This is a genomic window from Campylobacter sp. MIT 12-8780, from assembly GCF_006864535.1.
In the GTDB taxonomy this organism is placed as follows: Bacteria; Campylobacterota; Campylobacteria; order Campylobacterales; family Campylobacteraceae; genus Campylobacter_D.
In genome coordinates, this window is sequence record NZ_QHLL01000006.1 from 57,672 (window position 1) to 115,342 (window position 57,671).

The following is a 57,671-nucleotide window of genomic DNA, read 5'->3' on the forward strand; positions in this document are numbered from 1 at the left end:
CGTAAAACATTATGAAAGTCTTTTAAACAAAGATTATAGCATTATCATAGCCAGCTCAAAAGAACTTTCTCAAACCAGCGTGCAAAATCAAATTCCATCGCTACAAACCTTGCAAAGCCTCGATACAAAAAGCTTTATGCAAAGGCTTAAAAACGATGTCTCAGCAAGCAATCTTGCTGCTTTAGAACGTTCTTTACCACACTTTTATAGCCTTAAACTTAATCACCTACCTACTCAAAGCGAGCTTAAAGAGCTAAAAGATAAGCTTTCAAAAATGCCAAATGTGATTCGAGTCGAGGCTTTTGCAAAGACTTATGATAAAATTTATAGCTTGCTTGTATTGATTAAATTTGTCTTTTGGTTGTTTTTATTTATCATCATCTTGCTTTCTTTTGTGCTCTTTTTAAAACAAATGCGAATTTGGCTTTTTGAGCATACTGAAAGGGTTGAGATTATGTGTCTTTTTGGCGCTCCTTTTTGGTTTCGCTCTTTTATGTTATACAGGGTAGTTTTGTTTGATTGTTTCATTGCCTTTTTAATCTTGCTTGTTTTTTTCACTCAAATTTTTTCTCTTGGTTTTATCCAAAGTGCGTTAAATGCTGTAGATATTAGTTTGCCAAAGATGAATTTTATCTTACATTTAAGCATTATCTTTGCTTTAAGTTTGCTTGTGTCTTTACTTTGCGTAAATTCGGTAATGTTTAAGGTTAAAAAATGAAAATTTTGTGGCTTTTAGTGCTACTTTTTGTTTTTTCATTTGCTGATGAGTTGAGTCAAAAAACAAAGGATTTAAAAGAGAGTGAAAGGATAAGCAAGCAACTTGGAAAAAAGCTTGATGACTTAGCTAAGGATATTTTAGCAAGCGAAAAAAACCTTAACAATCTTGCCGGACAAATTCAAAAACTCAGCCAAGAAACACTAAAGCTTGAAGAAAATGCAAAGCTTCAAAATAAAGAGCTTAAAACCTTAAATTCGCAAAATCAAGATTTGCTTAAAGACAAAAACGCTATGGAAAACAAACTTGTGAGTTTAATCGCTGAAAATTTTGCCTTTGATTTGCCCATACCAAGCGGATATATAGAAAGTGAAGAAAGCTTTATCGCTTTTGAGCTTTTAAATTCGCTTGATGAGGTGCTGAAAGAGGAATTTTATAGACTTTCAAAGGATTATGAGCTTGTTTCAAAGCAGATCAATGCAAAACAAGCTCAAATCGATAAAATCAATACAAATTTAAAAAAATACAACGATGATTTAATTAAGCTTGAAAAGCTCAAACTTGAGCAAATTGATGAGATTAAAAGACAAAAAACAGACAAGGATATTTATACAAAAAAGCTTAATGATGTGCAAAAACAGCAAGTCGAGCTAAGAAATACCCTAGCTGAACTTAAAATCGTAAGCGATAAACAAGAAAAAGCGAGCAATACTTCTTCTTCAAGCAACAATCAAGCTGTGCGTCAGCTTGGCTCAAGCTATCAAAATACAGCTGTTAAAAAATACAAAGGACAAAAGACTATAGCTCCACTTGATTCTTTTACCGTTAAACAAAAATTTGGTAATTTTACCGATCCCATTTATAATATCAAAATTTTTAATGAAAATGTGATTTTGCGTTCAAAAACAGCTGACGCAAGGGTTAAAAGTGTGTTTGGTGGCAAGGTTGTTTTTGCTAAAGAGACAAATTTACTCCAAAGAGTAGTCATTATCGAGCATAATAACGGACTTCATACGATTTATGCTCACTTAGATAAGATTGCACCTACACTTAAGGTAGGCAAAAATGTCAAAAAAGGCGAGGTTTTGGGTAGGGTAAAAAATGATCTTACTTTTGAGGTAACTCAAGAGAAATTTCACATCAATCCTTTAGAATTAATTAGCCTAAATTAACTAATTTTAAAGGCTTTTAGAGTATAATAACAGCTTAAAGGAGATGAGGTATGCAAAAGAAAAAACGAGTTTTGGTTAAATTTTCAGGCGAGGCTTTGGCTGGAGATAACGGCTTTGGCATTGAAAATTCAGTACTTAAATATATCGCTTCGCAGATCAAAGAGCTACTCATTAATGATGTAGAAGTTGGCATAGTTATAGGCGGGGGCAATATCATAAGAGGCGTTACAGCGGCTAAAGATGGGCTTATCAAGCGCACAAGTGGCGATCATATGGGTATGCTTGCAACCGTGATTAATGCTATAGCCATGCAAGAAGCCTTAGAAAGTGCTGGACTTGATGTAAGAGTGCAAAGTGCGATACAAATGGAAGCTTTTTGTGAAACTTATATTATGAGACGCGCTCAAAGACATCTTGAAAAAGGACGCGTTGTGATCTTTGCAGCTGGCACCGGAAATCCTTATTTTACCACTGATACAACGGCTGTTTTAAGAGCTGTTGAAATCGAGGCTGAAGTTATCATTAAAGCGACTAAAGTTGATGGGGTGTATGATAAAGATCCGCACAAATTTGATGATGCTCAGTTTTTACATACAATCAGCTATGAAAGAGCCTTGCATGACAATATCAAAGTCATGGACGATACAGCTATAGCCTTAGCAAAAGATAATGCACTTCCTATCATCGTGTGTAATATGTTTCACGAGGGTAATTTGCTTAGAATCATACAAGGTGATATGAGTATTTGCTCTGTGGTTAAAAATCAAGAAAATTAAATAAAGGAAAATCAATGCAAAGAATAGAAGAAATTGCTGCAAAAGCTTTACAAAAAATGGGAAATGATCGCTATAAACTTTCTTTAGTTGTGGCAAAAAGAGCTGAAGAGCTTGCTAATGGGGCTATGCCTTTAGTGGATTTGGATAAGAATAAAGTCAAATTTGCTGATATCGCTCTTTATGAGATCGCAGAAGAAAAAATCACCCTAGAGAGTGGCATTGAAAGTAATCGATGAAGAGCTTATGCTTGATAAACTCATCGAAGATATCAAGCATTGCAAAGACTTAGATCAAGCTACAAATTTACTTTTTAAGGTATATGCACCAAGTGAGGATCTTAAAAGAGCGGTTGCGTTTTGTACGCTTGCTCATGAAGGACAGGTTCGAAAGAGTGGTGAAGCTTATGCTGTGCATCCTATCTTGGTGTCTGCTTTGGTTGCTTTTTTAAGTTCAAATGAAGCTATGATTATCGCGGCTTTGCTTCATGATGTGATCGAGGATACGCCACATGGCGAAGAAGAACTAAGAAAGGACTTTGGATCTGAAGTAACTAGGCTTGTTCAAGGGCTGACTAAGATCACTGAGATTAGAGAGGATAATTTCAACTCAAAAGTGAGTAAAAATCTTGCCAAATCAGCCCTAAGTTTTAGGAATATGCTCCTAGCAAGCATAGAAGATGTGGGTGTTTTGGTGATCAAGCTTTGCGATAGATTGCACAATATGCTTACCTTAGGAAGTTTAAGAGAGGATAAGCGCAAAAGGATTAGTGAAGAAACCTTAGTAGTGTATGCTCCTATAGCCCATAGGCTTGGAATTTCAAGTATTAAAAACTATCTTGAGGATTTAAGCTTTGAGTATTTGATGCCAGATGAGTTTAAGCAGATTAACAACTATATCAATTCAAACGATCAATATATGCAGTTAAGTTTAAATGAGTTTATCTCAAAAGTCGAACTTTTATTTAACAAAAACGGCTTTAGACAAGGAAGTTTTGAGATACACAAACGCATTAAGCATAGCTATTCTGTTTATCTTAAAATGCAAAGAAAAGGCATTTCTATAGAAGAGGTGCTTGATTTGCTTGGGGTAAGAATTTTGGTTGAAAATACGCTTGATTGCTATATCGCGCTTGGGATTTTGCATACTCATTTTAATCCTCTTGTGTCTCGTTTTAAAGACTATATAGCCTTGCCAAAACAAAATGGTTACCAAACCATACATAGCACACTTTTTGATACTAAAAATATCATCGAAGCTCAAATTCGCACCTTTGATATGCATAAAATCGCTGAATTTGGTGTAGCTGCACATTATAAATACAAAGAAGGTTCAGCTGTTGCTACACCTAAGCTTGATTGGATTAGTGATCTTTCTATGCAAAATTCAAGTATCAATGCAAACGAGGGGGATTATAACGCTGTTGAATTATACGAATACGCCAAAGATAGCCTTTATATCGAAGATGTGGCGGTGTATTCTCCAAAAGGAGAGATTTTTACTCTACCAAGGGGTGCGACTGTGCTTGATTTTGCTTATGAAGTGCATACTAAAATAGGGCTTCACGCAAAAACAGCCTATGTCAATCGCGTTAAGGTTCCGCTTTTAACTGAACTTAAAAATGGCGATATTGTCCGCATAGTTACTTCAAATGATAAATTATACCGCTGTTCATGGATAGATAGTGTAAAAACTGCTAAAGCAAAGGCTAATATTAGAGAATTTTGCAAGCAAAAGATCAAAGAGATTGACTTAGAAAGTGCAGTAAATATCCTTGCCTTTGTTTTTAATGAAAGTCATCAAACTATTCTAAAATGGATAGATGATGAAAGGTTAAATAAAAGAATTCGCCAAATCAGCGTCGATAGCGTGTATTTTAAAGATGTGGTGAATATGCTTAAAAAATACGCTAAAAAATCTTATCTTTTTGATAAATACGAGCTTAAGGAGCAAAAATTTGGCAATATCATCGTCTTAAGTAATCACAAAATCGCCAATATGGACTTTGATTTTTGCTGTCGCCCTAAAAGAGGCGATGGAGTTGTGGCATTTGCTGAAGCGGGTAATGCTGTGCTTCATCACAAACTTTGCGAAAAGGCTGATAAAATGCTTGAAGAGCAAAAGCCTATGGTTTTTGTGGAGTGGAACAACGATGCAACGCAAAGCTATAAAATCATCTTTTCACTGGAAAATAAAAAAGGTGCTTTGGCTGAGTTTTTAACTACCTTATCCAAAATGCAAGGCAATGTACTTTCCATAACTCTAGCAAACGCGCAAAATTCAAGTCTAGATTATTTTGAAGCACATATAGAATTTCCAGATAATACAAAAATCGAAACTATCAAAGAACGTTTAAAAAATCGTTATAAAATTTTGGATTTTACTTCACTTAATGACGCATATAATGGCAAATAAAGGATATGAATGAATTTAAATGAAATTATTTTAGATATAAAAAGAGGTGTCGCTGAGCTCATCGATGAGGAGAGATTGCTTACTTTGATTAAAAATTATTATGAAAAAGGCGAGAATTTCTTTGTAAAAGCTGGCTTTGATCCAACAGCTCCTGATTTGCATTTAGGACATAGTGTGGTTTTAAGCAAAATGGCACTTTTGCAAAAGCATGGAGCCATAGTTCAGTTTTTAATCGGCGATTTTACAGGGCAAATTGGCGATCCAAGCGGTAAAAGCGCAACACGAAAAAAGCTAAGCAAGGAAGAGGTGCTTAAAAATGCCAAAACTTATGAGGAGCAAGTCTTTAAAATCCTTGATGCAGAAAAAACTATCATCAAATTTAATTCAGTATGGTTAAATGAACTCTCAAGCGTTGGTATTATAGAGCTTAGCTCAACTTTCAGCGTGGCTAGAATGCTTGAAAGAGATGATTTTACCAAACGTTTTAAAGAACAAAGCCCGATTTCAATCAGCGAGTTTTTATATCCACTTTTACAAGGCTATGATAGCGTAGCCTTAAAATGCGATATAGAGATGGGCGGAACAGATCAGAAATTTAATCTCCTTATGGGTAGGCATTTACAACGAATTTATAATGTCGGCAAAGAGCAAGTTGTGATGATGATGCCATTGCTTGAAGGGCTTGATGGTGTCAATAAAATGAGTAAAAGTTTAGGAAATTATATAGGCATTAGCGAAAAAGCAAATGATATATATGCTAAAATACTCAGCATTAATGATGAGTTGATGTTAAGGTATTATGAACTTTTAAGCTTTAAAAGCACCAAAGAGCTTGAGTGCTTAAAAGAGGATTTAAAGCAAGGCAAAATCCACCCAAAAAAGGCAAAAGAAGAGCTTGCTCTTGAGTTGTGTCAAAGATATCATAGCAAAGATGAAGCGATGAATGCAAAGGCTGAATTTGATAAAGTGCATAGTCAAAATCAAATGCCAAGTGATATGCCAAGCTTTGAGATTGAGGGTGAAATTTGGCTTGCAAAAGCTTTGGTGCATTGTAAGCTAGCAAACTCAACAAGTGCTGCAAGACGCGATATAAACGCTAATGCAGTTAGCATTAATGGCGAAAAAGAAAATGACGAGCAAAAAAAGCTTGGTATTGGTGAGTATATTTTACAAATCGGCAAAAGAAAATTTGCAAAATTAAAGGTTAATTAAATGCAGTTAAAACCACTTAAGATAGGCAAACATACGATTAAAAATCCTATTTTTCAAGGCGGAATGGGACTTGGTATAAGCTGGGATCGCCTAGCTTCTGCTGTTTCTTTAAATGGCGGACTTGGTATCATTTCTTCGGTTGGCACAGGTTATTATGAAAACAGAAGTCATATCAGCAAAGAGTTAAATTTAAAGCCTTATGGAAGCGAAAACTTCTACTCAAAAGAAGGCTTAAGAGCTTTAATCACAAACGCAAGAAAAGTCTGTGGTGATGCACCTTTGGGGTGCAATATACTTTGTGCGAGCAATGATTATGCAAGGATAGCTCGTGATGCGTGTGAGGTAGGTTTTAATATTATCGTAAGCGGGGCGGGATTACCTACAAATTTACCTGAATTTACAGCTGGTTTTAAAGATGTAGCCCTTGTGCCTATCGTTTCTTCAGCAAAAGCACTGAAAATCATCTGCAAAAGATGGCTTGGTAGATACAAACGCTTGCCAGACGCTGTTGTGGTAGAAGGTCCAAAAAGTGGCGGACATCAAGGCTTTACTTATGAGCAATGCTTAATGAGTGAATACCAGCTTGAAAATGTCGTGCCTCAAGTAGCTGAGGAAGCGAAAAATTGGGGAGACTTTCCTATCATCGCAGCTGGGGGTGTATGGGATAAAAATGATATAGAAAAGATGATCTCACTTGGTGCAAGTGGCGTTCAAATGGGAACTCGCTTTATCGGCACCTTTGAATGCGATGCAAGCGAGCATTTTAAAGAAGTTTTACTTGCTTGTAAGCAAGAAGATATCGAGCTTATCCATTCTCCAGTAGGTTATCCTGCAAGAGGTGTTCGCACAAATTTACTTGATCTTGTAGATAAAAGACAAGGACCAAAGATCAATTGTATCAGCAACTGCGTTTCGCCTTGCCAGCGCGGTAAAGAAGCGACAAAAGTAGGCTACTGCATAGCTGATAGGCTTTATGATGCATATAGTGGAAAAAAAGAAACGGGATTATTTTTTACCGGAGCAAATGGCTATCGTTTAGAAAAGCTTATTGGCGTTAAAGAGCTTATGCACAAGCTTGTTCATGGTGAAGATGCGTAAAGTCTTTTTTGTCTTTTTACTACTGTGCGCGCAGCTTTTTGGGGCGTATGAAGCACAGCTTTTAAATTTTGATAAAAACTTTGCTCGTTCAAGCAATAAACAAGATTTTCATCATCAGCTTAAAAATTTATACATTCAAAGTATAATCAACGAAGATGAAAAAAGCAAAATCGAAATTTTAAAACGCTTAGTTATTAGCTCAAATGCTTTAAATTTAGATGATAAAGGCTATGTGAAAGAACTTGTTGAAAGTGGCATTAAAGCAGATGAGATTAAAGCTTTGCAAGCTCAAAATAAGCAAACACCAGCAAAAACAAACACCCAAAACACCAAAGCCACGCAAGAAAAAAACTCAAGCGATATAAAACAAAGCCCAAAAACTCAAAATGAAGCTGAAAAAAAACGTTTTGTTTTGCAAGCTAAGCAAGAACAAAATAATATCATCTTAAGCCTCAATGAAGAGCTCAAACAACAAGAGCTTCGCATATCAGAGCTTAAAGAAAAGCAAAATTACCGCTATATCATCGACTTTAAAGCTGCTCTTGACACAGGTAGAAAAGAATTTAAAATAGCTCAAGCTCGAATTTTGCTTGCTCAATTTGATCCACAAACCACAAGATTAGTAATTTATGCTGATCAAAAACCAGATTTTGATCTTAAACTTGATAAAAACTCGCTTGAACTTGAATTTAAAGATGAACAAAATAAGCCAAAGAAAACGGAGCAAGTCGATAAAAAAACAAGCACTACAAATTCAGCACAAATTAAAACACAAACTCCACAAAAAACAAGTCAAACAAAAGAAAATAAAGCCAAAGAAAAACTTTTTGTGCTAGGAAGCACAAAAGAAACAAATGGTATTATGCTAAGACTTAGTGATGAGCTTGACGAGGACGAGCTTCAAATTTTTCAGATGAAAGATAAGGACGCTTACCGCATAGTGATTAATTTTGAAGGCGTGCTTGAGGGTAAGAGAAAAAATTTTGATTTTAAAAATGCAGACATAAGCCTTACTCAATACACGCCTAAAATCGTTCGTGTAGTGCTTAGCTCAAAGCAAGAACTTAAACTTTTTAAAGAGCTTGATAAAAAAAGCCTTTTTCTAGGCTTTAACAGCTCTCAAACAAATGCTAAAACACAAATTAGCAAAACAAATTCAAATAAAATAAATTCAAATACCAAAACCACCCAAAACAAGCAAAACCAAGGCACTCAAACAAGCCCAAAAAACACTAGCTCAAGAGTAAGTGCAAAAAACAAAGTCATCGTCATAGATGCAGGACATGGCGGAAAAGACGGCGGTGCAGTTGGGGGTGGAGGCAAGTTGCTTGAAAAAAACATAGTCTTAAGCGTAGCTTTAAAGCTTGGCGAGGAGCTTAAAAGTAAAGGCTATAAAGTCTTTTACACAAGAACAAGCGATAAATTTATCAATCTTAGAGATCGCACAAAAATAGCTAATGACAAAAAAGCAAATCTTTTTATCTCCATACACGCAAACGCTGCACCAAATGCAAATAAAGCTAAAACTATGCAAGGCTTAGAAACCTTTTTCTTAAGCCCAGCAAGAAGTGAAAGAAGCAAAGAAGTTGCGGCTGCTGAAAACAAATCCGATCTTGAAGAAGCAAATTTTTTCTCAAGACAAAATTTCTTACATTCTCTAAGTAGAGAAAAGATCATCGCCTCAAATCGCCTAGCCATAGACATACAAAAAAATCTCTTAAGTAAAATACGAAGTAAATATAAAGTTGTTGATGGAGCAGTAAGAGAGGCTCCATTTTGGGTTTTAGTAGGCGCTCAAGATATGCCAGCTGTGCTTATAGAAATAGGCTATATCACCCACCCAGAAGAGGGCAAAAGACTAGCAAGTAAAAGCTATCAAGAGCTTTTAGCACAGGGCATAGCTGCTGGGGTGGATAATTATTTTGCAAACAATCCTTAAGCTCTCATGGAAAAAGCAAAGATTATCTTTAAGGAAAATACCCCTTTTTCTTTGGATTTTGATGATTTTTATTTTAGCCATAAAAATGCCCTTGAAGAACGCCGTTTTGTCTATAGCGAGGCTTTTGAGCTTAAAAATAATCCTACTTTCATCATCGCTGAACTTGGTTTTGGTATAGGTTTAAATTTCTTTCTTAGCCTAAAACGTTTTTTACGCGATAAAAAAGGCGAGCAAAGGCTGTTTTATGTGAGTTTAGAAAATTTTTATATCCCAAAAGATGAATTAAGAACCATTTATCAAAAACTTGGCTTATATGAAGAGTTTAAAGAACTTTTAGAGCCTTTTTTAAAGGTGTATCCAAAGCAAAAAAATGGCTCATATAGATTTTATTTTAAAGATGTTTTTTTAGATCTTGTATTTAATGAGGCTGCGATTTCGCTTAAAGAGCTTGATTTTAAGGCTGATGTGTGGTATTTAGATGGCTTTTCACCAGCAAAAAATCAAAATGCATTTGATGAAAATATCATCAAAGAAATAGCAAGACTTTCAAAGCTCAATGCTCAACTTTGCACCTTTTCAGCCTCATCTTTTTTGCAAAATAGTCTTAAAAAATACAATTTTAAAGTCCAAAAATGCAAAGGTTATTGTAAAAGAGAGATGATAAAAGCCTATTTTATGGGCTTTGATTTTGAGGATAAGGAGGCGTATTTTCAAAGCATAAGCCAAAAGGCTAAAAATAACAAAATCGCTATCATTGGTGCAGGTATAGCAGGTGCTAGCCTTGCTTATGAGCTTTCTTTAAGAGGCTTTAAAATCAGTGTTTTTGATAAAAATGAAAGCATAGCAAGCGAGGCAAGTGGCAATGAAAGCGGTGTTTTAAGCTCTTTAATCTTAAAGCCAAAAGTAGCTTTGGGCGAGTTTAGCGAGCTTTGTTTTTATGAAGCGAGTAGGTTTTATCAGCAAATTTTAAAACTTGAGCCAAATGGGGTTTATGAGTTTGCATATAATGAGCTTATGCAAGCAAGGTTTAACTTGCAAAAAGAAAATCCCTTATTTGATATAAAGGCTAATCAAGCTTTTTTAGATCAAGGACTTGATCTAAGCCCAAAAGATATAGTAAGCAAGCTTTTTGCAAAAAGCAAGGCAGAGCTTTTTTTAGGACATGAATTTACGCATTTTGCTTATGAAAATGAGGGCTTTAAGCTTCATTTTAAGGAACAAAGTCCTCTTAAAGGATATGGCATTTTAATTTATGCTTTAGGTAGTGAGAGCAAAGACTTTGTGCAGTATGAAGCGATGAATTTAAGCAAGGTAAGAGGACAAGTAAGCCTATACAAGCCCTTTTTACGCACCAAACACGCTCTTAGCTCAAAAGGCTATGTGTGCGTGCCTAAAGATGATTTGCAACTCATAGGAGCAAGCTATGATAGACAAAATACAAGCAAAGAGCCTTTGCAAAGCGATGATGCTTTAAATCTTAACAACATCAAGGAAATTTTACCTCAAAATTTAAAGCCTGAATTTATAGGCTCAAGAGTGGCTTTTCGCTCGTATTCTTCAGATCGTTTTGCTATTTTTGGAGCTATGTATGATGAGGCCTATTATAAAAAAGCATATAAAAGCTTATTGTGGAGCAAGACTAAAGCCCAGCCTAAGCCAAAGTATATAGACAATCTTTATCTTAGCACAGCACACGGCTCAAGGGGCTTTGCAAGTGCTATCATCGCTGCAAGATATATAAGTGCTTTAATCTGTGATGAACCACTTTTTTTGAACAAAAGCCAAATTGCACACATTCACCCAGCCCGTTTTTTGATACGAAAGCTCAAAAAAGGCTTATAAAATTTTAAACTTGTATTTTATTTTTTCTTACTTTAGTTTTCTTTAAGGAAAAAAAGAATACAATCCTAACTATCATTTCACCAAAAAAGGAGAACAAATGACAAGTTTTTATACTTTTTTCCAGCTTTTTTATCGCTTTTTTTCTCCTTGTATGTGCCTTTGAGCACTGTTATTTATCTTTTTTATGCTTTTTTGAATTTCATTTTTTTGTTGTAGCATTTTGGCTACTTGAATTTTAGTTTTCTTAAATCAAAAGGAAAAACCATGAAAAAAATTCTTATTTTTGTATTTATCGTTTCAAATTTACTCTTTGCAAAAGAACTTAAGGTTGGCAGTGAAAACGCTTATGCACCTTTTGCTTATCTTGATGAAAACAATGAAGCTACAGGCTTTGATAATGAGGTGGTAAAGATCCTAGCCTCATATTTAAAAGATACTCAGCTAACCTTTGTTTCTGTGCCTTGGAATGCTATTTTTTCAGGGCTTGATGGGGCTAAGTTTGATGTGATTGCTAATCAAATTTCAAAAACCAAAGAAAGAGAAGAAAAATACCTCTTTTCAGCCAAGCCTTATTTTTACGGCGTGAGTGCTTTAATCCTTTCTAAAAATGGCACTGCAAAGCACATAGATGAGCTAAAGGGCAAGAAAATTGGCGTAAGCATAGGCAGTAACCACGCTTTTAATCTTGAAAAATACGCTAAAGATCATCCTGAGCTTGATTTAAAAATAGTGCATTACAAAACCTCGCCTACACTTATTGCTGATCTTGCGAACTCAAGGCTTGATGCTATCATCAATGATCCAATTGCTAGTTTAGATTATGCTAAGGCTCAAGGTGTAGATATTAAAGTGACTGAGTTTTATTTTGAAAAAGTGCCGGTATTTTTAGTCTTTAGGAAAAACTCACTTGCTTTAAAACAAGAGCTTGATATAGCCCTTGAAAAAGCCTTGCAAGATGGTAAGATAGGCGAGCTTTCACAAAAGTATTTTGGGCTTGATTTAAGCAGGTAAATTAGGAAAATCAGCTTAAAATGTTTGATTTTGATTATTTTTTAGCCAGTGCAGCAAGGATATATCCTGGGATTTATTATACCATACTCATTGCTGCTCTTTCTTTTGTGCTGGGTTTATTTTTTGGGCTTATATTAGCTTTAATTCGTCTTTATAAAATCCGCCTTTTAAATGAGATCGCCATAGTGTATATTTCTTTTTTTAGAGGCACGCCGCTTTTAGTGCAGCTTTTTGTGTTTTATTTTGGTTTGCCAGCTTCTTTTGGCTCTGATTTTTTTGGACAAATTGATGCGATTTATTATGCTTTGGTGGTGTTTTCTTTATATGCGAGTGCGTATTTAGCTGAGATTATGCGTTCAGCTATTTTAAGTGTGGATAAAGGGCAGCTTGAAGCAGCGTATTCTTTAGGTATGAGTGCTTTTGCGAGCTTTAAACGCATAGTTTTACCTCAAGCTTTTATGATTACCTTGCCAAATTTGTGTAATTTTTTCATTATCCAGCTTAAAAATACGGCTCTAGCCTTTACCATAACTGTGCATGATTTAATGGGACTTGCTGAGATTGAAGCTGGCAGAAGTTCTAAATTTTTAGAAGCGTATTTAATGGCTGCTTTGATGTATTGGGGTGTTTGTATGCTTTTTGAATTTCTTTTTTCCTTACTTGAAAAAAAGATGAAAGTCTTTAGAAAGGTTTATGCTTAATGCTTGAAATTAATCATTTATACAAAAGTTTTAAAGACAAGCTTATACTTAAAGATATCAATTTAAAGCTTGAAAAAGGAAAAATCATCGCCATCATAGGCTCAAGTGGGGCAGGAAAATCCACACTTTTAAGGTGTATTAATTTACTTGAACTTCCTACAAGTGGCAGTGTGCGTTTGGATAATTTAAGCCTTGATTTTAAGCATATCAATAAAAAAGAAATAGCCGCTTTTCGTCAAAAAACAGCTATGGTTTTTCAGCATCACAATCTTTTCATCAACAAAAATGCCATAGAAAATGTAGCTGAAGCCTTGATAGTGGTTAAAAAAATGCCTAAAAAACAAGCCTTTGAGTTAGCTTATGAAAAACTTGAACTTGTGGGCTTAAAAGATAAGCTTCATTCTTATGCTTTTGAGCTAAGTGGGGGACAGGCTCAAAGAGTAGGCATAGCAAGGGCTTTGGCTGTAAATCCTAGCCTTATGCTCTTTGATGAGCCAACTTCAGCCCTTGATGCTGAGCTAGTAGGAGAGGTGTTAGAAGTTATTAAAAACATAAAAGATCAAAGCATGCTTATAGTTACGCATGAGCTTAATTTTGCTAAATCAGTAGCTGATGAGATTGTGTTTATGAGCGAGGGTGAAATTTTAGAGCAAAGCCCAACTCAAGACTTTTTTAAAAATCCAAAACATCCAAGAGTAAGGCAGTTTTTAGCTCGGCTTGATCATGAGGATTTTTGCATTTAAAGCTCAAATATATCTTTAATGCCAACTATCATCATCTTAATGCCAATAGCCATGATAAAAACCTGAGCTATGCGTGAAAAAACATGCAAGATAAGCTTACCGATGATCCTTTCAATGGTGGCTGCAAAATGAAAGAGTAAAAACATAAAAGCAAAGGCAAGCACTATAGCCCCACAAGCAACAAGCAAGCCTTGATCTTCTGAAGCGATGATGGCTGTTGAAAGCGTGCCAGGACCTACAAGCATAGGAAAAGCCATAGGCACAACGCTAGCTCTTAGCAATTCCTTTTCATCTAAGCCTTGATAGTGTAAAAAATCTTGCTTTTTCGCGCTAAAAAGTAAGCTTTTTGTTGCCATGATGATGAGTATTAATCCTCCAGCAATGCGTAAATCATCAAGGCTTACATTAAACACATAGCGCATGATAAAAGCACCGCTAAATAAAAATACCATAACGATGATAAAGGCTGTATAAAGTATGTTGCGAAAGAGTTTTTGTCGTATGGACTTAGCAAGATCAGCTGTCATAGCGATAAATTGAGTAAGATTGCCAAAGGGATTTAAAACCGCAAGTATGGTGATGGAAATGATAAACATACTATAAATTTGAGATTCTACGCTAGTAAACACGAGCTTAATCCTTGATGAAGTCTAAAGAAAGAGAATTCACACAATGTCTAGTATTTTTAGGCGTAAAACCCTCCCCATAAAAGACATGCCCTAAATGCCCTCCGCATTGTTTACACATAATCTCAGTTCTTATACCATCTTTATCTTGCTGCTTTAAAATAGCCCCTTCATACTCATCATCAAAGGCTGCCCAGCCACAATGAGCTGGGAATTTATCCTCGCTTTTATAAAGCTTTGCTCCACAAGCCTTGCATATATACACGCCTTTTTCAAAAAAATCATTATAAGCCCCGGTAAAAGGAGCTTCTGTGCCTTTGTGTATGAGTATGTATTCTTCTTCTTTGCTGAGTTTTTTCATGTTTAAGCCTTAATTTTTTTTGTTATAATAGCACAAAGGCAGGCAAATGAATAAGGAATTTTTTAGGAATTTAGAAAATATTTTATATGAGCAGGATTTAAAGCTTAAATTTGAAACTTTTTTTGATTTTTATGATGATTTTAAAAGAGAGCTTTTTATCTTTGATCATGAATACAAGGCTGTGTTAAAAGACAATATCCACCCAAATTTAAGCGTAAAAAAGCCTATGAAAATTCGCCGCGTAAGCAAGATAAACTCAAATGAAGCCCTAGCAAAAATGCTTCATTCTATAGCACATATTGAGTATAGTGCTATAAATTTAGCCCTTGATTCAAGCTACCGCTTTCATGGCTTAGACCTTAGTTTTTATAGGGATTTTCTTAAGATAGCAGATGATGAGATCAAGCATTTTAAGCTTTTACAAAGGGCTTTAAGAGAGCTTGGCTTTGAGTATGGGGACTTTGTAGTGCATGATAATTTAGAAGCTGCCCTAAAAGCTACTGCAAACTCACTTAAATACAGAATGAGCGTAGTGCATAGAGGATTAGAAGCAAGAGGGCTTGATGCTAATCCTTTTGTGGTTAAAAAACTCCAAAGCACCAAGCATGCTCTAAAAACATTTTTAGAAGAAATTTTAAATACCATCTTAGAAGATGAGATCACTCATGTAAGTATGGGCGACATATGGTGGAAGGCAAGCAAAGATGAAAAAGAAAGCTTTATACAAATTTGTGAAAAATTCAAAGAATTTAGCCTAGCTGGCAAGGTGCTAAACACTGAAGCAAGGCTAAAAGCTGGCTTTGATGAAGATGAGCTTAAAGAGCTTGAAAGCTTTTATCATAATAGGGGATTTTAGCTTGTATTTAATGTAATTTTCAAGCATTAAATTATACAATCACAAAGCAAAAACAAGGAAGAGTAAATGTATAGTCTAAAAATTCGTGAAGAAGAACTTAAACTTAAAGTCGCAAAGGACTTTTTCTCGAATTTTGACACCACAAAAATCATCGAAAATATAGACTTTTGTGTTATACAAAGCGAAAATTTGTTTAAAAACAATGCTTTATTATGGGCTGAAGCAAAAGCTTCAAACAAGGCTGATATCTATGAAAGCTTCGTGCAACTCATCTTAACCATAGGCAAAGCCAAAATTCACGAAAAACAACTTCCACCCGAGTATCTAGGAGCCTTTGACTCAGAGAAAATCGCCTTTTTACCTTACAATGAAATCGCTAATGTCTTTACACAAAATGATTTTAACTGGCAAGTAAGACCCTCAGATCACGAGAGTAAAGAATTTAAGCAACTCTACGCTCAAAGTAAAGAAATTCTTACTAGAAAAAGCACGATTTTTAACTTTTTTACTAAAGAAAACGAAAAAAACAAAGACTTAGAGCGTTTCATCAAAAATGACTTCATCGTAGGCTGGGGCAAAGGCGTAAAGATAGGTGTAACCAAAAATAACTTCAATATCATCTATCAACAATGGCTTACAAAGGTAAAACCTAGTATAAAGCTTGATTATAAAGATGAAAATGGTAGGATAAAAGAGCTTAATCCAGCGGATTTTTACTTAGCTGATTTGCTTTCTAAGGATAATGAAAGTTTAAAAGATAATTTAGAAGTTATTTTAAAAAAAGATCATTATGAAAAAACCTTGCCAAATGGCTTTGAGCTTAGTTTTAAATTTAAAGACGAGCAAAAGGCTCATCATGATTTTTGGCACAACTACGAACGCCCACCACGCAAAGAGGTGCAAAACTACATACTACAAAGACGTGATTTACTCGTGCCTCAAGACATAAGAGAGCGAAAAGGAGCCTTTTTTACCCCTCAAATTTGGGTGCAAAAAGCTCAAGAATATTTAGCTAAAAGCTTAGGCGAGGATTACCAAGAGGAGTATTTTATCTGGGATTTAGCCGCTGGCACTGGAAATTTGCTTGCAAATTTACAAAATAAAAAGCAAATTTTTGCCTCAACCCTAGATGAAGCTGATGTAAAGATAATGAAAGATGATGCTAAAAAGGGCTTAAATAATCTCTTTGAAAAGCATATCTTTCAATTTGACTTTTTAAATGATGAGCTTTTTGATGAAGTAGATAAAAAAGGCAAACTCATCAAAAAATCAAAAATACCGGATAAATTGCAAGAAATTTTAAAAGATGAGGAAAAAAGAAAAAAATTACTTATCTTTATCAATCCACCTTATGCTGAGGCTACTTCAGCAACCCAAGTTACAAATACAGGCAAAAATAAAGATGGCGTAGCTATCACAAACAAAACTTACGAAAAATATAAAAATATCATAGGTAAAGCAAGCAATGAAATTTTTGCCCAATTTTTTATACGCATTTATAAAGAAATTTCCGGCGCGAAGCTTGGAGAATTTTCAAAGTTGAAAATTCTCCAAGCTTCAAACTTTTCTACTTTTCGCACCGCCTTCGCAGCGAAGCTGCTTTCTGGCTTCATCTGCCCCGCCGCAACTTTTGATAATGTCAAAGGCGAATTTCCTATTGGCTTTTTGATTTGGGACTTAGCACAAATTGAGGAATTTAAAAAAGCCAAACTTAGAATTTTTGATAAATATGGCAAGACTTTAGGTAAAAAAACTTTTTACTCACATATAGAAAATCAATCTTTGCAAAAGTGGTGGGTTGGCTTTAAAGATGATGGTAATATTGTAGGATTAATGGTGAGTGCTTCTCCAGACTTTCAACATAATGGACAATTAACAATTTTGTCTCAACAACAGGCTAGATATTGTTTAAATATAACAGCAAATAATCTTATTCCTTTTTCAATCTATTTCGCAGTTCGACACTGCATAAAAGCAACTTGGCTCAATGATAGAGATCAGTTTTTATACCCAAAAGATGAATGGAAAAAAGATAAGGAATTTCATAACGACTGCCTAGCTTTTACTCTTTTTCACGGACAAAACCGCATAAGCTCAAAAGAAGGAGCAAATCATTTTATACCCTTTGATGAAAATGAGATTAGGGCAAAGGATAGCTTTAGCTCTCATTTTATGTTTGACTTTATGAATGCCAAGATAACAAGCAATGGGATTTTTAATCAAGATTTTATCCCTTCAAAGCCTTTGAAATTTAGCAAAGAAGCAAAAGCTGTTTTTGAAGCTGGCAAAGAGCTTTTTAGCTATTATCACGAGCAAGAATTCACCACCAAAGCACACAAAGGCGATTTTGCCTATCTTAACGAATATAACGCTAATGCTTCTCTTTATAATATAAAAGCATATTTTCAAGGCTTTAATGACAAAGGCAAAATGAACTCAAAAAGTCTAAATCCTGAGTATAACGCTCGTTTAAGCACGCTGAAAAATAAGCTTGAAATTTTAGCTCAAAAAATCGCTCTTAAAGTCTATGAATATGGCTTTTTAAAAGAATGATTAGTCTTTTTTTAGTCTTTTAAATTTGGTAAGCAAATTCCAAATCGCCCGTAAAATTCCATAAAATACATACACGCTTACGATAAGAAGTATGCTTTCAAGTGTGAAAAGATAGAGCATTGAAAAAACTAAGATGAGTAAAACTAAGACTTTAAGCATATTTGCTTTACTTAAATCCATCTTTTTAAAACTTGGGTAGCGGATATTGCTTACCATTAAAAACGCAAGCATGAGTTGCAAGCATAAAAACACGATCTCATAAGGCTTTAGCCACTCATAGCTTAAAAAAGCATGGGTATAAATTGCACTTACAATAGCAGCTGTTGGTATGGGAAGTCCTATAAAAACTGAAGGTTCATAAGTGCCTGTGGTGACATTAAAGCGAGCAAGTCTAATAGCTCCAAAGACAATAAAAAAGCCTGTGATTAAAGAACCTATTTTGCCGTATTCATATCCAAAACTTACATAAAACAGCACAGCCGGAGCTACACCAAAAGCGACAAGATCAGCCAAAGAGTCAAACTCAACACCAAATTTAGAAGTGGTATTTGTAAGTCTTGCGACGCGTCCATCAAGTCCATCAAAAACGAGGGCTAAAAAGATATAAAACACTGCAAATTTAAAGTTTGAATTGATCGAAGAGATGATAGAAATCACTCCACAAAAGCACGATGCGGCTGTGAAAAGGTTTGGCAGGATATAGCTAAGCTGAGGTTTGTGTTCTTGCATAATTTAAACCTTTAAGAAAGATAGCCAAGCAAAGTGCAAGCTTTAAGCTCATCGCCTACACCCACGAGCAAACGAGTATCTTTTGGCAAAAGCAAGCTTATTGTGCCATTAAGCGTAAAGCCTAGCTCCTCGCCGGCTTGATAGCTTTCTTTAAGATTGTCAATTTTAATGCTTCTATCTAAGGAACCAGCACAAATTCGCGTAGCTAGCAAATGTTTTTCTTGCTTAGCGAGTATAAAAATACGTTCATTAAGGCTTTTGCTTAGCTCAAAACTTGAAGGCAGGAAAAGCCCATGCCTTGTTTTAATCTCTTGCACCTGCAAAGCTGCGCTTGTATAAATTACACCAGCTTCATAAAGCAGGTTTTTAATATCAAGTTCTATGCACTCGCCCAAATCCTTATGTGTGATATTTTTTATCGCGATGATTTTACCATCAATTGGAGCTAAGACGGCTTTTTTATCCATACAAACAAGCTCTCTTGAAGGCTTTCTGTGGATAAAAAAAAGTGCAAGTAAGATAAAAAATAATAGCCAAGAAAAACGCCAAAAAATCCATACCACCACAAATACAACAACAGCAGTGATAAGTAAAACAAAGGCTGATTTTACAAGGCTTATTTTCATTATTTTATATCTTTGCTTTCTTGCTCTTGTAAGCGGGTTGGCATATCATTTTCGAGTTCATAATTTTTAATGATCTCTCTAACCTTAGTACCTTCTATAGTCTCTTCTTCATAAAGAGCACTTACCATGGTTTCTATGGCTCCTTTATATGCGCTAAGTGTTTCTAAGACACCTTTATATCTTTCATCAAGCGTCTTTTTGACATAATCATCTAAACTCTCAGCCATTTTATCTGAATAATCTTTTATAGTTTGTCCGCCATTTAAAAAAACATTTCTTTGCTTTTCAAGCACCATAAGTCCAGCGATTTCACTCATTCCATACATAGAAATCATGGCTTTTATGATATCAGTAGCGCGCTCTAAATCATTACTTGCTCCAGTTGAAATTTCACCAATAAAGACTTGTTCGGCTGCTCTTCCGCCTAAAAGCACATCAACTTCAGCTAAAAGCTCGTGTTTTTGCATTAAAAATTTATTTTCTTCTGGAGTATTTAGAGTATAGCCAAGTGCAGCTAAGCCTCTTGGGATGACTGAAACCTTGCTGACTTTTTTTGCACCCTTAGTTGTCTCAGCAATTAGCGCATGTCCACACTCATGATAAGTCACGATTTTTTTCTCTTTTTCGTTGATACGGCGAGATTTTTTCTCAAGTCCAGCTATGGCTCTTTCTACGGCTTCGATTAAGTCTTTTTGCTCGACATATTTTTTACTATCTCGTCCAGCTAAAAGTGCAGCTTCATTGATGATATTTGCTAGATCAGCTCCAGCAAGCCCAGCTGTAAGGCGTGCAACATCTTCAACCTTAACTTCAGGTGATATTTTAACATCTTTCATATGCACGCGTAAAATATCACAACGTCCCTTAAAATCAGGCTTATCAACAAGCACTTGTCTGTCAAAGCGTCCCGGTCTAAGCAAAGCTGCGTCTAATACTTCAGGACGATTGGTTGCGGCTAAAACGATCACAGGTGAGCTTTCTGTGCCAAAGCCGTCCATTTCAGCTAAGAGTTGATTTAAGGTTTGTTCTCTTTCATCATTACCACCCATAGCAGCGCCAACTGCACGGCTTTTACCGATAGCATCGATTTCGTCGATAAAAACGATAGCTGGAGCTTCTTTTTTGGCATTTTCAAACAAATCTCTCACACGAGATGCGCCCACACCCACAAACATTTCTATAAAGCTTGATCCGCTTACACTGAAAAATGGCACATCAGCTTCTCCAGCAACTGCTTTTGCAAGCAAGGTTTTACCAGTTCCAGGAGGCCCAACGAGTAAAAGTCCTTTAGGAATTTTAGCGCCTAAGTTGATATATCTTTCAGGATATTTTAAAAAATCAACGATTTCTTTTACCTCTTCTTTAGCTTCTTCAACACCGGCTACATCGTTAAATTTAACCTTTGGTTTTTCTGAATTGACAAGTTTTTTAGAGCTTCCTATGCCAAGTATTGAGCTTCCCATATTTTTTTGCATTCTTGAGGCTAAGAACATCCAAATTCCAAAGAAAATGAAGATCGGTAAAACCCAAGAAAAGAGCAAATCAGTAAACCAATTGCTTTCAGAATACGCTCCATAAGAGATATTTTTGCTATCAAGCAAGGCGATGAAGCTTGGATCATTGCCTACCTTTTTGGCTACATAAAGCACATTTTGTTTGGAAAGGGCTTTAACACTTGTTTGTCCTATGCTTACTTGAGCGATTTGGTTGTTTTCTACAAGTCTTTTAAGCTCAGAATAAGGCACATTTTGTGTGCTACTTGCTCCGGCTAAACTGCCACCTTCGCCACCCATTATAGAGCCACTATCTACAAAGCTTTTAAATAAAAATATAGCAACAAGGGCAAAAATCGCAAAGAGAAAAATTGGATTTTTGTTAAAAAAATTGTTGCTATTGTTGTTATTTTTTTGATTTGGATTATTTTCGTTCATTTATCTTTCCTTTTGATATACCAAACTGAGCCATTCGTTATTTTTAAGGCTTGTAATAGGCTTTAAATTTACAAATGCTTGCTTAATTCTTTCTTCGTGTTTATCTAAAATCCCAGAAAGAATTAAATAAGCATTTATTTTAAGGCTTTCTTGCAGGTTTTTTGCAAGGCTCAAGATGATATCAGCGACTAAATTTGCAACGATTAAGTCATATTTTTCTTTTGTATCGCTAAGAGAACCTTGCCAAATGCGTTGAAAACCTACTTGATTGAGTTTGGCATTATTTAAGCTACTTTCAACGGCGATTTCATCAGTATCACAAGCCTCAACCTTACATCCGAGTTTAGCTAAAATAATGCTTAAAATTCCACTTCCACAGCCTACATCAAGGACTTTCATATCTTTTTTGGCGTATTGTTGCAAGAGCTGTATGCAAGAATGTGTGCTTTCGTGGTGTCCAGAGCCAAAGGCAAGAGCTGGATCGATTTGTATATTTATCAATCCTTTTTTGCTTTCCTGCCAAGAGCTGTGTATATAAAAATTATCAATTTGTATTGCAGCGACGCTTTTTTTGTATTCTTCTATCCAGTTTTTGTTTTCTTTTTGTTCAAATTTGCTTTCAAGATTGATCGTTGTGTTTTTTTGTTGTTCTAGTTTGCTTTTAAGAAGAAAAATAGCATCTATGATATCGCTTAAATCTTCATCTGATCGTATATAAAAGCCACCATCTTTTTCTTCAAGGGCGTCTATTCCAAGTTCGAAGATAAAGTCGGTGAATATATTTTTATAGACTTCATCAACCTTAAAGAAAAATTCATTATAATGATTTTGCATTCAAAAAGCTGTCTTTTCTTATTCGGCTGGGGTGCTTGAGCCTGTGCCTAAAACATCTTCTAGTTTTTCTTTAAGAATTTGCGGAGTGAAAGGCTTAACGATATAATTATTTACCCCAGCTTTTAAAGCTGTGATAACTTCAGCTTTTCCGCCTTCTGTAGTAACCATGATGATAGGCATATCTTCGTATTTTTTTTCAGCACGAATTTTTTTGACAAGATCAAGCCCATTCATTTCAGGCATGTTCCAATCAGTAATCACAACTTTTACATCATCATTTTTGCTGAGTAAGTCCCAAGCTTCAACGCCATGCTCAGCTTCTAAAACTTCGCTGTGTCCTAGTTTTTCTAGCGTGTTTTTAATGATCCTTCTCATCGTAGAGCTATCATCAACAACTAACAATTTCACGACTTGTCCTTTCAAATTTTAAACGATTATACAAAAACTTTTGTGTATTTTACCCTTTTTAAGCTTATTTCAAGTTAAAAAGCGAAGACAAAGTATAACATTTTTTTCTTTATTTTTAAATTAATAAAACAAAAATTTGTTTTAATCACTCAAATACTCCCCTTTGTATTTTACCGCGAACAGATAAATACTCAAGCCGATAAGCAACACGCTCACGCCTACAATAAGATAAATGGCATAAATCATCTGTGATAATTCGCCAGTTACAAGCTTAAAGACTAGCATTAAAGCCTCTATAGCTAAAGCAATGATAATAGAGCCTAAAAAACGCACCATAGTTTTTTGAATACCACTTTTTTCTTTTTTGCTTCGCATAAGCACTTCTTCTTCAATCACGGTTTTAGCTAGATCAAAGATAGCCAAGGCTAAAGTGATCGCAATCGTGCTTTCAAACATTTGTTGAATTTCAATCCCACTTTGATAAAAAAGGCTAACAATGCCTCTGTGAAGCAAAAAGCAAGTGATGATAAAAAGCACAAAAGCAAAACAAAAATACACCACGCGAGAAAACTGCATAAAGAAAAACTCAAATTGACTCGCTTGGATAATCTTAAGAATTTCAACGAGTTTCATATCTATACACACAACGCATTCAAGCTTATTTTGCGCGTTAAAAATCGGCATAGAAGCTGTTACACAAAGCTCATTATGCAAGCTTGAAGGATAAGGATCGCTTAAAACACAACGTCTTAATTTCACAGCCCTATAAAAATACGCTCTATTGCTTCTATCCTCGCCTTTACCGGTGCAAAATTCCTTTTTAAGACTGATGGTGTTTTCAAGTTGTTTGCCTGAAGGATCAAGCACATATAAAGCGTCAAAGTTTTTCACTTCATGAGCGAGCTTATCAAGGGCATTAAATACACTTGAAAGCTCTATCTTAGGGAGTTTGTTTGGTAAATTTCTTGTGAGTATATAACTCATATATGCTCTTGCTTTGTAGCGATTTTCTTCAAATTTTTGTATGTCTTTAATATACATTTTATCCTTCTTTTGTGTTGTGCTTAAACTCTGGCACGATTTTGGCTAAAAGTGCGCTTATATCCTCATCTTTGCTTAGACAAAGCGTTTGAATTTGTTCATTTAACTTTGCAAGCTCATAAGGCTCACTCTTGGTTACAAATATGCTCTCATATTGCGTTTTAACATCGTTTTCATCGATCAAAAGCTCCTCAAAAAGCTTTTCGCCCTTTCTTAAGCCGGTGATTTTGATCCCAAGTTCAGGTTTGTTTGAGAGTGTAAGCATTTTTTTAGCTAGATCAATGATTTTTACCGGCTCGCCCATATCAAGCACGAAAAGCTCGCCACCTTTAGCAATAGCGGCTGCTTGCAATACAAGCTGAACTGCTTCGCTAACAAGCATAAAATAACGCACTATATTTTTATGCGTGATGGTTAAAGCCTCATTTGCAGCAATTTGAGCTTTAAATTTAGGAATCACGCTTCCACTTGAGCCAAGCACATTGCCAAAACGCACGCAAGCAACCTCAAAATCCTTGCTTGAAGAATTTAAAGTATAAAGCTCGCATACGCGTTTTGTACAACCCATAATACTTGTTGGACGCACGGCTTTATCTGTGCTTATCATAACAAAACGCTTAACCTTGTTTTTCTTAGCCAAATCACAGAGTATCTTTGTTGCAAGTATGTTGTTAACCACTGCAGCGTGCGGATTTTGCTCGCAAAGCGGGACATGTTTATAAGCAGCTGCGTGCAAGATCAAATCAGGTTTGTGCGTGCTTAAAAGAGTATCAAGCTTGCTTTCATCTAACAAGCTCATCATTACAGGCACGATTTTTTCTTTATGTTTGCTTAAATCTTCATTGATCTGATATAAGTTGTATTCGCTGTGATCAAGCATAATGAGCTTTTTAGCCCCAAATTTGATACATTGCTTACACAGCTCGCTTCCTATGCTCCCTCCAGCTCCACTTACAAGGACTATCTTATCTTTTAAAAAGCTTACCACAGCGTTATTGTCTAAGTCTTTTGGCTTTCTAGCAAGCAAATCCTCTATGCTGATATCTTTTGTTTGATTGCTTGTAAAAGAAAAAAGTTTGATATCATTTATCCCATATCCCACAAGCTCATCAAAGAGCTTTTTAAGCTCATCTTGCTCAAGCTTTAGAGCAATGATCGCTGTTTTTACGCCCTCTTTGCTTAACTCTTCAAGCTTGCTTTTATCTTTAACGATAAATTTATCACAATATGTGCCGATGAGTTCTTTTCTTGCATCAACTACGGCTACTGGATAAAGTCCCAAAGATCCTTCTTTGGCACCTTTGAGTAAATGTAAAGCCTTTGAAGTTGCTCCTACAACCACACAAGGTGTTTCTTTCTCAAAACGCGTTTTTCTAAAATCCACAAGCATGCGTTTTGAAATACGAAGCGTGCCGATGAAGATATAAGAAAGGGCAAAATCTATACCTATAACGCTTCTTGGAAAAGGGTTGAAAAAATCATCAAAAAAATAAAATATCACTAAAAATATAAGCTCAGCCAGCACCAAAGCCACAAAAATCTTGCGCGCTTCATTCAAAGAAAAAAACCGCCACGCTACCTTATAAATTCTAAAGGTAAAAAATAAGCCAATTTTAAGCACAAGCAAAATCACGCCAGCTTTAAACATACCAGCATAAAAGATATTTGGGATATCCCCGCTAAATCGTAACTCAAAAGCCAAAAAAATCGAAAGTGCAAATAATATCAAATCACAGCACAAAAAAAAGATCAATCTTTTGCTTTTATAAAAACTATCCCTCATAAATTAGCCTTTGACGCTTTTTAGCACAAGTTCACTGATAAGTTTTACCTCGTCTTTACTCAAAGTTGTACCACTTGGAAGACAAATTCCTTTTTTAAAAAATAGCTCGCTATTGCCGTTAATATAGCATTTTTCGCCTTCAAAAAGCTCTTGGGTATGCATACTTTTCCACAAAGGACGCGATTCTATGCCCTCATTTTGCAAGTCTTTTATAAGCTTTTGAATTTTTGGGTGTAAGTTTGCTTCTTTAAAGCCAGCTTTGCTTTCTTTTTCATACTCAAAAAGTTCATTTGTATCAAAATCAAGCAAAGCCGTGCTTAGCCAGCGATTTGATCTTGAGTTTTGAAATTCATCTAAAAAGCAAAAAGTTTCGCCTAAAAACTCTTTATACCACTCATAAATTTGTCTTTTTTTCAGCACTCTTTCTTCTAAAACTTCCATTTGTCCTACGCCAATGGCTCCTAAAACATTGCTTAAGCGGTAATTATAACCATAGTCTTTGTGTTCGTAATAAATTTTATTTTCTCTTGCTTGAGTGCTGTAAAATCTTGCTTTTTCGAGCTTTTCTTTATCTTTGCTTACAAGCATTCCGCCTCCGCTTGTGGTGATGATTTTATTACCATTGAATGAATAAGCTCCAAATTCTCCAAAAGTGCCTAAAGCCTTATTTTGATAAAAGCTTCCTAGAGCCTCAGCTGCATCTTCGATTAAAATGATATTATGCTCTTTACAAAGGCTTATAATCTCATCAAGCTTGGCTGCATTGCCATAAAGATAAGTTAAAATCAAGGCTTTTGGTGGTGTAGGGCTTTCTTGTATAGCCTTTCTAAGCAAATTTACATCGATATTAAAAGTCTCATCACAATCAATAAACACAGGCTTAGCCTTAAGATAGCGAATAGGCGCAACAGAAGCGATAAAAGTAAAACTTGAAGCAAGCACGACATCGCCTTCTTTTACTCCAGCTACCCTTAAAGCAAGGTGCAGTGCTGCTGTGGCTGAGTTTAAAGCTAGAGCATTTGTTGCTTTGGTATAGTGCTTTACACTTTCTTCAAAGCGATTTACAAACTCACCCAAAGGGGCTATATAATTGCTTTTAAAAACTTCTTCTATAAACTCAAGCTCCTTGCCACCCATGTGAGGTGGGGATAAAAAATACCTCATTTTTGCTCCTTTATAAATTTTGCTGGCACGCCTATATAAACGCCACTTTGATTTGTATTTTGAGTTAAAACTGCCCCAGCTGCTAATGTACTTTTTTGAGCCAAGCTTATATTTGGTAAAATGCAAGCATTTATGCCAACTAGGCTTTGCTTGCCAACTTTAGCATTTCCAGCAAGTTTTGCGCCTACGCTGATATGGCTAAACTCATCTACAAAACATTCATGCTCGATTACAGAGCTTGAGTTTAAAATCACACCTTGTTCAATCACAGCCCTAGCATTTACAACAACTTGAGGCATGATTAAAATACCTTCTTTTGCAAGCTTTGCACTTGGGCTTATAATAGCGCTTGAATGGATTAAATTCACGCACTTAAAGCCAGCTTTTTTTACTTTTTCAAAGATGATTTTTCTTGTGTGATTAGCTCCAATGGCGATGAAAATATCGTGTTTTTCTAAGCTTTCATTAAAGCTTATGCCTTTTTTTGTATCATCATCTAAAAATATCACTTCTTTATAGCCCATATTTAAAGCCGCTTCAGCACACACAAGCCCGTGTCCGCTTGCTCCATAAATATAAATTTTTTCAGTTTGAGCCATTAAATTTGCTTGTGGTTGCGTTGCCATCTTTATTTACTCCACTTCTTTTAAGCACTTTTTCAAGGGTTAAAAAGGCTATTTTAAGATCTAAAAAAAACGAACAATGCTCTATATAATAAAGATCAAGCTCAAATTTTTTCGCCCAGCTTATGTTATTACGCCCATTTACCTGAGCCCAGCCAGTAATACCCGGACGCATATCATGGCGGTGTTTTTGAGCTTCATTATACAAAGGCAGATACTCAACGAGTAAAGGACGCGGTCCAATAAAACTCATATCGCCTTTTAAGACATTAAAAAGCTGAGGAAGTTCATCAAGGCTGAGCGAGCGAACAAGCTTGCCAAAGGGTTTTAAACGCTCTTCATCTGGCAAAAGCTCACCTTTTTCATCTCTTTCATCACTCATAGTTTTAAACTTATAAATTTTAAATATCTTTTCATTTAAACCCGGACGAGCCTGCGTAAAAATCACGCCCCCTTGCACGAGTTTAAGTATGAAAGCTACAAAAAGCATTAAAGGGCTAAGTAAAATAAGCAAAAACAAAGCTGCTAAAAAGTCCAAAACGCGTTTGAAAAAGTGTTTATACATAATCTTTCTTTGTTTTAAGTTGTGCTTTAAAAGCTTGATTATAATGTGTTTTGTTAAATGAAATTTAATGAGTTTTTCACTCTAAAATATTTTACTTGCTTTATTTAGAGAGAAAATAGATATATTTGACAATCTTTAGTTCAATGTGATGATTTTAGGCTTAAAATTCAAAAAAAGTTCTTTTTGATGAGAGATGAAAACATAGCTAATTTGCCTTTGATCTTGAAGCTTTTTAAGATAAGAAAGTATATTAATGCTTGCACTCAAGTCAAGACAAGCACTTATTTCATCTAATATTAACAGCTTAGGAGAAGGGAGCAAAGCCCTAATAAGTCCTAGCCTACTTGCCATTCCTCCGCTAAGTTGCTGCGCTTTTAGGTTCAAGAAGCTTTTATCAAATTCAAAAAGTTCTAAAAGCCCATCAAAAGCTTTTAGATTGACTTTAAGATTAAAATTTTCATAGATTTCATCAATGAGTTGCTTTGCTTTTTTATAGGGATTAAGAGCGAGTTTTTGTTCTTGAAAAACATATTGTATATGTCTTCTTAGCTGTCTTTGTTGTTCAAAATTAAGTGAAAAAATATTTTTATCTTCAAAAAAAATTTTTCCAGAGCTTGGTTTTTCAATCATACATAAAATTCGGGCAAGCGTGCTCTTACCACTACCACTTTCTCCTTCTATGAGTAAATTTTCACCAATCTTTAAAGAAAAATTCAATTCCTTAAAAATTTTTATAAATTCAAGATTACTATAAAAATGTTTTTTGAAGGCGTATTGTTTGGTAAGATTTTCTACTCTTAAAAGCATATTTGCCTTTCGTAAAGCTTGAGTAATTCCCTAGCATATAGGCTTTGTGGATTTTGAAAAAAATCAGCTTTTAAGCCTTGCTCAACAATTTCTCCTTTTTCAAGCACAATGATTTTGTCGCTAAGTTGCTTGATAAAATCAAGATCATGAGAGATGAGTATAAGGCTTGTATTATTTTTTATATTGTTTAGAATTTGACTAATTTTGTCTATATTTTTTTGATCAAGAGAACTTGTTAATTCGTCGCAAATTAGCACTTTTGCTCCACAGGCTAGGGCTAGGGCAAATTGCACTCTCATTGCCATTCCACCGCTAAGCTGATAAGGCATGCTATGCCAAATTCTTTCTTTATCTTTAAGCAAACAAGCATCAAAATATATAAAAGCAAGTTCTTTAAGTTTTTTAGAAGTGAGCTGAGTATGTGTTTTAAGACAAATTTCAAAATACCTTCCTATATCCAAAAAAGGATGAAAGCTTGCCTTAGAATCTTGAAAGATGTATGCAACTTGCGATCTTAAATCTTGCAAATTTTTACATTGAAGTATATCAAAAGAATTAACTTCGCACTTTTTTGCATTTAAAGAAAGGTTTTTATCCAAGAGTTTTATTAAGGATTTAGCCAACAAGCTCTTACCACTACCGCTTTTACCTATAATCCCTAATATCTCATGTTCTTTAAGATGAAAACTGATGTCCTTTAGTAAAGCCTTATTTTGAAAACAAACATTGAGTTTTTCACAGCAAATCAAATTTTTACTCCCAAACTATCTTGTAAAAAATTAGCTAAAGCGAGCAAGGGTAATATAAGTAATAATAAAAAAAATAATGGAAAAACCACAAGCCACCATGCACCGATAAAAATAGCTTTTGCTCCCTCGCTAAGTAAAATTCCCAAGCTCGCCTCCCCTAAATTTACACCCAGCCCAAAGAAACTTAAACTTGCTTCATTGCCTATAGCATGAGCTATATTAAGTATAAAAATAACAAGGATTATATTAAGACTTGCCGGTAAAACCTGTCTTAATAAAGCTTTTAATCTTGTGCTTCCTAGAACAATGGCTGAAAGATAAAAGTCCGTTTTTTGCACCTTATCAATTTCATTATCTAAAAGCTTAACGATATAAGCAAAATGTGCTAAGGCGATGATACAAGCCATGACAAATAAATTTGCGCCTAAAAAACTTTGCACAAACATAACAATAATTAAAGAAGGCAAAGCAAGCAAAGCGTCAATAACGCCAAGAAAAAAAGTATGCAAAAATAATCTTGAAACAAAGGCATAAACAAGTGCGATGGTTAAAGCTAAAAACGAGGCTATAAATCCAACAAAAAATGAAACTCTAAGTGCGTAAGCACAACGCACAAAAAGATCGCGTCCCAGTAAATCTGTGCCAAAAAAATGCTTGAAGCTTGGGTATTGTCTAGCCTGTGATAGATCGACTAAATTTGCATCATATGGGCTAAGCAAAGGAACGAATAAAGCAAACAATAAGCAAAAAAGAAATGGACTTAAAATCAAAATCTTACGCATAAATTTGCCTTGGATTGATTATTTTGCAAAGATATTGAGCAAAGATATTAACCAAAGTAACTGCAATAATACTTAAGCTAAGTATAGCAAGAACGATAGGATAATCTTTAAACAAAATACTTTTAACAAGCAAATTTCCTATACCCTCATAAGCAAAAACATTTTCTATCACCACTGCATTCATGATAAAACTTACAAAAGAAGCAGCAAAATAGGTGATAATAGAGCTTAAAGCATGGATAAGTATAAAATGAAAATAAATTCTTTTTATACTCAATCCTCTTGCAAAAGCTGCTTCAATAAAGCCTTGATTTAAACTCTCTATTAAAGCTGTTCTTGTTAATCTTAAAAATACTGCAAGATGGGATAATACCAAAGCACTAACAGGTAAGATAAGATGTAAGATTTTATTAAAAAAATCTTGTTCAAAACCAAGATCGCTCACACCAGAACTTGGAAAAATTCCTAAAAATACACTAAATACAAGAATAAGAGCCAAACTTAAAGCAAAACTTGGTAGGGCAAAAAAACTCATACAGACAATGTTGATAATTCTATCAAACAAAGTATCTCTATAAATCACACTTAAAACTCCAAGAAATAAACTTAAGAAAAATAAAAGTGCAAAAGCACTTATAGTCAGTGTTAAGGTATGGGGTAAGCGTTCTTTAAGGATATTATTCACAGATTCACCATTAATCAAAGAAAAGCCAAAATCTCCCTTTAAAACGCCCTTAGCCCAACTGAGGTATTGTTCCAAAAGAGGCTTATCAAGATTAAGATTGCTTTCAATCTGTATTTTTATCTGCTCATTTACTGCTTGTGGTGAGCTTGCAAACACAACACTTCCTTTGCTTGAATGAATAAGCATAAGGCATAAAAAACCCACCACGAAAACAAGTATAAAAGCACAGAATAAACGCTTAAAAACAAACAATGCTTAAAACTCTATTTTTTTTGCCATTGCCAAGCATTGAGTGTGAAACCCACACCATGATGTCCTAAAACATAAGGTTTAATGCCACTTATGTTTTTATTATAAACCAAAGCAAATTTTAAATACGCTATGAATATATAAGGAGGATCATCGTGAATAGCATTGATAAACTCAGCATACGCTTTTTGTCGCTCATTTTTATCTAGGCTAGTTCTTGCTTTAATTAAAGCTTTATCTACTTTTTCATTGCTATAATGCCCAAAATTCCAGCCATTTTGATTAATCTTTTCACTTGCAAATACTCTAAAGGTATGGAAATCTGGATCATAAGGACTGCCCCAGCCCACTAAAAAGCTATCAACCTTAGTATAATCAAAGCTTCCAGAAGGCTTTGCTATGCCCTTTGCTTCAATACCAAGTTTTTTAAATTCGCTTACAAGTAAATTAATTAATGCTACGCGCAAAGGATCGTTGCTCATGGTATAAATTTCAAAGCTCAAAGTCTTACCATTTTTTTCAAGAATTCCTTTAGAATTTTTCTTATAGCCTGCTTGGGTTAAAATTTGCGAAGCTTTTGCAAGATCATAATCAAATTTTTGATATTTCAATGGACTTGCCCAAGATATTTGCAAGGGTTGATACGCCTCACTTCCAAGCGAGTGTAATAATTTTTCAACAACAGCTTTTCTGTCTACAGCATAATTTAAAGCTAGTCTTACTGCTTTATCTTTTAAAATTTCATTTTTAAAATTAAACATTAAAGCTCTGTAATCAGCACTTTTTTCGATTAAAACTTTGAAATTTTTATCATTTTGAAAATCTTTTACCAACTCAAAGCTCGCTAAAGCAACATCTAAGTTTCCAGCCTTTAGCTCAATTGCACTTACATTAGGGTCTGGTTGGTGCTTAAGTATGAGTTTTTTACTTTGCACTTTGCCAAGATAAAAATTTTCATTTGCTTCAAGGATCATGAATTGCCCTTTTTTCCATTGTTTAAGTTTAAAAGGTCCTGTGCCTATAGGATTTTGATTAAATTTATCAAGATTTATATCTTTACCTTCAAGCAAATGAGCAGGTAGTATGCCTAAGCTCAAAGCGTCTAAAAGAGCTGGGAAAGGCTGGGAAAGTGTGATTTTAATCTTATAATCATTGATAAGTTCAATCTTTTTTATGTTTTCAAAATTTGCCTTTGTTGGTGCATTAAGTTTAGGGTCGATTAAAGTTTGAAGTGTAAATTGCACATCTTTTGCACTAAATTTAATCCCATCATGCCAAAGTATATCATTACGTAATTCAAATTCATAGCTTAAGCCATCTTTACTTATACTCCAAGATTTTGCAAGATCGGGTTGAGCCTGCATATTTTGATCAAAATGAACAAGTCCAGAAAAAATGAGTCCTATTGCAGCGTCATGGTCTTCGCTAAATACAGGATTGATCCTTTCTGGTTCATTTTCAACACCGATAACTATAGTATCTTTTGGCGTAGCTGCAAATAAAAAAACAGCACTTAATACCAGCAACAAATACTTTCTAAACATTTACACTCCTTGTTGTTATAAAATTTTTTAAAAGATTATAGTATAAAATAAATTTTTTAGTAAGCCCCCTAGGGGGATATTTTTAGGACAAAAAGAAAAAATAATTACATAAAGAGCTGATCTAAAACGCAGAGCAAAATTTAATTAAAGTTTATTTTGTTTTGTGCTTCATAAATTCTAACTTTCATAAGCTCATCATAAAGCTTTAAATACCTTGCAGCGATGAGATTTTCATCGTAGTTTAGAGCGTCTTTATAAGCGTTGTTGGCTAAATTTACTCTTAATCTTTCATCATCGAGTAAGAGTTTGATTTTCTCACTTAAGTCTTTACTATCTGCAGTTTTTGCCCAAAGTCCATCAACGCCGTTTCTTACAGCTTCCACGCAACCTTCACAATCACTTACCACCACAGCTTTTTTACACGCTTTTGCTTCCAAAACACTGACCGGGAAGCCTTCTTTATAGCTTGGTAGGACAAAAATATCGCTTAGGTTAAGCAAAAAAGCGATGTCTTCTCTTGAGCCTAGATAGCACACTTTGCCTCCATTTAAGAACTTTAAATCAGCACAAGATTTGTTCTCATCGCGTCCGCCAACAAGAATAAAATTTGCAAAGTTATTTAAGCTTAAAGCTGCTTCATAAAATTCTTTTATACCCTTGTGCCATAAAGCCCTTGCAACCATTATAACCAAAGGTTTATGAGGATCAAGTTTGTGTTCTTTGAAAAAATGCTCTTTTTGCTCTTTGCTTACAATCATAGGAAAAAATTGTCTTAAGTTTATACCAACTGATTTGATGATGATGATTTTTTCCTCTTTTAAGCCAAGATTTTGCATAAAATGAGCGTTGCTTTCATTTACAAAGATGAATTTATCAGCGATTGTAAAAGAAATTTTGTATAAAAGCTCTATATTAAGGCGAACGAGGCGAGTTTTTAAGTCATTGTCGATATAAAAGCTACCTAAGCCCTCAACAAGCGCGAGTTTATAAGGAATTTTTGCAAATTTTGCAGCGATTAGCCCGAAGGTATTGCTTTTGTGAGCTGCACTTTGAATGAGATCGAGTTTAAGCTTTTTTAAAAGCTTTAAAAGCGAGAGAAAGTTCAAAAACACTACAAAAGGGTTGATAGAGCTTCTTTTTAGCTCATAAAAAACAACCTTAAAACCCATTTTTTCAAGCTTTAAAGCGTATTCATCTTTTGGTAAGATGAGTAAAACTTCATCATTTCTTGCCTCCAAAGCCTTAATTATAGGCATTCTAAAATGATATACACTTGCCCCACTATGGCTTAAAAATCCTACTCTCACAGCTTTACCTAACGCTTAAGCTTATAAATTTTCGCATCTTTATCTAAAATGACTGGTTCAAATAAATCTTTGTCGTAATTATTAAAGAAAAAAAGCTGGACAAATAGACTATCAAACATTGTTTTATCCATAATGATAAATTGCATAGGATAACTTAAGCTTTCTTTAAGATAAAATACATAAAAATTACCATTTTCATCAATCATTCTTTGCTTAAAAGAAGCATCTTTTATAGAGTCAAATTCATATACAGCCTTGATCGCATAGGCATTTTCACCAAGCATTATATGTGTAAAATCATCGCTTAAAAACATACCATTGCTTAAATAATAAAAGCCTGTTTTTTCATCTTTTCCTAAAGCTAAAGCTGTGCTAAAAACAAAAGGATCATTAATCTGCCCATTTTGCAAATCAATATGTGAAAAGCTCGCTACAGTTGGAAAAATAGGCGACATACGAGCTGGTAAATAAAAATAAATATCCCTTGTTTTTTCATTTGCTTTGAAGTTTTTATACTTAAGAGCATGTAAAAACAAGCTTGCTTCACTTGCATTATAATCTCTCATCATAGCTTTTAAAAGATCAGCTTGCAAAAGGCTGTCATTTTTATCATAAAAACTTTTTTCGGTGTATTCAACACCTAATCTTGCTAAATTTGCCCCGCTTACTTGATCAAAACTTAGAGCATAAGATGGTAAAAAATTGTCCTTGCCTAAGTGCTTGCCTCCATCAGCTAAGGTTTTAACATCGCTGTAATATCGCACAGGATAACCATAATCCCACCACGCAAGCACATAATCTTCAGCACTAGCTATACTTTTAAGCCTATCTAAAATTCGAGCTTCATTTGCATTAAACACGCTTGGGGCTTTGTATTCGTAGATATGCTTTAAAGCAAAACCTAAACTGATAATGAGTGCAAAAGTGAGTATAATGGGCTTTGCTAGCCTAAAGTGAGCTAATTTAAGGACTAAAAAATATACAAAATACCCAAAGCCAAGAGCCATCACAGGCACCGCATAAATGGTAAATCTAAGTCCCCCGCGTAAAGCCAAAAAACCAAGTGCGAGCATAGGTAAGGCTAGTAAAAAGCTTTTGTGATCTTTGATGAGTAAGATTAAGCCCAAAACCGCACATATAAAGGCAAGCTCACTGGCTGCAATTCTTTGCATAAAGACTGATAAATCTATGCTTCCTACTTCTTGTATGGTTTGATTGACATTAAAATAGCTAAAACTCTCACTCACGCTTCCTACAGCAGCACTTTTAAAGATGTAAAAATTAAGCTGATATAAAATAGGATCAAGCCCACCGCTTAAAAAAAGAAAAACAAGGCTTAAGATCAAAAGCCAAATTAAAGCTTTGAGTGTAAAAAAACGAGTTGTGAGATTGAAAAATGCAAAAAGTAAGGCTAAAATTGCAGCTTGATAAAACCAAGCAATAGGAGCAAGTGCGATAAGCATAAAGCTTAAAGCCTCATAATTTATCCTTTCTTGTCGATGAAAAGCAAGAGTATAAAGCAAGAAAAGCCCTACAAAAGCAACATTTAAAGTATAACTTGAGGGATAATACCAAAGATAAAACATCATCACAAAGGGCAGGGTGATGAGGGAGAATTTATCTTTTTTGATGATAAGCCTGATCATAAAATACAGCACAAAGCAAGGAAGCACAATAGCAAGCATATCAGTATCATAATACCCTGCCATAGTGCGGTTATAATAGCTATTGGCAATGCTTGCAAGTAAGGCTGCTAAAAAGCCAGCTTTTAACATTTTATATTCATAAGCAATAAGCATAACAGGCACGACAACAAGGGAGCTAAAAAACACGCTCATATATAAGATGATAGTTTCAAAACTAAAAGGCGTGAGCTTATAAAGATAATAAGTCAGCGTAGATAAGGAGCTGCCAAAATAAGATAAGTCATTTGGCTGATGAAAGCCAGCAATCATATCTCTTGCACCCTCAGCAAAAGCATATCCATCATTTGAGATAATCATAAGCTCATCATTAAAATAAAACTCACTAAACTCACTTGCCCAAAACACCCAATAGAGCCTACATAGCACACTAAAAATAAAGGCTAAGGCTATATATAAAAACAATTCGTTTTTGAGTGAGAGTTGAACCCTATCAAAGAAATTTGTTTTTAAGAATTCTGTTTTTTTATGTGAATTTTGATTTTTTTTCATCTTAGTTTTCCTTGATTTCACAGCTTTTTAAGAACTCTAAAGCTTTTTTAGCGATCTCGTTTTTATCAAAGTTTTTAGCTCTTTGATAAGCTTTTTCTTGATAGGCTTTTCTTAAGCTTTCATTTTCTATCATGATTTTTAAGCCCTCAAACATGGCATTTTCATCATTTACCTTGACTAAAAGTCCAAATTCATTATCCCCAAAAAGCTCTTTAGCCCCGCTTTTATGATCTGAACTAAGCACAGCGCAATGGCAAGCTAAGGCTTCTATTAAGACATTTGAAAAGCCCTCAAAGCTTGAAGCAAAGGCAAAGAATTTACATTTGCTTAGGTATTTGTAAGGATTATTATCAAAGCCAAGCAAAAAGACTTTTTCTTTTAAATTTAAGCTTTTTATCAAGCTTTCAAGCTCGTCTTTGAGCTCGCCCTCGCCTAAGATAAGAAGCTTTAGCTCTGTATCAAGCCTTGCATAAGCTTTGATTAAAAGAGCGTGATTTTTACCCTTATCAAGCCTACCGATGCTGAGTATAAAATCATCCTTAAAGTCTATAGGCTCATTTGCTTTTTGTGTGATTTTTTCTAAATCAATGGCATTATAAAGGAGTTTGCATTTGCTAGCATTGATGTTAAAATTTAAAATTAAATCCTCTTGATTGCCCTTAGAATTTGCTAGGATTAAATCAGCCTTTGGATACAGCCATTGTATTAAAAATTTATTCACAAGTGAAGTTGGGCTAAGGCTTTGATACATCACACTTGGAGTGGTGCATTCATTGATGATAAGAGGGGTTTTTAAGCCAAAAATTCTAGCAAGCAAGGCTATATAATTTGGGCGGTTTAAAAAGACAAATTGCTTATCTAACTTTAAGTTTTTGCAAAGTTTTTTGTATTTTAGAGCCAAAAATGGAAGTTTAAGGAATTTTAAAAGTGCATTTTCACTTGGCTTTGAGTTTTCAAGCAAGTGAATTTGAGCGTTTTCAAGCTCATAAGAAATTTTATCATTCATCAAGATAATATGCACCTCATAAAACAAAGACAAAGATGGCAAAAGCGTAGCCACGACGCGTTCAGCCCCACCGCTTCCTAAAGAATAGATAAAAATTCCTAATTTTTGCACTTTAAACTCACTCTGATTTTTGAAAAATATTGTAACATTGCTTTTGGAACAAAACTTAAACAAAGCAAGGCTAGTGCTGGAAAATTAGGCTTTATACTAAGGCTTTTAAAAAGATAAATATACATTTTTTTATAAAGTCCTGCCATCTTTGCATAATAAGCTGCCATTTTATACTGCATTGCTGTAGCAGCTTTATAATCTTTATCCTTAGTCTTTTTAAGCTCACATTCTAAAAGCTCAGCCATCTTTGCATAGCCTAAATACACACGATCAGCCTTTAAAAAGGCTTGATTTGTAACACTATCTGCTCTTTTGATACGATAAATCCTCAAAGCCTTGTGTATATAAAAGCTTTTTTCTTTATATAAGTTCAGCCAAAGCACACTTTCATTGCCCCAAAAATTCTCATCAAAACGGCTGTTTTCAAGCAAGGATTTTTTAAACATACCCAAAAATTCCCCATTCATCTTACCTAGCAAAAAGTCTTTTTTGCTTACTTCACTATCCTTAGTAAAGCCTTTTCCACTCAATTCAGTGCTTAAAACCCCATCTTTTTCAAGCAAGCAATTGCCAAAAACATGAGAAAAGCCCTCTTTAACTTTACTTACAAGCGTGCTTAAAGCCCCATTTAAAAGCATATCATCATCATCTAAAAACAAAATATACTCGCCCCTTGCTTGATCAAGGGCATTATTTTTATTTCCATTTGGACCCTTTTTATAGCTGGTATTAAGGCTGTATTTAAGGCGAGGCTCATTTTTTGCAAAAGTGTTGATAAACTCTTTTGTGCCATCATTTGAGTGATCGTCGCTAATGATGATTTCTAAGTCTTTAAAGTCTTGCTCTAGCACGCTTTGTAAAGCCTGTTTTAAAAGCTCTAGTCTATTATAAGTGCAAATTAAAACTGATAAAAAGGGCTTCATTGTAGCTCGCTTATGAGTTTAAACCATTGTTTTTCAATATTTTGAATTGAAAAATTTTCACATCGTTTTAAGGCTTTTTGTGCGATTTGTTCTCTTAAGCTCTCATCACTCATTAGCTTTTCTAAAGCCTTAGCCATAGCCTTTTCATCATCAAGTGCCACTAAAAAGCCATCAAAGTCTGGACTAATTAAATCCCTAGCTGAATTGACATAATCTGTGCTTATGCGAGCGATTTTAAAAAACAAAGTTTCGATCAAAACCGTTGGCAAGCCCTCCACAAAGGAGCAAAGGCAAAGAATTTTTGCTTTTTCATAGAGGCTTTGCATATCTTTTACCCTGCCTAAAAACTCCACTTTTATGCCAAGTTCTTGTGCTTGCAAGATAAGCTCATCTTTAAGCTCGCCATCTCCTGCTATACAAAAGCGGTAAGTTGCTCTTAAATCAGCACTTAAATTTGAAATTGCCCTTAAAAAAAGGGCTGGGTTTTTATTAGCATCAAGCCTGCCTACAAAAAGCACTAAATTTTCTTTTTTAGGATTTTGGCATATGCTAAAATGACAAGGATTAAAGATAAGCTCAACCTTGCTTACAAAGGCTTCATAATAGCTTTTATCTTGCAAAGAAAGCACGGTTAAAGCTTGAGCATGCGGATAACTTAGCCTTCTTAAAAAACGCCAAATTTTGCTTTTTAAATAACTTTGTGTGCTATGCTCGCTGATGATTAAGGGCGATTTTAAGCCTATTTTAGCCCACACACAAGCGATATTCGTAGTATCTAAAAAAGAGATGAAAATATCAGCCTTAGCCTCTTTCATCGCCTTTCTTAAAGCAAGGAATTTCTTTATCCTGCTTGCTATTTTATGATATAAATTCTGCCAGTTAAACTTAGGCAGTTCTTTTAAATATATGCTCTCATCAAGCTTATAAAAGCTTTCTTTATCATCAAATTTAATGATTTGCACACTATGTTTTTTACAAAACTCATTAGCAAGACTGACTAAAACGCGTTCAGCTCCGCCATTTCCTAAACTCGCGATGATAAAACAAATTTTCATTTTTCTTCTTTATACCGAGATAAAATCAGCTCTTTTTGCTTAGCATCAAGTTTGCTTAAAATCCCAGCTTTTAGTTTATAAATCGTTTCACAATGCTTAATAGTGCTTAAACGATGAGCGATGATGATGAGGGTTTTATCCTTGCTTAAATCATAAATTTCATTCATGATTTTTGCCTCACTTTCATTATCAAGGGCTGAAGTAGCCTCATCAAGCACGAGAATTTCAGGCTCTGTGTAAAGTGCTCTTGCTATGGCTATGCGTTGTCTTTGTCCTCCACTTAGGGTGGAATCTGAAATTTGAGTATATATGCCTTCTTTTAAATTTGAGACAAAATTTTTAAGATTGGCTTGTTCTATGACTTTGTGTAGTCTTTTTTCATCAAAATTTTGCTCAAAGCTTATATTAAAGGCTAAGGTATCATTATAAAGATGAATTTCTTGAGGGATATAGCCTATTTTTTGACGATAAGCTTTGAGATTTTTTTCACTCAGCACGCTATCATCAACTAAAATTTGCCCAGCCTTTGGTTTTAAAAGCCCGCAAAGTATATCCACAAAGCTACTTTTTCCACTGCCACTTTGTCCTATAAAGGCTATTTTTTCGCCTTTTTTAAGAGTGAAATTAAGCCCATGAAATAAGTCTTTTTTGCCCTCATAATGAAAGCTTAAATCCTTAACTTCTATCTTTTTTTCAAAGCTGATTTTTTCATCTTCAAGCCTTTCATAAGGCTCATTTAGGCTTTTATAGATAATGTCAAGCGAGTTTTTATAATAAAGCAAATCATGATAACTTGTGATAATGCGGTTTGCACAAGGCATAAGGCGGTAAAGTGCTAGCACAAAGATAGAAATCATCGCTAAAGAGCTTCTTACATCGCCTTTATTTTGCCAAAGTAAAAAGATCACGATGAAAATCAAAACGCAAAAACCAACTGCTTCAAGATAAATTCTTGGCAAGGCATTAATGCTTTCACTGCTGATATTTGCCTTTGAAAAAAGCTTGCTTTGTTCGCCAAAAAGCCTTGCAACGCTTTGTTCTTCGCCTTTAAGTTTAATGAGCTTGAAATTGCTTAAATTTGTATTTAAGCTCTCAAAAAAGCCACTCATCGCCTTTTCTCTTTTAATGCTAGCTTGCTTTATAGCCGGACTTAAAAGACGCAGTAAAATAAAAGCATTTATAAGCAAAAAAACCGATAAAAACAAAGTGATTTTATAATCAACTAAAAGTAGTAAAATATAAATTAAAAGCAGCACAAAACTTTCACTTAAAAAAAGCATAAAAGAAGCAATCATGGTGCTAAGATTGTAAGTTTCATTAGAAATGGTTTTGATGATTTCACTTGATTTTTTTTGAGTAAAGCGTTCATAATTTAAAAACAAAACTCGCTTAAAAATTCTCAAAGCAAAAAAATGAAACCGCCCCTTAGAAAAACGCGCTAAAAGATGAAAATAAAGGGCATTTAAAAAGGCTCTAAAAAGATAAAAAAGGATTAAAAAAAGCCCAAAAAGAGCGACAAATTCATACTCACTTAGGCTAAATTTGCTAAAAAAACTCTTTAAAAAGGCATTGCTTTGAAAATAAGAAAAATCACTTGCTAAGCTCACAAAAGGCATGATAAGACTTATAGCAAAGCTTTCTATAAAAGAAATAAACACAGAAAAAGCAAGCAAGGCGAATAAAAAGCGTTTATCTTGCTTCGATAAAACAGCAAAAAGTTTTTTAAGCATATTTTTCCTTTGTGAATGCCAAATTCTAGCTTAAATTTTTAAATACTTAGGATACAAAAAGTAGAAAATAAATTTACATGGGATTGATTTTATAATACAATGATATTTTTCCATCATTTTTGATATAAATTTTTTAAAAAATAATTTTTTATATACTCGCACTTGATTTTTTTTTTTTTTTTTTTTTGATATTATCACGCTTTATTTATTTAAAAAGGAGTAAATGATGGGCGACATCGGTGCGTTAGTGGTGATTGTAGGGATATTTTGTGTGATATTCTTACCATTTTATTTGATCTTTAAAAAAGCTAATGTTAATGCTTGGGCTGCTTTTGTGCCATTTTATAATTTCTATATGCTAGGTAAAGTAGCTAAAGATGAAGCTTTAGGGGCGCTGCTTGTGGTTGTTATTGTGATTGGATTTATACTCTCCGCAGTTGCAGGAGAAGAATCTGCATTAGGTGGTATAGCTACTATCGCAATATACATATGTTATTGTTTTGTTTATGTAAATCTAGGAAGAAGATTTGAAGTGAGTCTGGGTTTTAAAATCGCACTTTGCATTCCTTTTATAAGTTGGATAATGTTGTGGATTTTAGCTCTAGATAAAAGCTATGTATATAAAAAAGAGAGCTTAGAAGAAACATCAGAAAATCAAAACAATATACAATGATTTGCAAAAAAGGCTTAAGTTTTTACTCTTAAAAGCTTAAGCCCCTTTTCAATGAAAGTTATCTTAGTCTTTTAACACTTCTTTTCCCACTCATAAGCACTTTTGCAAATAAGTTTTAAATCATCAAATTTTGGCTTCCAGCTTGTAAGACTTTTGATCTTATCAGCATTTGAGATTAAAATACTAGGATCACCAGCCCTGCGAGGTGCAAGTTCTACCTTAAAATCAACCCCGCTAACTTCTTTCATCGCACAAATGACTTCTTTGACTGAAAAGCCGTGCCCATAGCCCACATTAAAGACATTGCTATCATTACTCTCAAGATAATCAAGAGCGGCTAAATGTGCGCTGGCTATATCATCAACATGGATAAAATCCCTCACACAAGTGCCATCTTTAGTCTCATAATCATCTCCATATACAAAAAGCTTGTCCCTCTTGCCAGCTGCACATTCAGCTGCTACTTTGATAAGCAAAGTCGCTTTTGGATAACGTTGTCCTATATCAAAGTCCATGCACGCTCCTGCCACATTAAAATACCTTAAAATACAATGCTTAAATTCAGGCTTTGCCATACTTGCATCACGCAAAACCTCTTCGCTCATGAGTTTAGAGCGTCCATAAGGATTGATGGGTGCAAGGGGGCTTGTCTCGCTAACTACAGGAGTGCTTGGCTCACCATAAGTTGCAGCCGTGCTTGAAAAGATGAATTTATTTACCCCTTCTTCAAGGCAAGTTTGAATAAGATTTGAAGTATTTGCGGTGTTATTAAGATAGTATTTTAAAGGATCATTCATACTCTCAAACACCTCAATGCTAGCTGCAAAATGCACCACAGCGTCAAATTTTTGCTCTTTAAAAAGCTTTTTTACCGCCTTAAAATCAGCCAAATCTTGCTCAAAAAAGCTGAATTTTCTTAAAGTCTGCAAGGCATCAAGATTGATTTTTGAGCCTTTAGAAAGATTATCTAAAACGCAAAGTTCATGTTTGGTATTTAAAAACTGCCTTAAGGTGTGAGAGCCTATATACCCAGCCCCACCGCTGATAAGAATTTTCATGATTTATCCTTAGTTTGAAGCTAAAAGTGTATTTTAACCAAATTTCATTAATCAAAATACAAGCTGAAAAGTATCGTTTTCTTAGAACAAAGTATTTTTTAAGAAGTTTTTTTAAAAAAATATATTAAAATACAGCTTTAACATTCCACAAAAGGCATAACCAATGAAAAAAAGCGTTATTTTTTCGAGCGTAATCATCATTTTGTTTGTTTTATATTTAGCTCAAGTTGCATTTGTAAGGGGACTTAACTTGAAATTTTTTGAGCAAGTTTCAAGTCAATATGCACTGACAGATGTTGAGTTAAAAAAAGGATTTTTTAGCTCTTCTGCAAATTTTGTAATCGATGATGAAAGTTTGGCAGCTTTTGCAGAGCCTATAAAAGTTGAGATCACTTTTCATAATAGCTATTTTGCTCCAAATACTTTTGTGGCGAATTTTTTTAGCCCAGCTTCTCTTAAACAAAGCATACAAGAAGAAATTTTTCTGACATTAAATGGAAAATTCAAATTTAATCAAAGCTTAGATCTTGAATTTAAGCCCACAAATATAAATTTTAATGAGGATATTTTTGAGTTTAAGCTTGAAGATTTTGTGTTGAAAGTAAATGTCAATAAGGACTCAAGCTTAAATTCTTTTGCTTTAAAGACTAAAGAATTTGACTTTTCATTTTCTTATTTACATTTTAAATTCACAAATTTTGCATACGAAGAGCGATTTTTGCAGCCTGTATTTTTGCAAGATTATATTGATGCTCAAGGCATTGTTGCTTCAAAATCACATTTGAGTGCTGAAAATATAGAGCTTTATGATGATATTAATATCTCAAAAGTTGTGATGGAAAGCATGGGAAAAATGGGCGAAGAATTAGATGATTTGAGTATAAAGCTTAAGATTGAGGATTTTAAATCAAAGCAAATGCAGCTTAACCTACATGCAATCAACCTTGATATGAATGCTAAAGACTTACCTAAAGAGCTTTTGATTTCAAGCAATCCTTGGATCGATCATGAAAGTTTGCTTGATAATGAAGAGTTGTTTGAGCTTTTTGCTCGCTCAAAAGCTGAAATTGTGCTGAATGACTTTTCAGCAAGTTCTAAGGGTAAAAAATTCAAGCTTAGTGGCTTGGCAAAAAGTGATTCGAGTAATTTCAGTGTGCTTTTAAACGCTCATAGTGAGATTTTGCCAAGTGCTATTTTTCCAGTGCTTATTTGGTTTGATATGGACGAGTTTTTTGTGCAAAAAGACAATGCTTATACGATGAAATACGAGCTTGAGGGTAAAAATGAGAACATTACTCAAATCAAGCTTAACGATGAAGTGCTTGTTGGAGATAGAAAACTTAGTCAAGACAAGGCTTTTGAGCTTTACAAAGAATAAAAAAAGATTATAAGATAAAATGCAAAATCTTGCTCTATATTTTCGCCCAAAAAAGCTTAATGAGCTTTGCGGGCAAGATGAGCTTAAAAGGATATTTCAAAGCTTTTTGGCTAAACAAAAACTGCCCCATAGTATCTTTTTTGGACCAGCAGGATGTGGAAAAACCAGCTTTGCAAGGGCTGTAGCTTTTGAGTTTGGGCTTGATTTTTATGAATTTGATGGAGGAAGTTTTAAGCTTGAAGAGCTTAGAAAGCTTTTTGCAAAATATGAAAATAGCCTTTACAAGCCCTTGATTTTCATCGATGAAATTCACCGCCTTTCAAAAACCCAGCAAGAAATGCTTTTAGTGCCTTTGGAAAATGCTCAGTGTATCTTAATCGGAGCAAGCACTGAAAATCCTTATTTTGTGCTTAGTTCGGGCATACGAAGTAGAAGTATGCTTTTTGAGTTTAAGGCTTTAAAACAAGAGGATTTGCAAGCTTTGTTTCAAAGAGTAAAAACAAAGCTTGAATTTGCAATCGATGAGGACGCAAAGGCGTATTTGCTACATAGCTCAAGTGGAGATGCTCGCTCACTTTTAAATTTGCTTGAATACGCCTTAGTTCTTGATGAAAAACATATCAGCCTTAAAACGCTTAAAAGCTTAAGGGCAAGTGCTTTAAAAGATGGCACAAGCTCAAAAGATACGCATTATCGCTTGGCTAGTTCTTTGATAAAAAGTTTAAGGGGTAGTGATGTAGATGCCGCACTTTATTATCTAGCTGCTTTGATTCAGGGTGGAGAAAGTGCGGATTTTATCGCAAGACGTTTGGTGATCTTTGCAAGCGAGGATATAGGCAATGCAGATTGTAATGCCCTTGTGTTAGCAACTTCCACACTCAATGCAGTAAAAAACATAGGCTATCCAGAAGCGCGCATTATACTTGCACAATGTGTGGTGTATCTTGCAAGTTCTATCAAGTCAAACTCATCTTACAAAGCTATAAACAAAGCTCTTGCTTGGCTTGATGAAAATGAAGCTTTGCCTATACTGCCTCACTTAGACAATAACAACCCAGCTTCTAAAAACTATCTTTATCCGCATGATTTTGGTGGCTATGTGAAGCAAAAATACCTTGCAAAAGATTTGAAATTTTATGAAAGTAAGGGTTTTGGTGATGAAGCAAGGCTTTTGCATAACTTAAAAAGAATTCAAAGTCAATCAAAATAAATTTGTGTCAAATTGAAAAACAAAATTTAGTCTTAGAAAAAATATTAAGACAAACTTAAACTTACTTATGCTACATTGTCTCTATCAAAGTTTGGTTTGAAGCTTTGATTGATTTTATAGTCTAAAAAAAGGACTTTTATGCTTAAGTTTAAAACTTCTCTTTTGCTTCTTTATCTCATGCGTTGAGGGTAAAAACGATGATTATAGGAATTTCTGCAAGTGTTTTAAAGCTTAAAAAGGAAATTTTTAAGAAAAAATACTATCTTAATGTAGCTTATGTTGATAAGCTCTTAAAGTGCGAGGAAAAAAATTTAGGCGTTTTCATCATACCCTTTTGTGAAAAAGAAGCGATAAAATCTTTGCTTGCAAATACAAATGGAGTGATTTTAAGTGGAGGCTTTGATATACATCCAAAATTTTACAAACAAAGCTCAAAACCTTTACTTGAAGAAGTTTGTAAGAAAAGAGATGAATTTGAGTTTAGGCTCATCGAAGAAGCGATGAAGCAAGAGCTTCCTATCTTTGGGATTTGTCGAGGAATGCAAACTTTAAATGTCTTTTTTGGTGGCACGCTTCATCAAGACTTAAGTTATGAAAAGATCAGCGTTTTAAAGCATAGGCAAAAGCAAAAACCAAGCCTTGCGACACATCGTGTGGATATACTTGAAAACAGCTTTTTATCAAATTTTTTACCAAGCAAAATCAAAGTTAATTCCTTTCATCATCAAGGCATTGATACGCTTGCAAAGGATTTTAAAATCAGTGCAAAAAGTGGCTTAGTTATCGAAGCTATAGAGTATCAAAAAAGTAAAAATTTAGTCTTTGGTGTGCAGTGGCACCCTGAGGCGATGAAAGATAAACATTCAAGGGCTATATTTCAAGCCTTTGTGAATGAATGCAAGAAAGGAAAAAAATGAATTCAAAATTAGGATTTTTAAGTGTTGTGTTATTAGGTTTTAATGCTATAGTAGGCTCTGGGATATTTTTACTTCCTAACAAAGCTGTGGCTTTAGTCGGTCCTTTTGCTCTTGTGGTAGTGGTTTTTGTAGCTTTGCTTACCATTAGTATAGCCCTTTGTTTTGCTGAAGTTTCTGCTAAATTTGAAAAAAATGGTGGAGCTTATGTGTATGCTAAGGAAGCTTTTGGTGAATTTGTGGGCTTTGAGGTTGGTTTTATGAAATGGGCGATTGCTATTATCGCTTGGGCGACTATGGCAACGGGTTTTAGCGAGGCTTTAGGAGCTTGGATATATGGTAGCTCAGAATTACCAATCTCTTTTAAGGCTATAGTCGCTTCAAGTTTGGTATTGGCTTTAACCTTGATGAACTTAGCTGGTATTGGTTTGTCAAAATTCTTTAACAACCTCATTACTTTAGCCAAACTTACTCCGCTTTTAATCTTTATCTTTGTATGCTTGTGGTTTGTGAAGGCTGAGAATTTTCAGCCCTTTTTGGTTCTTGGAACTTCAAGTAACGCAGAGGTGCTAAGTTTTTCAGCTGCTTTTTCAGCCGCTGCTTTGGTTATTTTTTACGCATTTACGGGTTTTGAGTCTTTGGCTATTGCGGCTGAGGATTATAAAAATCCCAAAAAGGATTTGCCGCGAGCTATAACTTGGGTGATGATTATAGTGTGCGTGTTTTATTTACTTATCATCGGCGTGGCTATTGGGATTTTGGGACTTGATTTAGCTAAAGAAAATGCTCCTATTGCTGCTGCTTTTGATAGGATTTTTTCAGGATATGGAGCGAGTATAGTTGGTATAGGAACACTTATTTCTATAGGAGGTATAGCCACAGCTTCATCGATTCTTACACCAAGAGTAGGGCATGCTCTAGCAAGTGATGGTTTGGTGCCAAGGATTATCGCGTATAAAAACAAGGCTCAAACTCCTGTTGTTGCGATTATTATCACCGGAGTTTTAACCTTAGCTTTAGTTCTTTATGGAACTCTTATAGGAAGCTTTGCTGTGCTTGCTGCAATTAGCGTGATTTCAAGATTTATTCAGTATGTGCCTACTTGTCTTGCTGTTTTGGTGCTTCGCAAAAGAAAAGACTTGCCACAAAGTAGCATAAAAGTGCCTAGCTTCGTGCCTGTTATAGCAATTATCATTTCTTTTTGGTTGCTTATAAATGCAAATAGCCAACAGCTTATCATAGGGCTTGGTGGCTTAGTTGTTGCGGCTGTGTTTTATGCCTTTGCTAAATTAGCTGGAAAGAAATTTTAAAAATAGAGTGGTTTTAAACCGCTCTTTTAGTTTTTGATAAAAAATTCAAAAGCCTAAAAACAAAAATGTAACAAAAGCCTAAAAAAAATATAATTTTAAGCTTAAAGTGTAAAAAAAGTGTTATAATTTAATTTTATATCTTTAAAAGGAGAAAGCAATGAGTGCATTTAAGCAATGCTTTTTTAAGCATCAACATTTATCAAATTCCAAAAGTCAAAAATCTTCTTCAATTATCCTTCAACTTCCCCTGATTGACATTATCGTCGTCAAATAATTCCCTTATTTTTATTTAATTATTTTTTATCATCAGTTTTTTAGCTGGTTGCGTTTTTCATCTTTTTTTGATGATTTTATTTTTAAATTTAAGTTTATTTTTTAAGGAAAACAATGAAATTGCAAGGTTCGCAAATTCTTATGGAAGTATTGTTAGAAGCAGGGGTAGATACGATTTTTGGTTATCCAGGTGGTGCTGTGCTTGATGTGTATGATACGCTTTTTTCATATCAAGATAAAATCAAGCATATTATGCCAGCTGATGAGCAAGGTGCTGGATATGCAGCTGATGGCTATGCTAGAGCAAGTGGAAAAACCGGTGTGATTATCGCTACAAGTGGTCCAGGCGCTACCAATCTCATCACCCCTTTAGCCACAGCTTACATGGATAGCACACCTTTGGTTGCAATCACTGGAAATGTCCCAAGCAAGCTTATCGGTAAAGATAGTTTTCAAGAAGTGTATATACAAGGTATAGCCATGCCAATTACCAAGCAAAGCTTTATGGTGCGTGATGTAAATGAGCTTGCTTTTACACTAAGAGAGGCTTTTTATCTTGCTAATGAGGGCAGAAAAGCTCCTGTGCTTGTGGATATCACTAAAGATGTATTTAGTGCTTTGGCTGAGTTTGAGCCACAAAAACTTTTTTCAAAGCCTGTTTTAAAACACGATAAAAACGAGCTTTTAAAGCTAAAAAGCCTCATCGATGAGGCAAAAAAGCCCTTGCTTTATGTGGGCGGTGGTGCAAAAGATGCGTATAAAAGCTTAAGGGAGTTTGTAAAGCTTACGAATTTACCTTTCGTGCATACTATAATGGGTGCTGGCGTGCTTGATGATGAGAGCTTAAATATAGGCTGGATAGGTATGCATGGTAATATCAGCGCAAATACACTCATCAATGAAGCTGATTTAATCATCGCTATAGGAGCAAGATTTTCTGATCGCGTGGCTTTAAAACCAAGCCACTTTGGCGTGAAAGCTAAAAAAGCTCAAATTGATATTGATAAAAGTGAGCTGGGTAAAAATGTGGCTTTAGATTGTGCTGTGATAGGGGATTTAAAGCATATCTTAAAAGAACTTTGTGCTTTAAAGTATGCAAACAAGCACGAAGCTTGGTTAGAACAAATTCACAAAGCAAAGGCAAAAGAAAAGGCTGAATTTAATGCCTTTGAGCATCAAGAATTAGCTGGTTTTATGAATCCAAAAGAAGTGCTTGAGTTTATCAGTCAAAGCTGTGAAAAAGACGCTATTTTTACAACCGATGTAGGACAGCACCAAATGTGGGCAGCTCAATACCTCACGCATAAAAACCCAAGAAATTTTTTAACAAGTGCGGGGCTTGGAACTATGGGCTTTGGTTATGGTTGTGCTATAGGGGCAAAGCAAGCCTGTCCTCATAAACAAGTCATTCATTTAAGTGGAGATGGCTCGTTTTTGATGAATTTAAATGAAGTTAGCACAGCCGTAGAATATAAGCTTCCTATCATTTCAGTGATATTTAATAACTCCACACTTGGAATGGTGCGTCAGTGGCAAAGTGCATTTTATGAAAAGCGATATTCAAGCACGGATATTCGCAAAAAGATAGACTATGTAAAAGTAGCTGAGGGCTTTAATGCTAAGGGCTTTAGTTGCAAGAGTATGAAGGAGTTTAAAGAAGCCTTTAAACTTGCTTTGAAAGAGAAAAAACCAGTCTGGATAGAGTGTATCATCGATAAAGATTTAAAAGTTTTACCAATGATACCAAGTGGAAAAAGCGCTGATGAAATCATCACAAAATAAAGGAAAAGCAATGAAAAATTTACACATACAGCTTGCAAAAAACGATGTAAGCTATCTTGCAAGGATTATGCTTTTGTTAAGTCAAAATCAAGTCACATTAATCAAGCTTGAATTTAATGAGCTTGATTTGTTTTTAACGCTTAAAGAATGCGATGATTTTTTGCTTAAACAGCTTGAAAAGCTCGCTCATACAAAAAGCGTAACACTACGATAAGGAGGAAAAAACGATAAAGAAAAGATCAAGCAAATACCAAATTTCACATTTTAAAAGGAGAAAAAATGATACAAAAATACTATGACAAGGATTGCGATTTAAGCTTGCTTAAGTCAAAAACGATCGCCATTATAGGCTATGGTTCTCAAGGACACGCTCACGCTTTAAACCTCAAAGAAAGCGGTGTAAAAGTCGTTGTAGGCTTAAGAGATACAAGTTTGAGCGTGGCTAAGGCAAAAGAAGCGGGGCTAGAGGTTTTAAGTGTAAGCGAGGCTGTAAAAAAAGCTGATCTTGTGATGATGCTTGTGCCTGATGAGTTGTGCGCTGATTTATATAAGGCTGAGGTTGCGCCTTTTTTAAAGGAAGGTGATATACTTGCTTTTGCGCATGGCTTTAACATACACTATGCGCTCATAGAGCCAACTAAAAATATCGATGTAGTGATGATAGCACCAAAAGGACCCGGACACACCGTAAGAAGCGAATATCAAGCGGGCAAAGGTGTGCCAAGCTTAATCGCTATCTATCAAGATTTTAGTGGCAAAGCTAAACAATACGCCCTAGCGTATGCAAGTGGCATAGGATCAGCACGAGCTGGTATCCTAGAGACTTCATTTAAAGAAGAGACAGAAACTGATTTGTTTGGCGAGCAAGCTGTGTTGTGTGGTGGGGTAACTGAACTGATGAAGGCTGGTTTTGAAACCCTTGTCGAGGCTGGGTATGAGCCTGAAATGGCGTATTTTGAGTGCATTCATGAGATGAAGCTTATCGTTGATCTTATCTATGCAGGTGGTTTTGCAGCGATGAGAAGCTCGATTTCAAACACTGCTGAGTATGGGGATTATAGAACAGGCAAAAAAATCATCACAGATGAAACAAAAAAGACGATGAAAAAAGTGCTTGAAGAGATACAAAATGGCACTTTTGCAAGTGAATTTAGCACCGAGTTTAGCTCCGGAAGAAAAGCTAAGTTTAACGCTACAAAACGTTTAGAAAGCGAACATCAACTTGAAAAAGTGGGCTTAGAGCTTAGAAAAATGATGAGCTGGATTAAACGCTAATTCAAACTAAAAACTTCCCAAGCATTATTAAAGCAAAGTGCTTGGGAGTTAAGGTTTAAAAACTAAAGGACTTTTATTTATCTTATTTTAAGCAAGTTCATGACAATTGTCTTGTTTTTCTTGATTTCAATTCAAAATTTTTAATTTTTAGCTATAATTTCCTTTTTAAAAGGATAAAATTTGAAAATTTTAAATTTTTTTTATGAAAATCCACCGGAATTTAAAGGGCTTTTTGAGAGAAAAATTCGCCTTGATAGCAAACACACCTTGCTATGTGGAGCGTTAAAAAGCGGCAAAAAAGCCTTGATCTTAAACTACTTGAGGGATTTTAAGACTGAAGAGTTTTTGTTTTTAAATTTTAAGGATTTAAGGTTTAGCTTGCAAGCTTTAGAGCATTTAGAGGCTTTTTTGCAAGATAAGGTTATTAAAATCATCGTTTTTTATGGTATTGATATAAATTTTAAGTTTGATTTCTCAAAGCTTTTATCAAAATATCAGTTTATCTTGGCAAGTGAGTTTTCAAGCTTAAATTTTAAGGATTTTGAAAAAATAGAGCTTGATTTTTTGGATTTTGAGGAGTTTTTAAGCCAAAACAGCACCAAAAATGCTACCAGCTCGCAACTTGGCAACTACTTGCAAAGCGGAAGGGCAAATTTAAGCGAAAATATAGAGCTAAATGATTATCTACGAAGCCATTTTACCGCTCTTGAACTTGAGATTTTTAAATTTATAGCCTTGCATTTAGGGCTTGAGTTCAGCGTTAATGCTCTTTATACCAAGCTTAAAAAGGAAATGAAAATTTCAAAAGATAAGCTTTATGAGTGCATTGACTTGCTTTGTCAAAGGGGGTTGATTTTTTTTGTCCCTCATCATCAAAAACGCCTTAAAAAAGCGTATTTTACAGACTTTGCTTTTAAAAATGCCTTGCTGATACAAAGGGATTTTTCAACGCTTTTTGCTAATCTTGTATTGTGTGAGCTTTTTAAATTTAAACAGCCTATTTTTTACACAAAAGAATTTGATTTTTATCTTGAAAAAAGTAAGATAGGCTTTATTTGTAGTGCTTTGCAGGATATTGATTTATTGCGTTTAAAAGCTCAAAAAATTTTACCAAAGGCTTTGGAAAAAGAAATTTTTCATGTGGTTTTTGTTACGCTTTCATCACAAGATCAGTTTTTTGAACAAGGCGTGAAATTTGAGATCGTGCCTTTTGAAACTTGGGCTTTAAGTTTTTAAAATTTTTTATAATTTAAAATCTTGAAATCCAAAGACTTTCTAAGCCTTCTTAATCCAATAAATAAAGCTTATATTTTTCAATCACATTTTTGAGAATTTTTTCGTATTCGCCTTTGATTTCTGAGTAATTATACAAGGTTTTAATCGCTTCTAAGCCCTTAAATTCACGCCCTTCTTGCAAGGCTTTAAAACGTTTTGTTCGAAACTCCTCGTATGCAAAATGCCTGTTAAGATTTAAAAGATATGAATCAACGCTTTCTTGCAAGCTATCAAAGATCTTGATTTTGTGCGTTTTGCCCCTTTTTCTGTGCTTTGGCACCAAGCCTTTTTCGCCCCAAGTCCATTCGCCAAAAAGATTATTTGCTTCCCTAGCAAAACGGCTTGTGCCTGTGCCGCTTTCAACTAGAGCTTGAGCTATACCCATGGACTTTGGCACTACACCTATGCGTTTTTGATACTCTTTAAAATCAAAAAGATTTTTCACTCTGTATTTTTCTTTGAGCGCGATGAGTGTTTGAAGCTCTGTTTTGCTGATATTTCTAAAGCCAGCCTTAGCATGCGTTTCAAAGAAATTTCTTATAAAGGCTTGTTCTTGCGCAACCTTTTCAAAAGAATGATCAAGTAAGGTATCAATTTTTTCGATAAAAACTTTTCTTTTTTCATCAGCACTAAGCTTATAATACTCCTTGTCAAAACCAGCTTCAAAGGCTAAAACAAAGATAGGCAAGCAAAGCTTAAGAAAAATTATACTTGGCTTCAAAACAATACCTCACCTTTCCTTGAAAAAATATATTTCCCTCTTCATCAAGTCTAAGGCTTAATTCTTCCTCGCTTTTTGGTAAAACTTTGATATTTTTTTCAAGCTTACTCTGTAAAACTCCAAGATAAAAGCACGCTGCCATGCCTGTGCCGCAAGCTAAAGTTTCATTTTCAACACCTCGTTCAAAGGTTCTTACGCGTAAAAGCTTTTCATGTTCTATCTTGGCATAATTTACATTTGCATTGTATTTTTGGCGTAAAATCTGACAAGTTTTAAGATCAAATTCGCTTAAATCCTCACAAAAATGCACCAAATGAGGCACGCCAGTATCACAAATTTGCCATTTTTTGCCTTCAAATTCAAAGCTTTGCACCTCATCTTTTACCTTTGTAAGCTGAGTTTCAACGATGTCTTCTTCAACATTTGCTTTGATCACCCCAGCCTTTGTTAAAAAGCTTAAATTTGGCTTCATTTTTAAGATATGGCAGGCAAAGTGAGCAGCCGCTCTTGAGCCATTACCACACATTGCAGGCTCACTTGCATCACAATTATAAAACTGCCACTCAAAGTCGTATTTTTCATGTGGTAAAATCACGATAAGTCCATCAGCTCCTATGCCACTATATCGGTTGCAAAGCTTGATAGCAAGTTCTTTAAAATCGCCTTTTTTATCACTATAAAAAAGCACAAAGTCATTTCCACTCGCACAATACTTATAAAATTTCATTTTTACCCTTGTTTAAAAGCTTGATTGTATCAAAAAATTCCTCGCAGTTTTGCTTAAATTCCTCTAAATTTCCCTCGTTTTTGATAACAAAATCGGCAAGTTCAAGCTTCTTTTCAATATCCATTTGAGCTTCAAGCCTTTGTAAAGCTTCTTTTTCACTCAAACTATCTCTTTGCATTAAACGTTTTAGACTGAGTTCTTTAGGGGCGTAGATTAAGATACTTTTTCCAAGTTCAAAATATGCTTTTGTCTCAAAAAATAAAGGCAGCTCTACAAAAATGGGACTAAAATTTTTTAAAAGCTTGATTTGTTTTATGATTTCAGTCCTAATTTTAGGGTGTAAAAAATTTTCAAGCTTTTCTTTGGCAAGATGATCGTTAAAAACTATGTTTGCTAAGGCTTTTCTATCGATTTTTTGCTCTTTTATCAAGCTTTTATCATCAAATAAATCAACGATTTTTAAAGCATTTTCATCTAAAAGTTCATGAGCTATCATATCTGCATTAAGCACCTTGAAACCTTTGTTTTTGGCAATTTGCATAAAAGTTGATTTACCACAAGCTATACTTGCTGTTACAAAAAAAACTTCGCTCATTTAAGCCCTTTTAAAAATGCTTTTAGTTACAATAACCTTTTAAATTTAAGGAAATGTAAATGAAAATTTCATACGAGCAAGCTGGAGTAAGCATAGATAATGGCAATGCCTTTGTAGAGGCGATTAAGCCTTTGGTAAAGCAGACTTTTTCGCCTCAGGTTTTAGGTGGCATTGGTTCTTTTTCTGGAGCTTTTGAGCTACCAAGTGGCTATAAAAAGCCCGTGCTTTTAGCCGCGACTGATGGGGTTGGCACTAAGCTTCGTTTGGCAATTGACGCGCAAAGATATGAGAGTATAGGGCAGGATTTGGTGGCTATGTGCGTGAATGACTTGATTTGCAATTTTGCTACACCTTTGTTTTTTTTGGATTATTATGCTACAGCTAAGCTTGATGTGGAAGTTGCAAAAAGCGTGGTTGCAGGTATTGCTAGGGCTTGTAAGATAGCCCAGTGTGCTTTAATAGGTGGTGAAACAGCTGAAATGCCTTCTATGTATGCGCCAAAGGATTTTGATTTAGCTGGTTTTGCTGTGGGTATGGCTGAAAAAGAAGAGATTGACAGAACGAGCTTTGTTAAAAACGGCGATTTGCTTTTAGCTCTGCCAAGTTCTGGGCTTCATTCAAATGGCTATTCTTTAGCTAGAAAGGTGCTTTTTGAGGCTTTAGGGCTTAAATTTGATGATAAGATCGAGGGTAAAAAGCTCATCGATATCTTGCTTGAGCCAACGCGAATTTATGTTAAAGACTTTTTAAAGCTTAAGCCTTTTATCAATGCTTTAGCTCATATCACCGGTGGAGGTTTGGTAGAAAATCTGCCAAGAGTGTTCCCTAAGGGCTTAGGAGCAGTGATTAGAAAGCATCATCTTAAAACTCCTGAAATTTTTTACACCATAGGCGAGGCAGTAGAAGAAGCTGAAATGTATAGAAGTTTTAATATGGGCGTGGGACTTGTGCTAGTCGTTTCTCCAGAAAATGTTTCAAAAGTGCTTGAAAATTCAGATGCTTTCATCATCGGCGAAGTTGTTATCAATGAAGGCGTGGTGCTTGAATGAAAGAACCAAAGGTTATCGCTTTTGATAGAAGGTTAGGAGTAGGGGATATCATCTCATCTTTACCTGCTTTGTATGTGATAAAGCAGCTTTACCCAAGGGCTAAGCTTTTGCTTTTTACGAGCAAAGTTGGCTTTTATTTGTGTAAAAATTTTGATTTTATTGATAGAATTTTTTTGCAAGGGCTTGAATTTACTCAAAATGATGAGAATCTGCCCCAAATCATCGATGAATACAACATCGACACACTCATCCTCGCCCATAGAACGAGCAAAAATATCAAATTTGCCAAGCAAAGTAAATGCAAAAATATCATCACTTGGAGGCATTTACACACGCTTTTTTCGCCTCGTTTTAAACACCCAAAGCATATCAAACGTTTAAAAAGGCTTGAAATTCAACGTTGTTTGGACTTGGTAAGGATGATTGATCCTAAACGTTATGATGCAAAGATAAAAGAGTTTGATCTTAAAACTATGCCTATACAAATTCAAAGTGATAGGGAAAATATAGAGTATATCAATGCCTTTTTAAAGCCTATACAAAAGGACTTTAAGCATATCATAGGTTTGAGTTGTTTTGGAATTTCTTCGGCTCATTATAATCTAAAAATGAATGATTGGGTAGAGCTTACAAAGGCTTTGGCAGGGCGTTTTAAAAATTTTTTATTTGTTTTTATGAATTTTAAACAAAGTGGTTATGAATTTGAGGATTTTAAAGAAGAAAATATCAAAGTTTTTAATAATGATGAAAATTTGCTTCATCTTGTGGAGCTTACAAGAAGATTAAAGCTTTGCATAAGCCTTTCAACGGGCAATATCCACATAGCCGATAATCTTAAAATTGATACTTTGGGCTTTTATCCGCAAACTGATAGCGTGCTTTTTCCTTGTGGAAACTATGGGGGACACTTTGATGCGCTTTTCTTGCCAAAAGATTGGCATAATGAATACGAATTGTATAAAGATGAGTTTTATAAACTCGCTCAAAAGGTTTTGAGTAAAATTGAGGAGTAGTTGTGCAAAATATAGGTTTTTTAAATGATATACATTCTGTAGGGGATAATGCGACGCGTTTTAAGGCTTTGGTGGCTTTAAGAAAGCTTTATCCACAAAGTAAGATCATCTTTTTTGGACGCCGTCATTTTATGGATATGTTTTTTTACTCTGAAGTGATTGATGAGTTTGTGGTGATAGATGAGCTTGGGGGGGCGTTTGAGTGATTTTGAACTTGATATTTTGCTTCTTGCAGGGTATAAATACGGTGATATGATCAGTCTAGCTCAAACAAGTAAGGCAAAAAGAATCATTGCTCCAGCTTATCTTCAAACTTTTTTTGCAAAGAGGATAGAGGTCTTTTTTTATAATCAATTTCGCCCTCACAGAGAGGTGTTTAAGGCTCTTGAGTTGGTAAGAAGGATCGATAAAAAGCATTTTGATGAGAATATTTCAAAGATTGATTTTAAACACCTTGCTTTAAAAACCCTGCCTCAGCATCAAAGATATATTGACACGCTTTTTAAAAGCTTTAAGGCTGAACAATTTAAGCTTATCGTAGGCATCAATGCTTTTGCAAACTCAGCTTATAAATTTGTCCCTCAAGATTATGCGTATTTAGCAAAGAATTTGGCACGCGAGTTTCCGCAAGTGCTTTTTGTGATGATGAGCTATGATGGAAATCTGATAAGGTATAAAGAATTTGAAGAAGAAAATATCCAAATTTTTATAGGCGATAATGAGCTTTTTCATCTGATCGAGCTTACAAGTAGGCTTGATATGCTCATAAGTCCAGATACGGGTAATGTGCATATAGCTGATATATTTAAGGTAAGCATACTCCAAACGATGAAAACGAATTTAAGGCTTAAATGGGGCGGAGGAAGCTGGGGTAATGAATGTCAAATGCTTTTGTTGAATAACAAATGGATAAAAAACTATAACAAACTCAAGCTTGGATTTAATAAATTAGCCAAAGATATGATAGCTAGGCTTTTAGATAAAGCCTAATGCTTTTTATAAGCGATATTTTTTTCAAATTCTTTCAAACGTTTGTATATACTTCTAAGCTCGGTGATCTTTGTCCAGTTTGTGATAAAAACACTAAAAGAGCTTCGCACCTGATCAAAGGCATTATTCATCTGCATAACTATGCCAAGCCCTATAGCGCCGATGAAAAGCGAAGGTGCCATGATTAAAAGTGGCACGATAACGATCATCTGTTCAAATAAAATAAGCCAAATATTAAAATATCCATAATGCAAAAAAAGCCTTTTGTAGTTAAATTTAAGTCCTGTAAAAAGCTCAAGCATAGTTTCATTTTTAGCGTAGTTTTTGCGATCATCTTCTGCATAGACAAGTTCTTTTCTAAAAGCAGCCTCTGCTTTTTGGTTATTATACTCAAGTCCGGGCAGTTTTATACCTACAAACCACGATATAATCAAGCCTCCAACAGAGATCAAAAAGGCTATATACACCAAAGAACCCTCAATATCCCTTAAAATAGGCACATTCACAGAAGCGCTTAAAGCCCAAAGTATAGGGATAAAAGCGATGAGTATCATCACAGCTCGA

Annotated in this window: 55 protein-coding genes (2 of these 55 cut by a window edge); 27 read left to right on the top strand and 28 right to left on the bottom strand. The window is 34.8% G+C overall.

Annotated elements, in window-relative coordinates:
- The 12 genes from DMB95_RS05850 to DMB95_RS05905 all read left to right on the top strand — a co-directional run.
- Positions 1 to 718, top strand: partial view of an FtsX-like permease family protein gene (locus DMB95_RS05850; RefSeq protein ID WP_142931299.1) — the 3' portion only. It extends 89 nt beyond the left edge of the window; only the last 718 of its 807 coding nucleotides appear in the window; the start codon falls outside the window, past its left edge; the stop codon is at positions 716 to 718.
- Entirely contained in the window at positions 715 to 1,887 is a 1,173-nt protein-coding gene (locus DMB95_RS05855) for a murein hydrolase activator EnvC family protein (protein WP_142931300.1), read from the top strand. Before DMB95_RS05850 ends, DMB95_RS05855 begins: the two co-directional genes overlap by 4 nt.
- A 50-nt stretch (positions 1,888 to 1,937) precedes the next feature.
- Positions 1,938 to 2,663: a UMP kinase gene (gene pyrH / locus DMB95_RS05860; protein ID WP_142931301.1), complete on the top strand. Its 726-nt coding sequence runs from the start codon at positions 1,938 to 1,940 to the stop codon at positions 2,661 to 2,663.
- Positions 2,664 to 2,677: 14 nt separating this feature from the next.
- Positions 2,678 to 2,899 (top strand): DNA-directed RNA polymerase subunit omega, encoded by a 222-nt coding sequence (locus tag DMB95_RS05865; protein WP_137632239.1) that lies wholly within the window; start codon positions 2,678 to 2,680, stop codon positions 2,897 to 2,899.
- Between the two features lie 7 nt (positions 2,900 to 2,906).
- Positions 2,907 to 5,075: a RelA/SpoT family protein gene (locus DMB95_RS05870; RefSeq protein ID WP_142931370.1), complete on the top strand. Its 2,169-nt coding sequence runs from the start codon at positions 2,907 to 2,909 to the stop codon at positions 5,073 to 5,075.
- A 9-nt stretch (positions 5,076 to 5,084) separates the two neighbouring features.
- Complete coding sequence (gene tyrS / locus DMB95_RS05875; protein ID WP_142931302.1) at positions 5,085 to 6,287, top strand: tyrosine--tRNA ligase; 1,203 nt, start codon at positions 5,085 to 5,087, stop codon at positions 6,285 to 6,287.
- Positions 6,288 to 7,385 carry a nitronate monooxygenase gene (locus tag DMB95_RS05880; RefSeq protein ID WP_142931303.1) on the top strand — a complete coding sequence of 366 codons (1,098 nt, stop codon included), beginning with the start codon at positions 6,288 to 6,290 and terminating at the stop codon, positions 7,383 to 7,385.
- Entirely contained in the window at positions 7,378 to 9,324 is a 1,947-nt protein-coding gene (locus DMB95_RS05885) for an N-acetylmuramoyl-L-alanine amidase (RefSeq protein WP_142931371.1), read from the top strand. The genes DMB95_RS05880 and DMB95_RS05885 overlap by 8 nt, the downstream gene beginning before the upstream one ends.
- A 6-nt stretch (positions 9,325 to 9,330) precedes the next feature.
- Positions 9,331 to 11,166, top strand: coding sequence for a bifunctional tRNA (5-methylaminomethyl-2-thiouridine)(34)-methyltransferase MnmD/FAD-dependent 5-carboxymethylaminomethyl-2-thiouridine(34) oxidoreductase MnmC (mnmC, locus tag DMB95_RS05890; RefSeq protein ID WP_142931304.1), 1,836 nt, complete (start codon positions 9,331 to 9,333; stop codon positions 11,164 to 11,166).
- Positions 11,167 to 11,430: 264 nt separating this feature from the next.
- Positions 11,431 to 12,177 carry a transporter substrate-binding domain-containing protein gene (locus tag DMB95_RS05895; RefSeq protein WP_137632244.1) on the top strand — a complete coding sequence of 249 codons (747 nt, stop codon included), beginning with the start codon at positions 11,431 to 11,433 and terminating at the stop codon, positions 12,175 to 12,177.
- Between the two features lie 20 nt (positions 12,178 to 12,197).
- Entirely contained in the window at positions 12,198 to 12,878 is a 681-nt protein-coding gene (locus tag DMB95_RS05900) for an amino acid ABC transporter permease (protein WP_142931305.1), read from the top strand.
- Entirely contained in the window at positions 12,878 to 13,621 is a 744-nt protein-coding gene (locus DMB95_RS05905; protein WP_142931306.1) for an amino acid ABC transporter ATP-binding protein, read from the top strand. The genes DMB95_RS05900 and DMB95_RS05905 overlap by 1 nt, the downstream gene beginning before the upstream one ends.
- On the opposite strand, the gene DMB95_RS05910 is transcribed toward DMB95_RS05905, so the two are convergent.
- Both DMB95_RS05910 and DMB95_RS05915 read right to left on the bottom strand, forming a co-directional pair.
- On the bottom strand, positions 13,618 to 14,250 hold the full coding sequence (locus tag DMB95_RS05910) for a MarC family protein (RefSeq protein ID WP_142931307.1): 633 nt from the start codon (positions 14,248 to 14,250) through the stop codon (positions 13,618 to 13,620). The two genes, DMB95_RS05905 and DMB95_RS05910, sit on opposite strands and share 4 nt — an antisense overlap.
- A gap of 4 nt (positions 14,251 to 14,254) precedes the next feature.
- Positions 14,255 to 14,608, bottom strand: coding sequence for a methionine-R-sulfoxide reductase (locus DMB95_RS05915; protein WP_142931308.1), 354 nt, complete (start codon positions 14,606 to 14,608; stop codon positions 14,255 to 14,257).
- A 46-nt stretch (positions 14,609 to 14,654) separates the two neighbouring features.
- Here DMB95_RS05915 and DMB95_RS05920 point away from each other — a divergent pair, with 46 nt between their 5' ends.
- Together DMB95_RS05920 and DMB95_RS05925 are read left to right on the top strand one after the other, a co-directional pair.
- Positions 14,655 to 15,464: a ferritin-like domain-containing protein gene (locus DMB95_RS05920; RefSeq protein ID WP_142931309.1), complete on the top strand. Its 810-nt coding sequence runs from the start codon at positions 14,655 to 14,657 to the stop codon at positions 15,462 to 15,464.
- Between the two features lie 66 nt (positions 15,465 to 15,530).
- On the top strand, positions 15,531 to 18,017 hold the full coding sequence (locus DMB95_RS05925; protein ID WP_142931310.1) for a hypothetical protein: 2,487 nt from the start codon (positions 15,531 to 15,533) through the stop codon (positions 18,015 to 18,017).
- On the opposite strand, the gene pssA is transcribed toward DMB95_RS05925, so the two are convergent.
- The 21 genes from pssA to DMB95_RS06030 form a co-directional block, all read right to left on the bottom strand.
- A complete protein-coding gene (gene pssA / locus DMB95_RS05930) occupies positions 18,018 to 18,746 on the bottom strand; it encodes a CDP-diacylglycerol--serine O-phosphatidyltransferase (protein ID WP_142931311.1) in 729 nt (242 codons plus the stop codon). It lies immediately after the preceding gene.
- Positions 18,747 to 18,757: 11 nt separating this feature from the next.
- Positions 18,758 to 19,372 carry a phosphatidylserine decarboxylase gene (locus tag DMB95_RS05935; RefSeq protein ID WP_142931312.1) on the bottom strand — a complete coding sequence of 205 codons (615 nt, stop codon included), beginning with the start codon at positions 19,370 to 19,372 and terminating at the stop codon, positions 18,758 to 18,760.
- Positions 19,372 to 21,303 (bottom strand): ATP-dependent zinc metalloprotease FtsH, encoded by a 1,932-nt coding sequence (gene ftsH / locus DMB95_RS05940; RefSeq protein WP_142931313.1) that lies wholly within the window; start codon positions 21,301 to 21,303, stop codon positions 19,372 to 19,374. The genes DMB95_RS05935 and ftsH overlap by 1 nt, the downstream gene beginning before the upstream one ends.
- Positions 21,304 to 22,137, bottom strand: coding sequence for a 50S ribosomal protein L11 methyltransferase (locus tag DMB95_RS05945; protein WP_137632253.1), 834 nt, complete (start codon positions 22,135 to 22,137; stop codon positions 21,304 to 21,306).
- Positions 22,138 to 22,155: 18 nt separating this feature from the next.
- Positions 22,156 to 22,545, bottom strand: a complete 390-nt coding sequence (locus DMB95_RS05950; RefSeq protein ID WP_137632254.1) for a chemotaxis response regulator CheY — start codon at positions 22,543 to 22,545, stop codon at positions 22,156 to 22,158.
- 141 nt (positions 22,546 to 22,686) lie between these two features.
- Positions 22,687 to 23,586 (bottom strand): PDC sensor domain-containing protein, encoded by a 900-nt coding sequence (locus tag DMB95_RS05955; RefSeq protein ID WP_142931314.1) that lies wholly within the window; start codon positions 23,584 to 23,586, stop codon positions 22,687 to 22,689.
- A gap of 1 nt (position 23,587) precedes the next feature.
- Entirely contained in the window at positions 23,588 to 25,369 is a 1,782-nt protein-coding gene (locus tag DMB95_RS05960) for a polysaccharide biosynthesis protein (RefSeq protein ID WP_142931315.1), read from the bottom strand.
- A 3-nt stretch (positions 25,370 to 25,372) separates the two neighbouring features.
- Positions 25,373 to 26,533, bottom strand: a complete 1,161-nt coding sequence (locus DMB95_RS05965) for an aminotransferase class I/II-fold pyridoxal phosphate-dependent enzyme (RefSeq protein ID WP_142931316.1) — start codon at positions 26,531 to 26,533, stop codon at positions 25,373 to 25,375.
- A complete protein-coding gene (pglD, locus tag DMB95_RS05970; RefSeq protein ID WP_142931372.1) occupies positions 26,530 to 27,132 on the bottom strand; it encodes a UDP-N-acetylbacillosamine N-acetyltransferase in 603 nt (200 codons plus the stop codon). The genes DMB95_RS05965 and pglD overlap by 4 nt, the downstream gene beginning before the upstream one ends.
- Positions 27,119 to 27,721: an undecaprenyl phosphate N,N'-diacetylbacillosamine 1-phosphate transferase gene (pglC, locus tag DMB95_RS05975; protein ID WP_142931317.1), complete on the bottom strand. Its 603-nt coding sequence runs from the start codon at positions 27,719 to 27,721 to the stop codon at positions 27,119 to 27,121. Before pglC ends, pglD begins: the two co-directional genes overlap by 14 nt.
- Before the next feature lie 135 nt (positions 27,722 to 27,856).
- Positions 27,857 to 28,528, bottom strand: a complete 672-nt coding sequence (locus DMB95_RS05980; protein ID WP_142931318.1) for an ATP-binding cassette domain-containing protein — start codon at positions 28,526 to 28,528, stop codon at positions 27,857 to 27,859.
- Entirely contained in the window at positions 28,519 to 29,277 is a 759-nt protein-coding gene (locus DMB95_RS05985) for an ATP-binding cassette domain-containing protein (protein ID WP_142931319.1), read from the bottom strand. Before DMB95_RS05985 ends, DMB95_RS05980 begins: the two co-directional genes overlap by 10 nt.
- On the bottom strand, positions 29,274 to 30,059 hold the full coding sequence (locus tag DMB95_RS05990) for an ABC transporter permease (RefSeq protein WP_142931320.1): 786 nt from the start codon (positions 30,057 to 30,059) through the stop codon (positions 29,274 to 29,276). Before DMB95_RS05990 ends, DMB95_RS05985 begins: the two co-directional genes overlap by 4 nt.
- On the bottom strand, positions 30,052 to 30,996 hold the full coding sequence (locus DMB95_RS05995; protein WP_238386975.1) for an ABC transporter permease: 945 nt from the start codon (positions 30,994 to 30,996) through the stop codon (positions 30,052 to 30,054). Before DMB95_RS05995 ends, DMB95_RS05990 begins: the two co-directional genes overlap by 8 nt.
- Before the next feature lie 11 nt (positions 30,997 to 31,007).
- Positions 31,008 to 32,537 (bottom strand): ABC transporter substrate-binding protein, encoded by a 1,530-nt coding sequence (locus DMB95_RS06000; RefSeq protein ID WP_142931322.1) that lies wholly within the window; start codon positions 32,535 to 32,537, stop codon positions 31,008 to 31,010.
- Between the two features lie 140 nt (positions 32,538 to 32,677).
- Positions 32,678 to 33,844 carry a N,N'-diacetylbacillosaminyl-diphospho-undecaprenol alpha-1,3-N-acetylgalactosaminyltransferase gene (gene pglA, locus DMB95_RS06005; protein WP_142931323.1) on the bottom strand — a complete coding sequence of 389 codons (1,167 nt, stop codon included), beginning with the start codon at positions 33,842 to 33,844 and terminating at the stop codon, positions 32,678 to 32,680.
- 8 nt (positions 33,845 to 33,852) lie between these two features.
- Positions 33,853 to 36,039, bottom strand: coding sequence for an STT3 domain-containing protein (locus tag DMB95_RS06010; RefSeq protein ID WP_142931324.1), 2,187 nt, complete (start codon positions 36,037 to 36,039; stop codon positions 33,853 to 33,855).
- Between the two features lies 1 nt (position 36,040).
- A complete protein-coding gene (gene pglJ, locus DMB95_RS06015; protein ID WP_142931325.1) occupies positions 36,041 to 37,156 on the bottom strand; it encodes an N-acetylgalactosamine-N,N'-diacetylbacillosaminyl-diphospho-undecaprenol 4-alpha-N-acetylgalactosaminyltransferase in 1,116 nt (371 codons plus the stop codon).
- On the bottom strand, positions 37,144 to 38,079 hold the full coding sequence (gene pglI, locus DMB95_RS06020; RefSeq protein WP_142931326.1) for a GalNAc(5)-diNAcBac-PP-undecaprenol beta-1,3-glucosyltransferase: 936 nt from the start codon (positions 38,077 to 38,079) through the stop codon (positions 37,144 to 37,146). The genes pglJ and pglI overlap by 13 nt, the downstream gene beginning before the upstream one ends.
- The gene (locus DMB95_RS06025; RefSeq protein WP_142931327.1) at positions 38,076 to 39,134 is read right to left on the bottom strand and encodes a glycosyltransferase; all 1,059 of its coding nucleotides are present in this window, start codon (positions 39,132 to 39,134) and stop codon (positions 38,076 to 38,078) included. The genes pglI and DMB95_RS06025 overlap by 4 nt, the downstream gene beginning before the upstream one ends.
- Positions 39,131 to 40,864 carry an ABC transporter ATP-binding protein gene (locus DMB95_RS06030; RefSeq protein ID WP_142931328.1) on the bottom strand — a complete coding sequence of 578 codons (1,734 nt, stop codon included), beginning with the start codon at positions 40,862 to 40,864 and terminating at the stop codon, positions 39,131 to 39,133. The genes DMB95_RS06025 and DMB95_RS06030 overlap by 4 nt, the downstream gene beginning before the upstream one ends.
- Positions 40,865 to 41,087: 223 nt before the next feature.
- Between DMB95_RS06030 and DMB95_RS06035 the strand changes: the two genes are divergently transcribed.
- On the top strand, positions 41,088 to 41,537 hold the full coding sequence (locus DMB95_RS06035; RefSeq protein WP_142931329.1) for a DUF5684 domain-containing protein: 450 nt from the start codon (positions 41,088 to 41,090) through the stop codon (positions 41,535 to 41,537).
- Positions 41,538 to 41,608: 71 nt separating this feature from the next.
- On the opposite strand, the gene galE is transcribed toward DMB95_RS06035, so the two are convergent.
- Positions 41,609 to 42,595: a UDP-glucose 4-epimerase GalE gene (gene galE, locus DMB95_RS06040; RefSeq protein WP_142931330.1), complete on the bottom strand. Its 987-nt coding sequence runs from the start codon at positions 42,593 to 42,595 to the stop codon at positions 41,609 to 41,611.
- A gap of 163 nt (positions 42,596 to 42,758) precedes the next feature.
- Between galE and DMB95_RS06045 the strand changes: the two genes are divergently transcribed.
- The 8 genes from DMB95_RS06045 to DMB95_RS06080 all read left to right on the top strand — a co-directional run bounded on the left by DMB95_RS06045 (position 42,759) and on the right by DMB95_RS06080 (position 51,973).
- Positions 42,759 to 43,973: a DUF945 domain-containing protein gene (locus DMB95_RS06045; protein ID WP_142931331.1), complete on the top strand. Its 1,215-nt coding sequence runs from the start codon at positions 42,759 to 42,761 to the stop codon at positions 43,971 to 43,973.
- A gap of 19 nt (positions 43,974 to 43,992) precedes the next feature.
- Positions 43,993 to 45,183, top strand: a complete 1,191-nt coding sequence (locus DMB95_RS06050; protein ID WP_142931332.1) for a replication-associated recombination protein A — start codon at positions 43,993 to 43,995, stop codon at positions 45,181 to 45,183.
- A 197-nt stretch (positions 45,184 to 45,380) separates the two neighbouring features.
- Positions 45,381 to 46,100, top strand: coding sequence for a gamma-glutamyl-gamma-aminobutyrate hydrolase family protein (locus tag DMB95_RS06055; RefSeq protein ID WP_142931333.1), 720 nt, complete (start codon positions 45,381 to 45,383; stop codon positions 46,098 to 46,100).
- Entirely contained in the window at positions 46,097 to 47,407 is a 1,311-nt protein-coding gene (locus tag DMB95_RS06060; protein ID WP_142931334.1) for an APC family permease, read from the top strand. Before DMB95_RS06055 ends, DMB95_RS06060 begins: the two co-directional genes overlap by 4 nt.
- A gap of 387 nt (positions 47,408 to 47,794) precedes the next feature.
- Positions 47,795 to 49,462 carry a biosynthetic-type acetolactate synthase large subunit gene (gene ilvB / locus DMB95_RS06065; protein ID WP_142931335.1) on the top strand — a complete coding sequence of 556 codons (1,668 nt, stop codon included), beginning with the start codon at positions 47,795 to 47,797 and terminating at the stop codon, positions 49,460 to 49,462.
- Positions 49,463 to 49,472: 10 nt separating this feature from the next.
- Positions 49,473 to 49,676, top strand: a complete 204-nt coding sequence (locus DMB95_RS06070; protein WP_142931336.1) for a hypothetical protein — start codon at positions 49,473 to 49,475, stop codon at positions 49,674 to 49,676.
- Between the two features lie 65 nt (positions 49,677 to 49,741).
- Entirely contained in the window at positions 49,742 to 50,737 is a 996-nt protein-coding gene (gene ilvC, locus DMB95_RS06075) for a ketol-acid reductoisomerase (RefSeq protein ID WP_142931337.1), read from the top strand.
- Positions 50,738 to 50,917: 180 nt separating this feature from the next.
- Entirely contained in the window at positions 50,918 to 51,973 is a 1,056-nt protein-coding gene (locus DMB95_RS06080; protein ID WP_142931338.1) for an ATP-binding protein, read from the top strand.
- 49 nt (positions 51,974 to 52,022) lie between these two features.
- On the opposite strand, the gene DMB95_RS06085 is transcribed toward DMB95_RS06080, so the two are convergent.
- From DMB95_RS06085 to coaE, 3 genes are read right to left on the bottom strand one after another with little or no spacing between them, the layout of a single operon-like run.
- Complete coding sequence (locus DMB95_RS06085; protein WP_142931339.1) at positions 52,023 to 52,733, bottom strand: glucosaminidase domain-containing protein; 711 nt, start codon at positions 52,731 to 52,733, stop codon at positions 52,023 to 52,025.
- Entirely contained in the window at positions 52,708 to 53,460 is a 753-nt protein-coding gene (dapF, locus tag DMB95_RS06090) for a diaminopimelate epimerase (RefSeq protein ID WP_142931340.1), read from the bottom strand. The genes DMB95_RS06085 and dapF overlap by 26 nt, the downstream gene beginning before the upstream one ends.
- On the bottom strand, positions 53,447 to 54,055 hold the full coding sequence (gene coaE / locus DMB95_RS06095) for a dephospho-CoA kinase (protein WP_142931341.1): 609 nt from the start codon (positions 54,053 to 54,055) through the stop codon (positions 53,447 to 53,449). The genes dapF and coaE overlap by 14 nt, the downstream gene beginning before the upstream one ends.
- A 59-nt stretch (positions 54,056 to 54,114) precedes the next feature.
- Between coaE and purM the strand changes: the two genes are divergently transcribed.
- The 4 genes from purM to DMB95_RS06115 are packed head-to-tail and all read left to right on the top strand — an operon-like array spanning position 54,115 to position 57,107.
- Positions 54,115 to 55,104: a phosphoribosylformylglycinamidine cyclo-ligase gene (gene purM / locus DMB95_RS06100; protein WP_142931342.1), complete on the top strand. Its 990-nt coding sequence runs from the start codon at positions 54,115 to 54,117 to the stop codon at positions 55,102 to 55,104.
- On the top strand, positions 55,101 to 56,117 hold the full coding sequence (locus DMB95_RS06105; RefSeq protein ID WP_142931343.1) for a glycosyltransferase family 9 protein: 1,017 nt from the start codon (positions 55,101 to 55,103) through the stop codon (positions 56,115 to 56,117). The genes purM and DMB95_RS06105 overlap by 4 nt, the downstream gene beginning before the upstream one ends.
- Positions 56,118 to 56,119: 2 nt before the next feature.
- Positions 56,120 to 56,323, top strand: a complete 204-nt coding sequence (locus tag DMB95_RS06110) for a hypothetical protein (protein ID WP_142931344.1) — start codon at positions 56,120 to 56,122, stop codon at positions 56,321 to 56,323.
- Entirely contained in the window at positions 56,298 to 57,107 is an 810-nt protein-coding gene (locus tag DMB95_RS06115; RefSeq protein ID WP_142931345.1) for a glycosyltransferase family 9 protein, read from the top strand. The genes DMB95_RS06110 and DMB95_RS06115 overlap by 26 nt, the downstream gene beginning before the upstream one ends.
- Here DMB95_RS06115 and DMB95_RS06120 read toward each other — a convergent pair.
- On the bottom strand, positions 57,104 to 57,671 hold the 3' end of the coding sequence (locus DMB95_RS06120; RefSeq protein ID WP_142931346.1) for a putative transporter. 659 nt of this gene lie beyond the right edge of the window; 568 of the gene's 1,227 nt are visible here — the last part of the coding sequence; its start codon lies off the right edge, out of view — the gene reads right to left on this strand; its stop codon occupies positions 57,104 to 57,106. The two genes, DMB95_RS06115 and DMB95_RS06120, sit on opposite strands and share 4 nt — an antisense overlap.

Coding starts and splice junctions, on each gene's coding strand:
- DMB95_RS05865 (WP_137632239.1), top strand. CDS start 2,678: ATGCAAAGAATAGAAGAAATTGCTGCAAAAGCTTTACAAAAAATGGGA.
- DMB95_RS06055 (WP_142931333.1), top strand. CDS start 45,381: ATGATTATAGGAATTTCTGCAAGTGTTTTAAAGCTTAAAAAGGAAATT.
- tyrS (WP_142931302.1), top strand. CDS start 5,085: ATGAATTTAAATGAAATTATTTTAGATATAAAAAGAGGTGTCGCTGAG.
- DMB95_RS05945 (WP_137632253.1), bottom strand. CDS start 22,137: ATGCAAAATCATTATAATGAATTTTTCTTTAAGGTTGATGAAGTCTAT.
- ftsH (WP_142931313.1), bottom strand. CDS start 21,303: ATGAACGAAAATAATCCAAATCAAAAAAATAACAACAATAGCAACAAT.
- DMB95_RS05895 (WP_137632244.1), top strand. CDS start 11,431: ATGAAAAAAATTCTTATTTTTGTATTTATCGTTTCAAATTTACTCTTT.
- DMB95_RS05905 (WP_142931306.1), top strand. CDS start 12,878: ATGCTTGAAATTAATCATTTATACAAAAGTTTTAAAGACAAGCTTATA.
- DMB95_RS06070 (WP_142931336.1), top strand. CDS start 49,473: ATGAAAAATTTACACATACAGCTTGCAAAAAACGATGTAAGCTATCTT.
- DMB95_RS06050 (WP_142931332.1), top strand. CDS start 43,993: ATGCAAAATCTTGCTCTATATTTTCGCCCAAAAAAGCTTAATGAGCTT.
- DMB95_RS05900 (WP_142931305.1), top strand. CDS start 12,198: ATGTTTGATTTTGATTATTTTTTAGCCAGTGCAGCAAGGATATATCCT.
- DMB95_RS06060 (WP_142931334.1), top strand. CDS start 46,097: ATGAATTCAAAATTAGGATTTTTAAGTGTTGTGTTATTAGGTTTTAAT.
- pglD (WP_142931372.1), bottom strand. CDS start 27,132: ATGGCTCAAACTGAAAAAATTTATATTTATGGAGCAAGCGGACACGGG.
- DMB95_RS05925 (WP_142931310.1), top strand. CDS start 15,531: ATGTATAGTCTAAAAATTCGTGAAGAAGAACTTAAACTTAAAGTCGCA.
- DMB95_RS05980 (WP_142931318.1), bottom strand. CDS start 28,528: ATGCTTTTAAGAGTAGAAAATCTTACCAAACAATACGCCTTCAAAAAA.
- DMB95_RS06025 (WP_142931327.1), bottom strand. CDS start 39,134: ATGAAAATTTGTTTTATCATCGCGAGTTTAGGAAATGGCGGAGCTGAA.
- purM (WP_142931342.1), top strand. CDS start 54,115: ATGAAAATTTCATACGAGCAAGCTGGAGTAAGCATAGATAATGGCAAT.
- mnmC (WP_142931304.1), top strand. CDS start 9,331: ATGGAAAAAGCAAAGATTATCTTTAAGGAAAATACCCCTTTTTCTTTG.
- DMB95_RS05880 (WP_142931303.1), top strand. CDS start 6,288: ATGCAGTTAAAACCACTTAAGATAGGCAAACATACGATTAAAAATCCT.
- ilvC (WP_142931337.1), top strand. CDS start 49,742: ATGATACAAAAATACTATGACAAGGATTGCGATTTAAGCTTGCTTAAG.
- ilvB (WP_142931335.1), top strand. CDS start 47,795: ATGAAATTGCAAGGTTCGCAAATTCTTATGGAAGTATTGTTAGAAGCA.
- DMB95_RS06010 (WP_142931324.1), bottom strand. CDS start 36,039: ATGAAAAAAAATCAAAATTCACATAAAAAAACAGAATTCTTAAAAACA.
- DMB95_RS06105 (WP_142931343.1), top strand. CDS start 55,101: ATGAAAGAACCAAAGGTTATCGCTTTTGATAGAAGGTTAGGAGTAGGG.
- DMB95_RS05960 (WP_142931315.1), bottom strand. CDS start 25,369: ATGAGGGATAGTTTTTATAAAAGCAAAAGATTGATCTTTTTTTTGTGC.
- pyrH (WP_142931301.1), top strand. CDS start 1,938: ATGCAAAAGAAAAAACGAGTTTTGGTTAAATTTTCAGGCGAGGCTTTG.
- DMB95_RS05915 (WP_142931308.1), bottom strand. CDS start 14,608: ATGAAAAAACTCAGCAAAGAAGAAGAATACATACTCATACACAAAGGC.
- DMB95_RS06000 (WP_142931322.1), bottom strand. CDS start 32,537: ATGTTTAGAAAGTATTTGTTGCTGGTATTAAGTGCTGTTTTTTTATTT.
- DMB95_RS06115 (WP_142931345.1), top strand. CDS start 56,298: ATGAGCTTGGGGGGGCGTTTGAGTGATTTTGAACTTGATATTTTGCTT.
- DMB95_RS05990 (WP_142931320.1), bottom strand. CDS start 30,059: ATGCGTAAGATTTTGATTTTAAGTCCATTTCTTTTTTGCTTATTGTTT.
- pglI (WP_142931326.1), bottom strand. CDS start 38,079: ATGAAGCCCTTTTTATCAGTTTTAATTTGCACTTATAATAGACTAGAG.
- coaE (WP_142931341.1), bottom strand. CDS start 54,055: ATGAGCGAAGTTTTTTTTGTAACAGCAAGTATAGCTTGTGGTAAATCA.
- DMB95_RS05935 (WP_142931312.1), bottom strand. CDS start 19,372: ATGAAAATAAGCCTTGTAAAATCAGCCTTTGTTTTACTTATCACTGCT.
- DMB95_RS05965 (WP_142931316.1), bottom strand. CDS start 26,533: ATGAGGTATTTTTTATCCCCACCTCACATGGGTGGCAAGGAGCTTGAG.
- pglC (WP_142931317.1), bottom strand. CDS start 27,721: ATGTATAAACACTTTTTCAAACGCGTTTTGGACTTTTTAGCAGCTTTG.
- DMB95_RS06035 (WP_142931329.1), top strand. CDS start 41,088: ATGATGGGCGACATCGGTGCGTTAGTGGTGATTGTAGGGATATTTTGT.
- pssA (WP_142931311.1), bottom strand. CDS start 18,746: ATGCAAGAACACAAACCTCAGCTTAGCTATATCCTGCCAAACCTTTTC.
- galE (WP_142931330.1), bottom strand. CDS start 42,595: ATGAAAATTCTTATCAGCGGTGGGGCTGGGTATATAGGCTCTCACACC.
- DMB95_RS05855 (WP_142931300.1), top strand. CDS start 715: ATGAAAATTTTGTGGCTTTTAGTGCTACTTTTTGTTTTTTCATTTGCT.
- DMB95_RS05885 (WP_142931371.1), top strand. CDS start 7,378: ATGCGTAAAGTCTTTTTTGTCTTTTTACTACTGTGCGCGCAGCTTTTT.
- DMB95_RS06030 (WP_142931328.1), bottom strand. CDS start 40,864: ATGCTTAAAAAACTTTTTGCTGTTTTATCGAAGCAAGATAAACGCTTT.
- DMB95_RS05870 (WP_142931370.1), top strand. CDS start 2,907: ATGCTTGATAAACTCATCGAAGATATCAAGCATTGCAAAGACTTAGAT.
- DMB95_RS06045 (WP_142931331.1), top strand. CDS start 42,759: ATGAAAAAAAGCGTTATTTTTTCGAGCGTAATCATCATTTTGTTTGTT.
- DMB95_RS05955 (WP_142931314.1), bottom strand. CDS start 23,586: ATGTATATTAAAGACATACAAAAATTTGAAGAAAATCGCTACAAAGCA.
- dapF (WP_142931340.1), bottom strand. CDS start 53,460: ATGAAATTTTATAAGTATTGTGCGAGTGGAAATGACTTTGTGCTTTTT.
- DMB95_RS05920 (WP_142931309.1), top strand. CDS start 14,655: ATGAATAAGGAATTTTTTAGGAATTTAGAAAATATTTTATATGAGCAG.